The sequence below is a fragment of the Thermoleptolyngbya sp. C42_A2020_037 genome (assembly GCF_015272455.1).
Lineage (GTDB): Bacteria > Cyanobacteriota > Cyanobacteriia > Elainellales > Elainellaceae > Thermoleptolyngbya.
This window is the reverse complement of sequence record NZ_JACYLP010000002.1, coordinates 1-56,410: the sequence shown is the minus strand read 5'-3', so window position 1 is coordinate 56,410 and position 56,410 is coordinate 1. Positions and strand designations below refer to the sequence as shown.

The 56,410-nt window shown below is 55.3% G+C and carries 54 protein-coding genes and 1 pseudogene (1 of these 55 cut by a window edge); 36 read left to right on the top strand and 19 right to left on the bottom strand.

Translation table 11 applies throughout. The features are described 5' to 3' along the window. Both IGS16_RS00315 and IGS16_RS00310 read right to left on the bottom strand, forming a co-directional pair. Positions 1-188: pseudogene (locus IGS16_RS00315) on the bottom strand (IS1 family transposase) (it extends 470 nt beyond the left edge of the window). Positions 189-312: 124 nt separating this feature from the next. After that, entirely contained in the window at positions 313-894 is a 582-nt protein-coding gene (locus tag IGS16_RS00310) for a Uma2 family endonuclease (RefSeq protein ID WP_297082313.1), read from the bottom strand. Positions 895-1,082: 188 nt separating this feature from the next. Here IGS16_RS00310 and IGS16_RS00305 point away from each other — a divergent pair, with 188 nt between their 5' ends. Further along, the gene (locus IGS16_RS00305; RefSeq protein WP_068510477.1) at positions 1,083-1,268 is read left to right on the top strand and encodes a hypothetical protein; all 186 of its coding nucleotides are present in this window, start codon (positions 1,083-1,085) and stop codon (positions 1,266-1,268) included. 274 nt (positions 1,269-1,542) lie between these two features. Here IGS16_RS00305 and IGS16_RS00300 read toward each other — a convergent pair whose 3' ends face one another. Then, positions 1,543-1,695 carry a hypothetical protein gene (locus tag IGS16_RS00300; protein WP_297082311.1) on the bottom strand — a complete coding sequence of 51 codons (153 nt, stop codon included), beginning with the start codon at positions 1,693-1,695 and terminating at the stop codon, positions 1,543-1,545. Between the two features lie 69 nt (positions 1,696-1,764). On the opposite strand from IGS16_RS00300, the gene IGS16_RS00295 reads away from it, so the two are divergent. Continuing rightward, positions 1,765-2,691: a CoB--CoM heterodisulfide reductase iron-sulfur subunit B family protein gene (locus IGS16_RS00295; RefSeq protein ID WP_297082309.1), complete on the top strand. Its 927-nt coding sequence runs from the start codon at positions 1,765-1,767 to the stop codon at positions 2,689-2,691. Positions 2,692-2,718: 27 nt separating this feature from the next. Then, positions 2,719-3,669: a DUF4230 domain-containing protein gene (locus tag IGS16_RS00290; protein ID WP_297082307.1), complete on the top strand. Its 951-nt coding sequence runs from the start codon at positions 2,719-2,721 to the stop codon at positions 3,667-3,669. A gap of 4 nt (positions 3,670-3,673) precedes the next feature. On the opposite strand, the gene IGS16_RS00285 is transcribed toward IGS16_RS00290, so the two are convergent. After that, entirely contained in the window at positions 3,674-4,882 is a 1,209-nt protein-coding gene (locus tag IGS16_RS00285) for a M20 family metallopeptidase (protein WP_297082305.1), read from the bottom strand. Positions 4,883-5,004: 122 nt separating this feature from the next. Beyond that, positions 5,005-5,787 carry an ABC transporter ATP-binding protein gene (locus IGS16_RS00280; protein ID WP_297082303.1) on the bottom strand — a complete coding sequence of 261 codons (783 nt, stop codon included), beginning with the start codon at positions 5,785-5,787 and terminating at the stop codon, positions 5,005-5,007. Positions 5,788-5,953: 166 nt separating this feature from the next. Between IGS16_RS00280 and IGS16_RS00275 the strand changes: the two genes are divergently transcribed. The 4 genes from IGS16_RS00275 to IGS16_RS00260 all read left to right on the top strand — a co-directional run bounded on the left by IGS16_RS00275 (position 5,954) and on the right by IGS16_RS00260 (position 8,538). Further along, positions 5,954-6,796: an ABC transporter permease gene (locus IGS16_RS00275; protein ID WP_297082301.1), complete on the top strand. Its 843-nt coding sequence runs from the start codon at positions 5,954-5,956 to the stop codon at positions 6,794-6,796. A gap of 431 nt (positions 6,797-7,227) precedes the next feature. Further along, entirely contained in the window at positions 7,228-7,434 is a 207-nt protein-coding gene (locus tag IGS16_RS00270) for a DUF2997 domain-containing protein (RefSeq protein WP_297082299.1), read from the top strand. Between the two features lie 89 nt (positions 7,435-7,523). Beyond that, the gene (locus tag IGS16_RS00265) at positions 7,524-7,910 is read left to right on the top strand and encodes a DUF1257 domain-containing protein (RefSeq protein ID WP_172353561.1); all 387 of its coding nucleotides are present in this window, start codon (positions 7,524-7,526) and stop codon (positions 7,908-7,910) included. Between the two features lie 166 nt (positions 7,911-8,076). Further along, the gene (locus IGS16_RS00260) at positions 8,077-8,538 is read left to right on the top strand and encodes a ferredoxin (protein ID WP_297082297.1); all 462 of its coding nucleotides are present in this window, start codon (positions 8,077-8,079) and stop codon (positions 8,536-8,538) included. Positions 8,539-8,623: 85 nt separating this feature from the next. Here the strand turns inward: IGS16_RS00260 and priA are convergent, their stop codons facing one another. Further along, positions 8,624-11,146 (bottom strand): primosomal protein N', encoded by a 2,523-nt coding sequence (gene priA, locus IGS16_RS00255; protein WP_297082295.1) that lies wholly within the window; start codon positions 11,144-11,146, stop codon positions 8,624-8,626. 1,005 nt (positions 11,147-12,151) lie between these two features. Here priA and IGS16_RS00250 point away from each other — a divergent pair. The 3 genes from IGS16_RS00250 (at position 12,152) to IGS16_RS00240 (ending at position 14,391) form a co-directional block, all read left to right on the top strand. Next, positions 12,152-13,585 carry an RNA polymerase sigma factor, RpoD/SigA family gene (locus IGS16_RS00250; RefSeq protein WP_297082293.1) on the top strand — a complete coding sequence of 478 codons (1,434 nt, stop codon included), beginning with the start codon at positions 12,152-12,154 and terminating at the stop codon, positions 13,583-13,585. Continuing rightward, positions 13,585-14,085, top strand: coding sequence for a GNAT family N-acetyltransferase (locus tag IGS16_RS00245; RefSeq protein WP_297082363.1), 501 nt, complete (start codon positions 13,585-13,587; stop codon positions 14,083-14,085). Before IGS16_RS00250 ends, IGS16_RS00245 begins: the two co-directional genes overlap by 1 nt. 93 nt (positions 14,086-14,178) lie before the next feature. After that, the gene (locus tag IGS16_RS00240) at positions 14,179-14,391 is read left to right on the top strand and encodes a glycogen debranching protein (RefSeq protein WP_297082291.1); all 213 of its coding nucleotides are present in this window, start codon (positions 14,179-14,181) and stop codon (positions 14,389-14,391) included. A 90-nt stretch (positions 14,392-14,481) separates the two neighbouring features. Here IGS16_RS00240 and IGS16_RS00235 read toward each other — a convergent pair whose 3' ends face one another. Beyond that, complete coding sequence (locus IGS16_RS00235; RefSeq protein WP_068510499.1) at positions 14,482-14,967, bottom strand: phosphate-starvation-inducible PsiE family protein; 486 nt, start codon at positions 14,965-14,967, stop codon at positions 14,482-14,484. Positions 14,968-15,630: 663 nt separating this feature from the next. Here IGS16_RS00235 and IGS16_RS00230 point away from each other — a divergent pair. The 4 genes from IGS16_RS00230 to IGS16_RS00215 all read left to right on the top strand — a co-directional run bounded on the left by IGS16_RS00230 (position 15,631) and on the right by IGS16_RS00215 (position 19,083). Next, positions 15,631-17,238 (top strand): NAD(P)H-quinone oxidoreductase subunit 4, encoded by a 1,608-nt coding sequence (locus tag IGS16_RS00230; protein ID WP_297082289.1) that lies wholly within the window; start codon positions 15,631-15,633, stop codon positions 17,236-17,238. Between the two features lie 232 nt (positions 17,239-17,470). Next, entirely contained in the window at positions 17,471-18,184 is a 714-nt protein-coding gene (locus IGS16_RS00225; RefSeq protein WP_297082288.1) for a MotA/TolQ/ExbB proton channel family protein, read from the top strand. A gap of 21 nt (positions 18,185-18,205) precedes the next feature. After that, positions 18,206-18,631 carry a biopolymer transporter ExbD gene (locus tag IGS16_RS00220; RefSeq protein ID WP_297082286.1) on the top strand — a complete coding sequence of 142 codons (426 nt, stop codon included), beginning with the start codon at positions 18,206-18,208 and terminating at the stop codon, positions 18,629-18,631. A 29-nt stretch (positions 18,632-18,660) separates the two neighbouring features. Further along, positions 18,661-19,083, top strand: a complete 423-nt coding sequence (locus IGS16_RS00215) for a biopolymer transporter ExbD (protein ID WP_297082284.1) — start codon at positions 18,661-18,663, stop codon at positions 19,081-19,083. A gap of 16 nt (positions 19,084-19,099) precedes the next feature. Here the strand turns inward: IGS16_RS00215 and IGS16_RS00210 are convergent, their stop codons facing one another. Beyond that, on the bottom strand, positions 19,100-19,789 hold the full coding sequence (locus IGS16_RS00210) for an alpha/beta hydrolase (protein ID WP_297082282.1): 690 nt from the start codon (positions 19,787-19,789) through the stop codon (positions 19,100-19,102). Between the two features lie 29 nt (positions 19,790-19,818). Continuing rightward, positions 19,819-20,502: an alpha/beta hydrolase gene (locus tag IGS16_RS00205; protein WP_297082280.1), complete on the bottom strand. Its 684-nt coding sequence runs from the start codon at positions 20,500-20,502 to the stop codon at positions 19,819-19,821. 283 nt (positions 20,503-20,785) lie between these two features. Here IGS16_RS00205 and IGS16_RS00200 point away from each other — a divergent pair, with 283 nt between their 5' ends. From IGS16_RS00200 to mgtE, 7 genes are all read left to right on the top strand, one after another. Further along, complete coding sequence (locus IGS16_RS00200) at positions 20,786-21,589, top strand: PhzF family phenazine biosynthesis protein (RefSeq protein WP_297082278.1); 804 nt, start codon at positions 20,786-20,788, stop codon at positions 21,587-21,589. A gap of 1,157 nt (positions 21,590-22,746) precedes the next feature. Beyond that, the gene (locus IGS16_RS00195; RefSeq protein ID WP_297082276.1) at positions 22,747-22,899 is read left to right on the top strand and encodes a hypothetical protein; all 153 of its coding nucleotides are present in this window, start codon (positions 22,747-22,749) and stop codon (positions 22,897-22,899) included. Between the two features lie 48 nt (positions 22,900-22,947). After that, the gene (locus tag IGS16_RS00190) at positions 22,948-23,127 is read left to right on the top strand and encodes a hypothetical protein (RefSeq protein ID WP_297082274.1); all 180 of its coding nucleotides are present in this window, start codon (positions 22,948-22,950) and stop codon (positions 23,125-23,127) included. 168 nt (positions 23,128-23,295) lie between these two features. After that, positions 23,296-26,034 carry a magnesium-translocating P-type ATPase gene (gene mgtA / locus IGS16_RS00185; RefSeq protein WP_297082272.1) on the top strand — a complete coding sequence of 913 codons (2,739 nt, stop codon included), beginning with the start codon at positions 23,296-23,298 and terminating at the stop codon, positions 26,032-26,034. 143 nt (positions 26,035-26,177) lie between these two features. After that, positions 26,178-26,315 (top strand): hypothetical protein, encoded by a 138-nt coding sequence (locus IGS16_RS00180; protein ID WP_297082270.1) that lies wholly within the window; start codon positions 26,178-26,180, stop codon positions 26,313-26,315. 139 nt (positions 26,316-26,454) lie between these two features. Next, on the top strand, positions 26,455-26,781 hold the full coding sequence (locus IGS16_RS00175) for a hypothetical protein (RefSeq protein ID WP_297082269.1): 327 nt from the start codon (positions 26,455-26,457) through the stop codon (positions 26,779-26,781). 453 nt (positions 26,782-27,234) lie between these two features. Beyond that, entirely contained in the window at positions 27,235-28,611 is a 1,377-nt protein-coding gene (gene mgtE, locus IGS16_RS00170; protein WP_297082267.1) for a magnesium transporter, read from the top strand. A 112-nt stretch (positions 28,612-28,723) separates the two neighbouring features. Here the strand turns inward: mgtE and IGS16_RS00165 are convergent, their stop codons facing one another. The 5 genes from IGS16_RS00165 to IGS16_RS00145 all read right to left on the bottom strand — a co-directional run bounded on the left by IGS16_RS00165 (position 28,724) and on the right by IGS16_RS00145 (position 35,276). Further along, positions 28,724-30,946, bottom strand: coding sequence for an HAD-IC family P-type ATPase (locus IGS16_RS00165; protein WP_297082265.1), 2,223 nt, complete (start codon positions 30,944-30,946; stop codon positions 28,724-28,726). A gap of 37 nt (positions 30,947-30,983) precedes the next feature. Beyond that, positions 30,984-31,628, bottom strand: coding sequence for an HMA2 domain-containing protein (locus IGS16_RS00160; RefSeq protein ID WP_297082263.1), 645 nt, complete (start codon positions 31,626-31,628; stop codon positions 30,984-30,986). Between the two features lie 169 nt (positions 31,629-31,797). Next, the gene (locus IGS16_RS00155) at positions 31,798-31,956 is read right to left on the bottom strand and encodes a DUF454 family protein (RefSeq protein WP_084782513.1); all 159 of its coding nucleotides are present in this window, start codon (positions 31,954-31,956) and stop codon (positions 31,798-31,800) included. A 139-nt stretch (positions 31,957-32,095) separates the two neighbouring features. Further along, a complete protein-coding gene (locus IGS16_RS00150; RefSeq protein WP_297082261.1) occupies positions 32,096-34,858 on the bottom strand; it encodes a heavy metal translocating P-type ATPase in 2,763 nt (920 codons plus the stop codon). A 67-nt stretch (positions 34,859-34,925) separates the two neighbouring features. Beyond that, positions 34,926-35,276: a hypothetical protein gene (locus tag IGS16_RS00145; RefSeq protein WP_068510528.1), complete on the bottom strand. Its 351-nt coding sequence runs from the start codon at positions 35,274-35,276 to the stop codon at positions 34,926-34,928. A gap of 208 nt (positions 35,277-35,484) precedes the next feature. On the opposite strand from IGS16_RS00145, the gene IGS16_RS00140 reads away from it, so the two are divergent. Further along, entirely contained in the window at positions 35,485-36,495 is a 1,011-nt protein-coding gene (locus IGS16_RS00140) for a hypothetical protein (protein WP_297082259.1), read from the top strand. Between the two features lie 57 nt (positions 36,496-36,552). Here IGS16_RS00140 and IGS16_RS00135 read toward each other — a convergent pair whose 3' ends face one another. Next, the gene (locus IGS16_RS00135) at positions 36,553-37,929 is read right to left on the bottom strand and encodes a DUF2252 domain-containing protein (RefSeq protein ID WP_297082257.1); all 1,377 of its coding nucleotides are present in this window, start codon (positions 37,927-37,929) and stop codon (positions 36,553-36,555) included. 184 nt (positions 37,930-38,113) lie between these two features. Here IGS16_RS00135 and IGS16_RS00130 point away from each other — a divergent pair, with 184 nt between their 5' ends. After that, positions 38,114-38,815 carry an MgtC/SapB family protein gene (locus IGS16_RS00130; RefSeq protein ID WP_297082255.1) on the top strand — a complete coding sequence of 234 codons (702 nt, stop codon included), beginning with the start codon at positions 38,114-38,116 and terminating at the stop codon, positions 38,813-38,815. A gap of 91 nt (positions 38,816-38,906) precedes the next feature. Here the strand turns inward: IGS16_RS00130 and IGS16_RS00125 are convergent, their stop codons facing one another. Further along, positions 38,907-39,500 (bottom strand): DedA family protein, encoded by a 594-nt coding sequence (locus IGS16_RS00125; RefSeq protein WP_297082253.1) that lies wholly within the window; start codon positions 39,498-39,500, stop codon positions 38,907-38,909. 56 nt (positions 39,501-39,556) lie between these two features. Further along, entirely contained in the window at positions 39,557-40,426 is an 870-nt protein-coding gene (locus IGS16_RS00120; RefSeq protein WP_297082251.1) for an alpha/beta hydrolase, read from the bottom strand. 280 nt (positions 40,427-40,706) lie between these two features. Between IGS16_RS00120 and IGS16_RS00115 the strand changes: the two genes are divergently transcribed. Then, a complete protein-coding gene (locus tag IGS16_RS00115; RefSeq protein ID WP_297082249.1) occupies positions 40,707-41,219 on the top strand; it encodes a hypothetical protein in 513 nt (170 codons plus the stop codon). An 87-nt stretch (positions 41,220-41,306) separates the two neighbouring features. Here the strand turns inward: IGS16_RS00115 and IGS16_RS00110 are convergent, their stop codons facing one another. Then, positions 41,307-41,696: a hypothetical protein gene (locus IGS16_RS00110; RefSeq protein WP_297082247.1), complete on the bottom strand. Its 390-nt coding sequence runs from the start codon at positions 41,694-41,696 to the stop codon at positions 41,307-41,309. Positions 41,697-41,955: 259 nt separating this feature from the next. On the opposite strand from IGS16_RS00110, the gene IGS16_RS00105 reads away from it, so the two are divergent. Then, positions 41,956-42,387, top strand: coding sequence for a PPC domain-containing DNA-binding protein (locus IGS16_RS00105; RefSeq protein ID WP_297082245.1), 432 nt, complete (start codon positions 41,956-41,958; stop codon positions 42,385-42,387). Positions 42,388-42,411: 24 nt separating this feature from the next. Here the strand turns inward: IGS16_RS00105 and IGS16_RS00100 are convergent, their stop codons facing one another. Beyond that, on the bottom strand, positions 42,412-43,377 hold the full coding sequence (locus IGS16_RS00100) for an aldo/keto reductase (RefSeq protein ID WP_297082243.1): 966 nt from the start codon (positions 43,375-43,377) through the stop codon (positions 42,412-42,414). A gap of 467 nt (positions 43,378-43,844) precedes the next feature. Here IGS16_RS00100 and IGS16_RS00095 point away from each other — a divergent pair, with 467 nt between their 5' ends. From IGS16_RS00095 to cas2, 11 genes are all read left to right on the top strand, one after another. Further along, positions 43,845-44,222 carry a hypothetical protein gene (locus tag IGS16_RS00095; RefSeq protein WP_297082241.1) on the top strand — a complete coding sequence of 126 codons (378 nt, stop codon included), beginning with the start codon at positions 43,845-43,847 and terminating at the stop codon, positions 44,220-44,222. Positions 44,223-44,327: 105 nt separating this feature from the next. After that, a complete protein-coding gene (locus IGS16_RS00090) occupies positions 44,328-45,281 on the top strand; it encodes a hypothetical protein (protein ID WP_297082239.1) in 954 nt (317 codons plus the stop codon). Between the two features lie 376 nt (positions 45,282-45,657). Further along, positions 45,658-46,659 (top strand): YafY family protein, encoded by a 1,002-nt coding sequence (locus IGS16_RS00085; RefSeq protein WP_297082237.1) that lies wholly within the window; start codon positions 45,658-45,660, stop codon positions 46,657-46,659. Between the two features lie 19 nt (positions 46,660-46,678). Continuing rightward, positions 46,679-47,335, top strand: a complete 657-nt coding sequence (gene cas6 / locus IGS16_RS00080) for a type I-MYXAN CRISPR-associated protein Cas6/Cmx6 (RefSeq protein WP_297082234.1) — start codon at positions 46,679-46,681, stop codon at positions 47,333-47,335. Further along, positions 47,325-49,592 (top strand): CRISPR-associated helicase Cas3', encoded by a 2,268-nt coding sequence (gene cas3, locus IGS16_RS00075; RefSeq protein ID WP_297082232.1) that lies wholly within the window; start codon positions 47,325-47,327, stop codon positions 49,590-49,592. The genes cas6 and cas3 overlap by 11 nt, the downstream gene beginning before the upstream one ends. Before the next feature lie 11 nt (positions 49,593-49,603). Then, a complete protein-coding gene (cas8a1, locus tag IGS16_RS00070; protein WP_297082230.1) occupies positions 49,604-51,118 on the top strand; it encodes a type I-MYXAN CRISPR-associated Cas8a1/Cmx1 in 1,515 nt (504 codons plus the stop codon). A 28-nt stretch (positions 51,119-51,146) separates the two neighbouring features. Continuing rightward, the gene (locus tag IGS16_RS00065) at positions 51,147-51,533 is read left to right on the top strand and encodes an endonuclease domain-containing protein (protein WP_297082228.1); all 387 of its coding nucleotides are present in this window, start codon (positions 51,147-51,149) and stop codon (positions 51,531-51,533) included. Positions 51,534-52,163: 630 nt separating this feature from the next. After that, positions 52,164-53,024: a type I-B CRISPR-associated protein Cas7/Cst2/DevR gene (gene cas7i / locus IGS16_RS00060; RefSeq protein WP_297082226.1), complete on the top strand. Its 861-nt coding sequence runs from the start codon at positions 52,164-52,166 to the stop codon at positions 53,022-53,024. Then, positions 53,024-53,692 carry a CRISPR-associated protein Cas5 gene (gene cas5, locus IGS16_RS00055; RefSeq protein WP_297082225.1) on the top strand — a complete coding sequence of 223 codons (669 nt, stop codon included), beginning with the start codon at positions 53,024-53,026 and terminating at the stop codon, positions 53,690-53,692. The genes cas7i and cas5 overlap by 1 nt, the downstream gene beginning before the upstream one ends. 417 nt (positions 53,693-54,109) lie before the next feature. Further along, positions 54,110-55,813 (top strand): type I-MYXAN CRISPR-associated endonuclease Cas1, encoded by a 1,704-nt coding sequence (cas1, locus tag IGS16_RS00050; protein WP_297082223.1) that lies wholly within the window; start codon positions 54,110-54,112, stop codon positions 55,811-55,813. A gap of 9 nt (positions 55,814-55,822) precedes the next feature. After that, positions 55,823-56,116, top strand: coding sequence for a CRISPR-associated endonuclease Cas2 (gene cas2 / locus IGS16_RS00045; RefSeq protein WP_068510563.1), 294 nt, complete (start codon positions 55,823-55,825; stop codon positions 56,114-56,116). Positions 56,117-56,410: the final 294 nt, after the last annotated feature.

Here is a 56,410-nt window from a genome sequence, read left to right as displayed (position 1 = left end):
CCTGGCAATACCGGCTAATGGAATTTTTTCCAACAGCAGTAGATTGACGAAAGCCCGGGTGTCCTTATCTTTCGGCTTCCACTGGGGATCTTCTACGAATTGGCGGTTGAGTCTCGGCACTTGTAGTTTTGCTTGCCACGCCGAGTGGTGCCGTTCTTGGAGATGTCGTGAACCCACAGGTTGGACAGGTTCTCTCGATGGTCATGGAGCCTACTCCCCCAAAATCTGCGAATACGACAGCGTTACCTTTTTCTGTATCCTTTACGATAATCTACTACCTTTTAATTTTTGACTTTTTCCCTTCGCCTGCGCTTACTCCTGCCAAAACCACTCGAGGTTGAGCACAAATCCAGGCAAAACAGACTCTTCCGAAAGGGCTGCCGGAGTCTGCAAAATCTCTGGAGGATAACCCGGACGGTAGATTTCGACCTGTCGCTGCTTGCGGTCAATCAGCCAGCCGAGCCTCACGCCGTTGTCCATGTATTCGCGCATCTTGGCTTGCGCTGCCTCCAGGCTGTCGGTAGGAGACATTAACTCCAGCACAAAATCGGGGGCAAGGGGGGGAAACTTTTCTCGCTGCTCTGGGAGCAGACCCTCCCACCGCTCCTTCGCAACCCATGCAACATCCGGTGAGCGATCGGCTCCATTGGGCAGCTTGAAGCAGGTTGAGGAGTCAAACACTTTTCCAAGTTGCGTCTGGCGATTCCAGATAACGAAGTCTGCATTGATTTCTGAATTGCGATTCCCGGTTTCTCCGCCTGTGGGTGGCATGAAAATGAGTGCTCCTGTTGCCGAACGTTCAATTCTTAAATCAGGGTTTGCCCGACACAGGTCATAAAACTGGTCGTCGCTCAATTGTGTGGAGTTGGGCATCTGAAGTGTAAGCGTGTCCATTGGCAGCGAGGAGAATTGCCCGAATTAGAAATGATTCGAGCTTTATCGAGGTGCTTTTCAGTCTATCCCACTCCTGGGGTCGAGTTCAGAGGGGCATCGGTGGGATTTCAATCCTGATACGGCCTCAGCCCGAACCGCTAATCACCTGCTATACCTGGAGGAGAGACCTCTTTCTTCTCGGAATTCCCATGCAAAAGCTAAAACCCGAAGACGTGCTGCTGAGCGTGGCGACGGTGCCGCTGCTGGCGGGGCTGGTGGCGGCGCGGGCGATCGCCCAGGTGATGGTGTCCGTGGGGCAGACCAGCGAGGAGCTATTTCGGGGCGATCGCCTGCCCACGCTGCATGTCCATTCCTCCCACGATTCCTCAGTCTGAGCGAGTCCCCCAAAAATAAGCCAGAAAGCAAAACGGGAGAGAACGTTGCGTCCTCCCCCGGCTGGTTATTTCGATTGCCGCGCTGTGGCGGGCGATGCTTTGGTTGGTCAGAATCCGATTGCTTAAGCCTCTGGCTAAGCGTTTTGAACTGTTTCCGCAGTTGCCGCTGGCGGGCACTGCCGCCTTTGCCCTTGGCATTGCGCCCTTCTCGCCGGGGAGATTCCCAGCGCTTGAGTTGTCGTGACACTTGTTTTATCTCCTTGAGTTTACAGATCTACTCTAAAGATTCTTCCGCAGGGGCGGCGATTCCGGATTCCCGATGAGGCAGATGGGTTTCCCGCTGGGGCGACCGAGTCCTCATGGTTTGCACCCAAAAGCTTGAGAGATTTGGAGAACTCGGAAGGGCGATCGCCAAACGCGCCATCATAGAAAAGCCCCTCCCTCTCATCCCCTGACATCCAAAGCCCCATTACCCCATCACCCTACCCCTTCCTCAATGACCCTTTCCACCGTTTCTACCCAAACCCTCCGCTACGCCTATTTTCCCGGCTGCGTCGCCCAGGGAGCCTGCCGAGAACTGTATCAATCCACCCAAGCGCTGACCCGCGCCCTGGGCATTGAGTTAGTCGAGCTAAAAAAGGCTTCCTGCTGCGGCTCCGGCACGTTCAAAGAAGATTCCCAACTGCTGGAAGACACCGTAAACGCCCGCAACATTGCCCTGGCTGAAGAACTGAACCTGCCGCTGCTGACCCATTGCAGCACTTGCCAGGGCGTGATTGGGCATGTGGACGAGCGGCTGAAGCACGCCAAAGAAGAGGATGCAGCCTATTTCGACCAGGTGAACGGGCTGCTGAAGCAAGAGGGCTGCTCGCCCTACAAGGGCACCAGCGAAGTGAAGCATCTGCTGTGGGCGCTGGTCGGCGACTTTGGGCTGGAAGAGTTGCAGCGGCGGGTGACGCGCAAGCTGTCGGGGCTAAAGTGTGCGGCATTTTATGGCTGCTATCTGCTGCGGGCGCAGGATCATCTGGTCTACGACGATCCGTATAATCCCCAGTCGATGGAAAACGTGTTTCGGGCGGTCGGCTCAGAACCTGTGTTTTATCGGGGACGGACGCAGTGCTGCGGCTGGCCGCTGTCGAGCTACGCCACCGAAACTTCTTTCAAGATGGCAGGTGGGCACATTCTGGAGGCGATCGCCGCTGGAGCCGACTGCCTCGTGACACCTTGCCCGCTGTGCCACCTCAACCTCGATTCGCGCCAGCCAGAGGTGCAGCAGGTCATTGGCGAAACCTTGGGGCTGCCCGTGCTGCACTTGCCGCAGTTGGTGGCGCTGGCGCTGGGCATCGGTCCCAAGGAGTTGGGGTTGGAACGTCATGTGGTTTCGACTCGTCCCGTGCTGGAGAAGTTAGGGATTAGGGGTTAGGGAGCAGGCATCAGGAGGTGAGGCGGAATGACGGAGGCAAATTCGCGGGGGAATGCTGCGGGCAATTTTCTGCACAGCCTGTCGCTGCTGCTGAGCGGCGGGGTGATGGCGGCGGGGCTAGCAGTGGGCGTGGGGCTGTGGCAGGGGGGCGATCGCTTCTTGACGCAGCTTCGAGCGTTTTTCACGGTGCAGCAGCCCGCCCCGCAGGTGGATGTGCAGTCCCTCGTGGTGCAGCAAGTGCGGACGATGAGCGAACTGACGACGGCGGTGTTTGGGATGCAGGCCGTGGTGCCCACCAGCCGCGATCGCACGTTTGGCGGCTATACCATCGGCAGAACCACGCTGCTCTACATTGCCTATGGCGAAGTGCGGGCGGGCATTGACCTGTCGCAGATTTCGCCCACCGATGTGCAGGTGGTGGGAGAGACAGTGACCCTGCGCCTGCCGCCGCCGCGCATCCTGGACAGCAAGATCGACGTGACCCGCTCGCAAGTTTACGACTACGATCGCGGCTTTTTGGGACTGGGGCCCGACGTTGCGCCGGAGCTTCAGGATCTGGCTCAGCGGCAAACCCTCCAGGAAATCATTGCGGCGGCCTGTAGCCAGGGCATTTTGCAAACGGCGAGCGATCGCGCTCAAATCGCCATTACCCAACTCCTCAGCACCGCAGGCTATCAGATCACGGTTCAGCCCCAGCCGCCCGCCCCCGACGCTTGCCCCGCTGCCACTGTGCCCGCAGGCGACCCCACAAGCCAGCCCGTCTCGCCCTCGCAGTCACCCACCATCAGTAACACGCCCGGAGCCGCGATGAACCCTGCCCCAGCAAGTCCAACCCCGGTCAATGCTGCACCGCTGCGATCGCCGCTAAACCTGCCAACCCCAAACCCAGTGCCCCCCAACTCGCCCTCGCAAAATAACTCGCCCGAACTGCCAGGGCCAGTCGGCAGCCGCCAACGTATGACCTTGCCGCTTGTCTGACTCTCTAGCGACAGAAATGCTCGACGCAGCGCACGAAGATTTCCACGCCCAGCCCCAGCGCCGTTTCGTCGAAATCGAAGCGGGGATGGTGGTGCGGGTAGGCCAGCCCCCGGTCGATGTTGGCGGAGCCGAGGAAGAAATAGCAGCCGGGGACTTCCTGCAAGAAAAATGACATATCTTCGCCGCCCATCGTCTGGCAGTCGGGCACTACGCCAGCGGGCGTTTCCACCACGTCTTCAGCAACCGAGCGGATCAGGTGGGCGATCGCCCCATCGTTGATGACGGGCGGATAAAGGCGATGATACTTGAACTCGTAAGTCGCGCCGTGGCTCTGGCAGGTGCCCGCGATAATCTCTTCAATGCGGCGATCGAAAAAGTTCGCCAGCGCTGGGTCGAAATAGCGCACCGTGCCCCGCAGGTAGGCGCTGTCGGCGATCACGTTGCTGGCTTTGCCCGCCTCAAATTTGCCCACCGTCACCACGCCCGATTGCAGCGGGTCAAGATTTCGCGCCACGATGGTTTGCAGCGCCGTCACCACCTGCGCCCCCACCAGGATCGAATCCACCGTCTGATGCGGCATCGCGCCGTGGCCGCCGCGCCCGTGAATCGTGCATTCAAACAGTTCCACCGCCGCCATCATCGCTCCGGCGCGGATGCCCACCTGGCCCAACGGCAGATTGTTCCACAGGTGCAGCCCGATGATCGCGTCCACGTCGGGATTTTTCAGCACGCCTGCCGCCACCATCGGCTGCGCGCCGCCGGGCCCTTCCTCCGCTGGCTGAAAGATAAACTTGACCGTGCCCGCAAAGTCCCGATGCTGGGATAGATAATAGGCCGTGCCAAGGGCGATCGCCACATGCCCATCGTGCCCGCAGGCGTGCATCCGCCCGTCGTGCTGCGAGCGATAGTCCACCTCGTTTTCTTCCTGAATCGGCAGCGCGTCCATGTCGGCACGGATGGCTAACACTGGCCCGGGGCGATCGCCCTTTACCAGCGCCACAATCCCCGTTTGCGCCACTCCTGTTTCATGCTCAATGCCCCACTCGCGCAGCTTGGCGGCGATAAAATCCGCCGTGAACTGCTCCTGAAAGCCTAGTTCCGGTCGCTGATGGAGCTGTCGCCGCCACACCGAAAGCTGCGGCTGCAAGGCGCGGATCTGGAGCCGGATGCGAGAGGTATCAACCGAAGGCGAGGCAGTGACAGTGAAAACCATTGTAGTTAGGGGTTAGAGGTTGGGGGTTAGGGGTTAGGCGCGTCCCTTCACATAATCCATGATTACAAATCTTCTTAATCTCACCCCATCACCCCATCACCCCATCACTCCATCACTCCCTCTCACTCCCGAAGACTGTGCAAAATCTCCCGCTTGAGGCTGAGAAACTCCGGAGACAGCTTCAGATCCAGATCGCGCTGTTCAGGCAGGTCGATGGGGACTTCTTGCTTCAGGCGGCCGGGGCGGCTGCTCATGACGTGGACGCGCTGCGAGAGGTAGATGGCTTCTTCGACATCGTGGGTGATCATGAGTACGGTGATGTGGGTCTGCTGCCAGAGGTCTTGCAGAAATTGCTGCATCTGCTCTTTGGTCTGAGCATCCAGTGCGCCGAAGGGTTCGTCCATTAGCAGCACTTCGGGTTCAGTAGCCAGGGCGCGGGCGATCGCCACTCGCTGCTTCATGCCGCCGGAAAGCTGCTTGGGATAGGCCCCAGCAAACTGCGTCAGCCCGACGGTGTGGAGATAGTAGGCAACGCGCTCTTGCTGCTGCGCTTTGGGCATGTTTTGCAGTTGCAGCCCAAAGGCAACGTTTTGCGCCACGGTTAGCCAGGGATAGAGCGTGTAGCTCTGGAACACCATGCCCCGGTCGGCTCCCGGCCCCGGCACCACCTGCCCATCCACCCGCACTTCACCACTGGAAGGCGGCACCAGCCCCGCCACAATGTTTAGCAGGGTAGACTTGCCGCAGCCCGACGACCCCACCAGACAGACAAATTCACGCGGAAAAATTTCCAGGTTGATGTCGTCCAACACCTGAAGCAGTTTGCCCTGTGCCCGATAGAACTTGGACACCTGGCACACTTCAAGCTTGGGCAACGCGGCGGATTCAGCAGCAAAATCAGGCATGGAGGGCGATCGCCAAAGGCTTCAGCACAAGGAGAATTGCCCAAAGTATAGCCTCCGCCCCCGCCCCGTTTGGTACTTTAGGTGTCAGGGTAAAGGCTTAGGCTGCGGGAGCGACAGTCCCAAAACCCAAAATCCCAAACCCAAAATCCCAAACCCCCTATTCTCTATGACCGCACTCCCCGATCCCCCATTTGCGCCTGCGCCCAAACAATACCTCCAGCCCTCCGTCTTCTGGGGCATTCGTCAGGACTTTCCAAAACGGCTAGCGCTGCTGCTGATTGGGCTGGCGCTGGGGGTGCCGCTGCTGCTGTGGGCGATCGCCAGCTACGGCGGCTGGGTGCGCCCCATATTTCTACCCACTCCAACGGCAGTGGTGCAGGCTGGCCTTGCACTGATTCAAGAGGGACTGGTGCGCGATGTGCTGGCAAGCTGCGGGCGGGTGCTGGGGGGCTTTTTGCTGGCGGCGCTGGTCGGCGTGCCAATGGGCATTCTCATGGGCACGTTTAACAGCATGGAGAGCCTGTTTGCGCCGCTAGTGGGCACGGTGCGCTACATGCCTGTGGTTGCCTTTGTGCCGCTGATTGTGATTTGGGTGGGGCTGGGGGAATGGTCGAAGGTGCTGATTATTTTTCTGGGCGTGGTGCTTTACAACGCCATCATGGTGGCAGATGCCGTCAAGTTTATCCCCAATGAGATGATCAACGTTGCCTACACGCTGGGTGCAAATCGGCGCGATGTTCTGTTTAAGGTGATTTTGCCTGCCACTTTTCCGAGCGTGCTGGATACACTGCGGGTAAATATTTCTGGCGCATGGAACTATCTGGTCATCGCAGAACTGGTGGCCGCGCAGAGCGGGCTGGGCTTTCGCATCGTGCAGTCGCAGCGCTTTCTGCAAACTGACAAGGTGCTGTTTTGCATTGCCATCATCGGCGGCATCGGGCTACTGCTGGACTACACGCTGCGGGCAATCTCGCGCCGCCTCACGCCCTGGGCAGACCAGACGCGCTGAGCTATACAAAACCGCTGTTTCTAGCGATAGCAAGAGGGCTTGCCATTTCCTCTATCGCAATCATTAGGAAATCTTCAGATGGAATGACGGGCGATCGCCCCTCGGATTCTTGACGGCATCTTGAAGTTAATGGACACTAACAACAAGAGTCATTACTATCCCTTCTACAACGTTTAGTTACGGTTTATCTCTAATTGACTCAATACGTTTCCTTGAGTTTGACCCAGGTCTTCAAAAGATTCCTTGGTTCAGGTTTCAGGGGACTGCTGAAAGCCTGGGGTCATGGAAGGCTTTGTCGTTTTAAGAAGCCTCTGGGTTTAGTTGAGGTTGCAGAGCGGTGAGGCGCTTCTGAGGTGATTTTGAGGCAGGTGTTGAGTAGTGGGTATAGGTTTTGGCTCAGACATCCGTTCGATTTAGGGTTGACTGAACGCATGGAAACGCTGGAATTCATCATCTATCCCGACGGTCGCGTGCAGGAAAAAGTGACAGGCATTGTGGGTGCTTCCTGCGCCGAGGTCACTGCTGCGATTGAAGCGCAGTTGGGGCAGGTGCTGAGCCAAGAGCCAACTTCTGAGTTTTTTGCACAGCCGAATACAGTCTCTTCGACCCAATCGCAGTCAGCCTTCAGCGAGTGGTAGGCTGAGTTTTTCACTCCAACTTGCCGATCTTTGAGAGTTTCATCACTGTCGCTCCGCTCCTTTTGTTCTTTGGTTTAGTTAGAAAACTCATGTCACACTTTAGCCAAATCAAAACTCAAATCCGCGATTTAACCTCTCTCCAGCAAGCCCTGACCGATCTGGGCGTAGAGTGGAAGGCTGGCCCCCAGCCCGTGCGGGGCTATCGCGGACAAACCCACCAAGCTGAGGTCGTCATCGAGCAGGACAACGGCTACGATGTTGGCTTTAGCTGGAACGGTCAGGAATATGCGCTGGTGTCTGACCTGCAATATTGGCAGCAGCCCCTATCGGTCGATGGCTTTCTGCGCCGCGTGACTCAGCGCTACGCCTATCACACGGTGGTCAAGGAAACGACCCGCCAAGGCTTCCAGGTAGCCGAAGAGCAGCGCCAGTCCGACGGCTCGATCCGGCTGGTAGTGCAACGCTGGAGTGCCTAGATTTTCGAGCGATTCGCAGGACTATGAGGGGTCAGCCAGAGCGCTGACCTTTTGCGTATCTTTGTGCCCTTTAAAGTATTTTGAAGTGCAGTTTCATAGAAAAGCAGGTTAGGCCCGATTGGGGCGATCGCCCTGTTGCGCTGACCGAACCGAGGTGATGTGTGATATGGACGAATTCTCTTCCTCAAATCCGCTGTGGGATTCGGCAGAACCGACTGGACTGGAGCCAGAACTGGGCGGCGACTGGCGCGACTCGCCTGATCGCACGGGCTTCGAGCCAGAACTGGGTGGTGCAGTTCGCCAAAAGGGGGTGTACGTGGATGAAGTCACCTGTATTGGCTGCAAACACTGTGCCCACGTTGCCCGCAATACTTTCTTCATCGAGCCAGATTATGGGCGATCGCGCGTTATCCGCCAAGACGGTGACCTGGAGGAGGTCATCCAGGAAGCGATCGACACCTGCCCGGTGGACTGCATTCACTGGGTCGATTACACCGAACTCAAAAAGCTGGAAGAGGAGCGCCAGTATCAGGTGATTCCCGTCGCAGGCTTTCCGGTCGATCGCTCCCTGATTGCGGCAAATATGCGGCGGAAGCGGGCCGCGGCAAAACGACGAAAGGCAGAGTGACCGGGATGATCGTGGGAGATAGCTGAGGATAGCTGGGGATAGCCGGGAGATGGTAGGTAGCGATCGCCCCACCGCTCCAGCCCGATCACATCAAATTCAGCGGATCGACATCAATCGTCAAGCTGACACTCGTCGGGACGTGCGATCGCAGCGCTTTGAGCATGTCGCGCTCTGCATCCGAAAAGGTGTCGGCTTTCAGCAAAATCTGCCAGCGGTAGCGGTTGGCCACGCGGGCGATCGCCGCTGGGGCCGGCCCCAGCAATTCCGCCTGGGGAATCTGCCGAGCGAGTTGAGCCGCCAGAGTTTCTGCGGTGCGCTTGACGGCGGCATTATCCAGACCGCTAAGCCGCAGCAACACCAGTGACCGATAGGGCGGATAGCCCAAGCTCTGGCGGTGGGCCAGCTCTTGCTCGGCAAAGGGTTCGTACTGCTGTCCCTGCACAGCCTGAATCACCGGATGCTCTGGCGAGTAGGTCTGCACAATCACCCGCCCCGCTTCGCGGCCGCGCCCTGCCCGCCCCGCCACCTGAAGCAGCATTTGAAACGCCCGCTCGCTGGCGCGGTAGTCTGCCAGGTGCAGCAGCCCGTCTGCCGCCACCACGCCCACCAGCGTCACCTGGGGCAGGTCGATGCCTTTGGTTAGCATTTGCGTCCCCACCAGCAAATCCGCCTCGCCTTGAGCAAAGCGGGTGAGGAGGGCCCGATGGCTGCCTTTGGCGCGGGTGGTGTCGCTGTCAAACCGCAGGCAGCGCAGGTCGGGCAGTTCGCGGGCGAGTTCCTGTACGACGCGCTGAGAGCCGCTGCCAAAGTGTTTCAGGTAGGGCGATTCGCACGCTGGGCAGCGCTCGGGGTGGGTTTGCCCATAGCCGCAATAGTGGCATCGCAACGATTCGTAGCCTTCTGCCTGCACCTGGTGATAGGTCAGCGAGATGTCGCAGTGGGGGCAGGTCATGACGTGGCCGCAACTCCGGCAGGAGACAAAGGTGCTGTGCCCCCGCCGATGGATGAATAAAATGCCCTGTCGTCGCTGCGATCGCAGTTCCATGAGCGCCTCTTGGAGCGATCGGCTAAAGATCGATCGGTTGCCCTGCTGAAGCTCGCGGCGCATGTCTACCACCTCGATGGGAGGCATCGGACGGGCGTGGATGCGCTGGGGAAGCGAGAGGGTGAGCAAGGGAACGGGAGAGGGAACGGAAGCGCGGGCGGCCCAGGTGTCGAGGGCGGGGGTGGCAGAGCCGAGGAGCAGGGGGCAGTTGACCTGCTGGGCCCGCCACTGGGCGACCGTGCGGGCGTGATAGCAAGGAGCGGGCTGGTCTTGCTTGAAGGTGGAGTCGTGTTCTTCGTCGAGGACGATCAGCCCCAGGTAGGGCAGCGGCGCAAAGACGGCGGAGCGCGTGCCGATGACAATTTGCGGCTCACCGCTGAGCATTTGTCGCCAGGTGTCGTAGCGTTCACCGTCGGACAGGGCGCTGTGATAGACTCGCACGGCTTCGCCAAACCGCGCCCGAAAGCGATCCGTCAGTTGAGGCGTTAGCCCAATTTCGGGCACCAGCACTAGGGCAGACTGGCCGCGGGCCAGCACTGGGGCGATCGCCCTCGCATAGACTTCCGTCTTGCCCGACCCGGTGACACCATGCAGCAAGACGGGCTGAAACTGCTGGAGCGTTGTGAGGGCCGCCAGTGCCTTTGCTTGGTCTGGGGTCAGTTCTGCGGGGCCTGCGCCAACCCCCGCGACTGCCCCGCCCGCTTCCGCCCTCAGCACCTCTCGCGGCTGGATTTCCACCCACCCTTTTTGAGCCAGCCCCTTGACCACCGAGGAACTAACCTGGCAGCGTTGCAGCAGGTCTTGGAGCCACAGCTCACCGCTGCTGCGCTTCAGCACCTCCACCACCTCTCGCTGGCGGGGGCTGAGGTCTGCGCCATCGGGATGCACCAGCGTTACTGCCTGCCGCAGTTTAGGACGCACGGGCGCAGGCGGCTCTAGATAGCTCTCCACCCAGCCCCGCGCCAGCAGTTCTTGCAGCCCAGCCCGCGCCCCCTTCACCTGCCGCTGCAAAAACTGCCAGGTATAGTCGCCCGATTTCTGAGCCTGGAGCTTGCTTAAAAGCTGCTGCGCTGCGGGATGAAAACAGTTGGGCGCCTCCGGCAGCGCGTCCCGATTCAAACGAATTCGGCGCTGCGATCGCCCCAGCAGACCTGGCGGCAGCGCCGTCCGCACCACCTGAATCAGCGGTGTGCAGTAGTACTGCGCGACTCGTTGCAGCAGTTCCCAATACCCCGCTGGAAAAAAGCTGCGGCAGACGACCTCTTCTATGGGCCGAATTGCTGCTGCGTCTAAGCTGGCCGGAAGCTCAGTTACCAGGCGAATGGCGATCGCCCCCAGTTGCCGCCCGCCAAAGGGCACGCTCAAAATATCTCCAGGCGCAACCGCTATCCCTGGCGGCAGTCGATAGGTATAGAGTTCCTGCGCTCCTGGACAATCGACCAGCGCCTCGACCCAGCGGGCATCACCCTCCGCCGGTCGATAGGCAGCCCTTCCTTCCGCCACACTAGGGGCTGCCTGTCGCGGGTCGAGCGACTCTAGAGGATTTGCAAACGTTGGGAGCATGGAAACCGGAAATGCGGCGGGGTCTGACCAGTGGAATAGATGCTGTTTTCAAATGCTTTTCTCACTATAGACCCTCTATTTGCCAGGTCTACCTAAAACCGAGAGGAGCCGCCTTCGCCCACTACAGCTGTCACTTTGGGGCGGATTCTATCGCTTGCGAGTCCACTCAGGTCATAAAAACCGAGTTTTTAAGTCTTGAAATTCCGCCTTTTTCTGGAAAAAATCTGGAAATTCTGGATAAAAACACGTCTCAGATCCGCCCAGATCGATCTAGATCGATCCAGATCGATCCAGATCGATCTAGATCGGTTTTAGATCAACAAGCGCTTTGATCGATTTGATTTGTAACAAAATAATGAGCGCCAGACACCTCACTCGGAGTTGATGATCTGCGCTCAGATTTATTGCTCAGAGGAGCGATGATCGACTCTAAAATTGCTCAAACGATCGCCCTGAAAGGGCTGGCGATCGCCGACAGTTAGAGACTCGATTGCCCAACCGAAACCAAAAGCCTCCTTGAGTTAGCTGTTAGTGGACAAGTTGGAAGTGAAATGTTAAAAATGTCTTGCAAACTGACAGGAATTTAGGATATAAACCTGGACAAATCCCAAGTTTTAGATCAACATTATCGAAATGATCTCTCCTAATTTTTCGATTGAGGGATCTAAAGGTTAGAGAGCGGCTTCTCAGAACGACCGCTTGTGAAGTCTTTTCTCTGATTCAGGGCAGGGTGAACCGCTAGATTTTTCGCGATCAATACCTCCGATGGGGGACTCGATCTAGAGGTCAATCTAACCAAAATGATCGCGCCGCTCAGCTCCCCCGCGTTGACCAGACCAAACCTGAAAGAAGACCTTGGAATGGTCAGAATACAGCCTTTTCAGCACAATCACTCCTCGTGTGAAGCTAGATTCTGTTGAACTCCCCCAGGAAACACAACGCTCATTTGAGAACCCGCACCCCAAAAACCACCCAATCACTCAAGTCGTTAGGATGAATCCCCCTATGGCAGCGCTATTTGACCCAAATTCTAAGCAGACGATCGACAGTGTCGCGATGGGATTAACTCGCGTCATAGAACTGGAAACCTGTCGAGACATGGGTGGATTCAGTCCGATCGAGATTCGAGTTCCGGCTCGCGAATCGCAGACGGGCGATCGCCGAGAAGACGATCAGCCCAGCAATTTTCTGATCAACGTCTCTCGTCCGGAAACGGCTGGACGCTTGGATGGAGAAATCCTGTCGAAGCTGCTGGAGGTGTCTGCAACCGATGAGGAAGATGCTACCGATCAAGAGACGGATTTAGACATTACGCCTGAGTCCGATCTAGACGCAGCCTTTCTGAGTGAATTTTCTGATATCGAATCGTCAGAAGATGAGGGTGGCGATGATCTGGCCACGGATGATGAAGATGTATTTGAACCGGACGTACATCGAGAATTTGATGAAGAATTAACAGCGGCCTACGCGCCTGGATACCGGAAGACCAATTCTGACGATGCGGTAGGCGCATTCTTTAAAGAAATGGCTCGCTATCCGCTGCTGAAGCCTGGTGAAGAAATCGAGCTGGCCCGCCAGGTGAAGTTCCTGGCTGAAGTAGAAGCGGTGCGCGATCGCCTCAAAGCCTCGCTCCAGCGCACCCCCACCAAGTCCGAAGTGGCCCAGGAGTTCGGCCTGAGCGATCGCCAGTTGGATCACCGGATGCACCGCAGCCGCACCGCCAAGCGCAAGATGATTCGCTCCAACCTGCGGCTGGTTGTTTCCATTGCCAAACGCTATCTCAATCGCGGCGTACCGTTCCTGGATTTAATTCAGGAAGGCGCACTGGGGCTAAACCGCGCCACCGAAAAGTTTGACCCCGATAAGGGCTACAAGTTTTCGACCTATGCCTACTGGTGGATTCGCCAAGGCATCACGCGCACCATCGCCAACGATGCCCGCACGATTCGTTTGCCGATTCACATTGTCGAAAAGCTGAACAAGCTGAAAAAGGCCCACCGGGAACTGCGTCGTGACCTCAACCGCAACCCGACGGAAGCCGAACTGGCCGCCGCGCTGGATATTCCTGTGGATCAACTCCGCAACTTGCAGCAAGTCCGGCGGCGATCGCTCTCGCTCAACCACCGCGTCGGCAAGGGCGAAGACACTGAGCTTATGGAGCTCCTCGAAGACAGCAGCACCCAGTCGCCCGAAGCCAAGATGAACGAAACCATGCTGCGTCAGGAAATCTACACGGTGCTGTCGGATGTGCTGTCCGAGCGCGAGAGGGAAATCATCTCCCTACGCTATGGCCTGCTGACGGGCGAAACCCACACCCTGGAAGAAGTCGGCATCTTGTTTGACCTGTCGCGGGAGCGCGTCCGCCAGATTCAGACCAAAGCCATGCGGAAACTGCGCCGTCCCCAAGTAGCGGCCCGGCTGAAGGGGTGGCTCCGGTAATGTTCAACATCCGCCTCGCCACGCCCGCCGATGCGCCCGCCGTGTTTGAACTCATTCTGGCGCTGGCAGAATACGAAAAGCTGACCCATGAGGTGGTCGGCAACGTAGACCTGCTGGCTGAGCATCTAGGCGGTGACCGCCCGCTTGTGGAAGCGCTGCTGGCGGAGGTCAATCAGCAAACCGTCGGCTTTGCGCTGTTTTTCAGCAATTACTCCACATTTTTGACCCAGCCCGGAATTTATCTGGAAGATCTGTTCGTGCGACCTGAGCATCGCGGTCAGGGCATTGGCAAAGCACTCCTGTCTACCCTGGCAAAACTAGCCCTAGAGCGGGGCTGTGGGCGGCTGGAATGGAACGTGCTGGACTGGAACGAACCCGCGATCGCCTTTTATGAGCGCATGGGAGCCAAGATCCTGCCGGACTGGCGCACCTGCCGGGTTACAGGCGGGGCGATCGCCCAACTTGCCAACCTGGGCCAATCTCCCTCGTTTCCTCTTTAACCTCGTTTCCTATTTAGTATCTATATTCTTTAATATCTATATCTCCCCATCTCCCCTTCGCTCAATCCTGCTTTTAAAACTGAGGGTTCCATCATGGCGAAAACAATTTGGGTCAACGAGCAAATCGATCCCTCCGGCCTGGTCTACACCTGCATCGCCTGCTGCGACCAAACCCAGGCGCAAGAATGCCACCACTCCTTTGAAAGCAACCTCACGCCAGAGCAAAAAGCCTCCGGCTGGATCGCCCGCCTCCGCACCGTAGACACCTGGGAAGACGTGCCCGTCAACGCGCTCAAGCTGGATTAGCCCCAAATTCGGGCAATCCAAAATCGAAAATCCAAAATTGCGAATCGAGACGGGTCTCAATAAGTCTCTATAAATTGCTGCGATCTGCCGCTAGCGTTCGCCCGTATGGTTGCCAGACCGCACAATCAGATAGCTAATCGCCAGCGCAAAAATGGCTGCCCCTAGACCGATCAGGTCTAGCCCACCGGCCTGCTTGGAATCAAAAATAATGATTTTTCGCGCCACCGCGGTCAGCGAAGTCACAATCACTAGCTCAAGCTGCACCCGCGCCGTCTGCTTTTCCAGATAGGCGGTGATGTTTTCCAGCACTTCCAGCGCAATCAGCACATTTAGAAACAGCCCAAAAATCTCGATCAGCGTCGTGGTGAAGAAGCCGTAGGGCGGATTCGATAGCTCCGTTGCCAGGAATCGGGCCAAGTCGGCGATCGCCACCACTAGCACCACAATCATCGCCAGCGATAGCAGCTTGGCAATTAGCACCTCAAACCCCTTCAGAAAGCCCAAAAAGCTTTCATCGCTGAGGTTCTTAGCCGTTCGTCGCGTTAGCGATCGGAGAAAATTTCGGAACGTCGCCATAAGCAGGTGAAGGATAAAATTCCGGGGACAGAAGCGAGCCAGAGCATCAAGCCCGCAAAAGTGCTAGAAGCCGCCGATAGCCCTCAAAGCAGGATTCCAGTCCAAGTTTCACCATCCTGAACAGCGCGAATCAGCTAAACGGGCCAACCCAAGGGGGTCAGCAGTGGGAAAATTGTCCCGAAACTGTAAAGATTTCGTTACAAACTGCAAAGCCGCGCCATCATATTGAGTGGACTCGTTAGCAATCAAGCAAACTCACGCTAGAGCAGGTCTGGTTTCCATGCAAAACCGTGCAAAAGTCCAGATTTCGTTACAAACAAGGGTGAATATTTACCAAACTTAACAATCCTGGGCTATCCTAGATAGGTAGGCATAAATTCTTAGCAACTTCAATATCGACCTCATGATATCAGCTTGGTCTGTAGAGGAGAAGGTGACTGGAGCCACGAAGAGTCGTAAGCTGCACGCCCCAAGAGGATGGTCATTCATAATCCCCAAAAGCTGGGTTAAACGGATGGCTGCCCTTCTCTGCCTCTCACTTCAGAATTGGGCATCCCATTTCACAGGCTAAGCGCGGGCTACGACTGGTTAACACGCCGGACTCTTTAAATCCCTTCCTGTAGCTCGAAATCCCTTCATACCGCAGTCTTTGGGTAAGCTCCCATGATGAGTACTCAATTTCCTTGGCTGACCGCTCTCATCCTGTTTCCGCTGGTCGCGTCCTTGCCGATTCCGCTCCTACCCAACAAGTTCGGCAAGACCGTCCGCTGGTACTCTCTCAGCGTTGGATTAGCTGAGTTTTCGCTGATGATCTACGCCTTCTGGAAGCACTACGACCTCCAGAACTCTGCTTATCAACTGGTCGAAGATTACAACTGGATTCCCCAGATCGGGCTGCACTGGTCACTTGCGGTCGATGGGCTGTCGATGCCGCTGGTGCTGCTGTCGGGCCTGGTGACCACGCTGGCGATCCTTGCCTCCTGGCAGATTAAGAACAAACCGCGCCTGTTCTATGTGCTGATGCTGGTGATGTATAGCGCCCAGATTGGCGTGTTCACGGCTCAAGATGCGCTGCTGTTCTTCTTGATGTGGGAATTGGAACTGGTGCCCGTGTACCTGTTAATTGCCAACTGGGGCGGCCAGCGGCGCATGTATGCAGCGACCAAGTTCGTTCTCTACACGGCGGCTGGCTCGATCTTCATTCTGGTGGCAGCCTTGGCGATGGCTTTTTACGGCGGCGACTTTACCTTCAACCTAGCGGAGTTGGGTCTAAAGGATTACTCTCTGAGCTTTGAGCTGCTCATGTACGGGGCGCTGCTAGTAGCCTTTGGCATGAAGTTGCCGATCTTCCCGCTGCATACTTGGCTGCCGGATGCCCACAGCGAAGCGCCCGCGCCTGTGTCGATGGTGCTGGCTGGCGTGCTGCTAAAGATGGCAGGCTACGCGCTGATCCGCTTTAATATCGAAATGTTGCCCAATGCCCATGCCTACTTTGCGCCGATTTTGGCGGTGCTGGGCGTGGTTAATATTATCTATGCGTCGCTGACGGCGTTTGCTCAGAACAACCTGAAGCGGCGGATGGCATATTCTTCTATCGCCCACATGGGATTTGTTCTGATTGGGATTGCCGCCTTCACCGACCTGGGCATGAGCGGCGCACTGTTACAGATGGTATCTCACGGGCTAATTGCGGCGGCGCTGTTCTTCCTGTCGGGAGTGACCTACGAGCGGACGCATACGCTGATGATGGACAAGCTGGGCGGCATGGCCAAGCAAATGCCAACGACCTTTGCGCTGTTTACGGCTGGTTCGATGGCCTCGCTGGCGCTGCCAGGCATGAGCGGCTTTGTGGGCGAACTGACAATTTTCCTGGGATTCTCCAGCAGCGAAGCCTACAGCCCTGCCTTTAAGGCCGTGATTGTGATGCTGGCGGCGGTGGGCGTGATTTTGTCGCCGATTTACCTGCTGTCGATGCTGCGGGCTGTGTTTTATGGCGCTGAAAGCAAGGACTTGGCTGGGATTACGCTGACGGATGCGAAGCCTAGAGAAGCGTTTATCGCGCTGTGCCTGTTGGTGCCGATTATCGGGATTGGCGTGTATCCCAAGCTGGCGACCCAGACCTACGACGCAAAAACGGTGGCAGTTGTCTCCCAGGCGCGGCAGGTGTTACCGATGGTGGCCCAGCAGCCCTGGCTGGATCTGAAGGTGCCCTTTGCTGCGCCGATGATCGTGGGCACAGAAGCGAAAGATTTGGCTGCTGCGATGAAGTAGCGGCGGCCGACAAGTTTCATCCAGGGACGATCGCCCTCGATCATACCTGGGTGATGCGATCGAAGCGAATGGCTAGGAGGGAGGTGACTCCCTCTTTTTTTGTTTTTATCCTGTGTCTAGCGACCACTTAACCATTTGATAATGAGTCATGTAGGTTCCCTTAACCAGGGGATCTGGAGAGTTCGAGTATTCTGACAGAGAGCGGGATAAATCTGACCTGAAGGCAAGTGAGATGGCAGCGCTGATTGACTTGGTAATGAAAGGTGGCCCCGTGATGATCCCGATTGTGGGATTTTCGGTGGCGACGGTTGCCTGTGGGCTAGAGCGAGCTTGGTATTGGTATCGGCTGCTGACTCAGGAAAATCAGGTGGTGCAGGATGTGCTAGAAGCCGCCCGCCACGATTTAGCCGAGGCCGAGGCGATCGCCGAACAGTCCCAGGATGTTCCGATTGGGCGCTTTTTGCTGGCTCCGCTGCGGCTGCGGCAGCCCTCTCCCGAAACCTTTCGGCTGGCAATGGAGGCAGCGGGCGATCGCGAGTTTGCCGAAATGCGAAAAGGCGACAAGCTTCTGGAAACCACCATTGCTGTGTCGCCGCTGTTGGGGCTGCTGGGTACGGTGACGGGACTGATTAACACCTTCAATAACCTGAATATTGGCGGCGGGGGCGGCGAAGGCACGTCGGCTCAGGCAACCCGCGCGGCGGCAGGGATCGGGGAAGCGCTGATCACGACGGCGGCGGGAATGGTGGTTGCCATTATGGCGCTGCTGATTTTTCGGCTGCTGGTGTCGCTTCAGGCGCGGCAGATGGACTATTTCTCGGCGGCGGGCAGTGAGCTAGAGCTAATCTATCGCCAGTTCTGGGATGAGTCGGAACTGGAGGACGAAGAAGTGCTGGAGGCGATCGCCCCTAGCGGTCGCAACCCCCTCGGCATTGAGCGACGCTAGGACAGGGCAGCGAGGGCAACCATGCGGTTCAAACAGCGCTCCTACGGCACACCACCGCCCATCAACCTCACGCCCATGCTCAACGTGATGATGGGCATCCTGGCGTTTTTCGTCATGATTACCATGCTGCTTTCCGAAGAGCAGGGCGTTTCCATCATCCTGCCGCCCGGAGACAACACACCGCCACCCACCGAGCCAGAGGAGCCGCCGGAGCCGCTGCTAGTCACGCTGACGGCTCAGCGGCAGTTGTTAATCGAGGGTGAACCCGTCCCTGGAAACCAGTGGCAGGGGCCTGTGCAGGTCTACTTGCGGGCAAACCCTAAGGGATTCGTGATTTTACAAGCCGATCGCCGCTTGCCCTACGAGCAGGTCGTGCAAACCCTGGCGGAGATGAAGCAAGTTGGGGGCGATCGCATTTCACTGTCGATCGATCCACCGAGTCCTTAGGGGAATTGGATTGCAAGGGGGAGGAGACGATGAAGTTCAATGGCCCGCAAAATCAACTTCCAGAGGTCGATTTGGTGCCCATGATGGACGTGCTGATGAGCGTCCTGACGTTTTTCATCATCATTTCTATGACGTTAACTGGGCAGCAAGTGATGAACATTGCCCCACCCGAAGCTGAAGGAGGCCGCAACCCGGCCGTATCAGACAGTGGCAAAAAAGTGCCAACCCTGATTGTCGGCCTTAATGCTCAGCGGCAGATAGTGATGAATAATGTGCCTGTCCCTGAAGCTCAAGTGATTACGAGCGTTCAAGACTTTTTGGTGAAGAACCCAACAGGCATTGTGATCCTCAAAGCCGACAAGAGTCTGACTTATAACGACGTAGCCAACGTATTGGAACTTTTGCGGGATATTGGGGGCGATCGCATCTCGCTGAGCGTCAGCAGCAGCTAATTAACGCTAATCAACGCTAATTGCAATTCATCATCGCCGAACCACCTACGCCGCGCGGATAGTTGCCACCGCCACCTGCTGCATTTCGCTCACAGTCGCAAAACAGCCCCGGTAGCCACTCTTCTAAGCCCCTCGCAATGCCCTCAATCGTTCCGCCGGAACCCGACATCAGGTTTTGCACATCCCGCGCCGTCCGCATCAGCCCCAGCCCGTCGATATGCAGCTCCCGCGTAGGGTAGTTTTCCAAAATTTCCAGCATCGAAACTCGGTTATCATCCGCCGCCGACAGCACCACTGCTGCTCGCATCGCTTGCAGGCTGGCCTCCGGGCTGTTGGGACTGATGATTTGCCCCAACTGATATAGCCCAAACTCACCCGGCAGCGAGTTCAGGATTTGATCAGCAAACTCCAGCGGCAAAGGCACTTGCTGAGTGAGGAGCGATTGCACAGTAGACGGTTTCACACCCGCCACATTCAGATACCAGCGCAGCTTGCGAGACGGCTGTCCGGTTTCTGCAAGCGTCTGAAACTCGGTAATCGAGAACGAACGGCTAAGCGGGCCAAAGTTGACCACTACAGACTCAGCAGCGCTAGCAGGCGCAGTAGCCCCAAGTACGCCCACTCCCAGCATCAGGGCAACACCTGCAAAAGCCCTCTGAACTGCATTCGACCCCCGCACCCGATCCAGGCGTGACATCCAAGCCATCATCCAACGCTCCTAAAGTTTGCCAAACGCTACTGACCCAGGCGCGGTAGCCTTCTAGCAGCTTGCCGACCAACGGGGGCAGGGTCTGCGGCCGCATCACAGTCACAAATCTGATTTTGCACGCTGCCTCGAATCAGATCAAAAAATGGCCCAAACCGCTCGACCAGAGAGGCTACCTCATTGTAGGTCTGCTGTAAGCCGCGCACGTCTACTTGCACCTCGTCTTCGGGGTACTTTTTCAAAACTTCTAGCAGAGAAATCCGGTTGTCGTCCTGGTAGGAGGCGATGAGCGCATCTCGTAGGGGCTGGGACGAGCTGCGACGGCTGCGGCTTTCGGTTCTCAAGACCTGCTCCAATCGCGACAGCACAAACTCACCCGTTCTGCCCCGTAGGGCTTGGCGAAACAGGCGATCGCTCACTTCCACTTCATGGGTCAGCGCTCGGCGGGCCTGGGTTTGCACTTCGGGACTGACCCCCAAAAACTCGCTGAGTTGGTCAGTGGCAATCCCCGTGCGGGCATAGATTTCCAGAACAGAAATGGGCACCCGCACCTGGGTTTGGTCAAAGATCAAGACGACACGCCTGGCCGCATGAGCAGGATTGGCGGTGGCCAGTGAAGCCAGCGCAACGCTGAGACCGAGCAGCAGGCGCATGCCCCAGCGGTGAAGCGGTGACGGGCGCTTGGAATGTGAAGCAGGAGGATAAAACTGCATAGCGGCTGTTGTGAATGTCGCGTGTACGGTCGCAATTGCTCTCGCGGTTTCTCTGACGATCGCACGACGGTCTATGTTTCAGCAAACTCCGGTAGGATGATAGCGGCAATTCTAAGCGATTCAAAATAGCGCTGTGAAAAGTAACACAGTAACCCTAGTCTAGTGAAAATGTGAAAAATGGCACTGCGAATCACACTGCTTAAATCACACTGCTTAAATCACACTGCTTAATCTTACTCGCTAACTGCCGCCAATTGACTAGCCTTTTGCGGGGGACGTTTGTATGGGACTGTCTATCATCCAGGTCGATGCTTTTACCTCGGTGCCCTTTACGGGAAATCCGGCTGCGGTGTGTGTGTTGTCTGCGCCCCAGTCAGACGAGTGGATGCAGGCGGTGGCCCGCGAGATGAACCTGTCGGAAACGGCATTTTTGATGCCAGAGGCAGATGGCTATCGGCTGCGCTGGTTTACGCCTGCGGTGGAAGTGGCGCTGTGTGGACACGCCACGCTGGCCAGCGCCCATGTGCTATGGAGCGAGGGATATTTGCCCGCAGGGGCGATCGCCCGATTTTACACCCTCAGCGGTCGGCTCACTGCCACTCAGCAGGGCGACTGGATTGAGCTAGATTTTCCGGCAACGCGGTGTACCCCCATCGACCCACCGGCGGGCCTGCTGGATGCGCTGGGCTTAGAACCAGGAACACAGGCGATCGCCGTGAGCAAAAACCAGTTTGATTACCTGGTTGAGGTTATATCTCCAGAGATCGTGCGTCAGCTTGCGCCGGATTTTACTCGCCTGCGGACATTGCCCGTGCGCGGCGTAATCGTCACAAGTCGCGCCGAAGTAGACTCCGAGTATGACTTTATCTCGCGCTTTTTTGCCCCCGGCTCTGGTGTGGATGAAGACCCGGTGACGGGTTCCGCCCACTGCGCCCTGGCTCCCTACTGGGGCGATCGCCTGAGTAAGGATACGTTTCTTGCCTATCAGGCTTCGGCACGGGGTGGCGTGGTGAAGGCCCGGCTGGCGGGCGATCGGGTGTTTTTGGGTGGGCAAGCAGTGACCGTGCTGCGGGGTGAGTTGGTTTAGAGTTAGCGGTCAGCTCTCAGGAATTGGGAGCTAATTTACTTCTTACGAATGGCGGCTAAATATCCTTCAGATTCTTTGATTCAATGAGGTGTCAGAAGCTGCGCTGTTCCGATGGCATTTCCAATGAATAATCTAATGCCTCAATTGCTTCTCTCTCAAATTGAGAACTTCTAATCTCGTCCAAATTAGCTGACATTATTGGTTGACACGAAAAGATTTTCAAAGCTATAGTTGCAGATGGCGATGAAAACATCGCAACTCAGCTATTGAATCACAATTCTTTCATTTTTCAAGGAGACCTTCAATGGAGGCTTCTGGCAGTAGTTGCTTTTTTGCAACACTTCAGGAAACCGCTCTGTCTGACAAAGACGCTGACCCTCACCCTGCGCGTGGTCTGGGGGCGATTAGTTTGGTGAATCTGCCTAAGGTGACTCTGGCTTAGAGTCCTAGGTTCATCTCCTGATCGCCACTGGGCACGGCGATTGTACTGATAAAGGAGATGAACGATGCGAAGCTTATGTAGTTTTCCCATTGGCTAGACTCCAAGGCCTGAACGGGCGTTAAGCCTCCTGCTCAAGCAGTCTGTTCTCCTTGTTGCGTTGCTGAAGGGCAAGTTTAGTTAGGAGATAGACAGGATAATAGTCTGTAAGACGTGTTAGCGCCAGCGCAACACACTAAAGTCTTGCGGAACGCTTCCTGTGGATATGTTTCGCAGCGCTCGACAGCATACTTTGTCTCTGTCTACCTGCTGCGGAATATCTTTCAGTTTATGCTGACCCAAACGGCATCTAATTGATGGCAGAAATCAAATGAGAGCGATTTCTGGTATTCAGCGAGATGTTATACAGCATTTTCTTGCGGGGTGAGGCACATGCTGCCCTCACGAGGCAAGGGCTTATTGACCATCCGTGTGCCTCACTAGCTTCAAAAACGCTGTAGATGGTTGGCAGGCGTGGGCTGTTTTCGACTGAAAACTTGCTATTTTCTTCAGCCTGAATGATCCGTTTGCACTGTCAATACGGGCTGTTTTTTCATGCCTTGAAGCTGAAAACTCAGCCTAGAAATTGGTTGATTTCTTTTGATTGATACGGGCTGGTATCGAAGTTTTTTTGAGCCATAGCCCTCTTGATTGATGAAGATTCAGTGGAGGGAGTGTCATGTTTGAAGTTTGTTTATCTTGTGCTGCTGCCGAAGCACTGATGGGGATCTGCCTGACCGAGGTGTTGGCGATTGCCCTAGGGCATGTGCTGATGGCTGCCTACGAACAGGCTGTGGAAGAGGGTGTTCGGCAGTTTTTCTCAAAAGTCTGAACGTCAATTTGAACCTAACTAATTTGCTTGATCCAGGAGGTGAGTCCAATGTTCGTGCTGTTTGAATTCGTTCTCGATCATGTCGATGATGTGCTGGCAATTGTTTGCGGGCAGTTTCTCAAGGTGCTGTTTGGTCGCTGGATCGACGGCTGGATGAAGCGTTCTGCTGCTCGCAAGGCTGTCCCGGATGAACAGCCCGGTGAACTTTGCCTGCTGCCTTCGGTTTGATCTGTTTCACCACAGAGACACAGATTCACCACAGAGACACAGAGGTCACTGAGGGATTGCTCTGTGTTCTCAGTGCCTCTGTGGTAAATACCCCAAGTTTTTTGAGTCATGTAACCAGTTGATTTGAACTATTTGAAAATCTATCCCTTGAGCGAGAGGAGGTGAGTCATGCGGAATACTCCTACCCCAGTTCGGCGTGGGCGGGGCAATGTTAACGATCGCGCTCTAGAAAGCGCTAAACTGTCGCTGCGTGCCCTGGAAGAAGCCGGAAATAATGTGGATCAGGTGTTGCACTCGCTAAGCAGCAGCCGTCAGGGCCTGACCGAAGCCGATGTGCGCGATCGCCTACGCAGGTATGGCAAGAACGAGGTCAGCCACGAAAAACCACCCACCTGGTACGCGCAATTGTTCAAAGCATTCAACAACCCCTTTGTCTGGATCTTGGTGGTGTTGGCGACTGTCTCTTATGTGCTGGACTACACCTTGGCTACCCCCGAAGATAGAAGCCTCAAAACTGTCATTATCTTATCTATCATGGTGCTGGTCAGCGGTTTCCTGCGGTTTTTCCAGGAATACCGCTCGACTCAAGCTGCTGAGAAACTGAAAGCTCTAGTCAGCACCACAGCAACGGTGATTCGTCGCGATCGCCTCGATGCCCCCGGATCTCGCCATGAGGTACCCCTGAGCGAGCTAGTTCCGGGCGATATTGTGGCGTTATCTGCCGGAGATATGATCCCCGCAGATGTGCGGCTATTGACCTCGAAGGATTTGTTCGTCAGCCAAGCCGTGCTGACGGGCGAGTCGCTGCCCGTAGAGAAGTACGACACCTTGGGCAGTGTGGTGGAAAAACGCGCTGATATACAGGTGGACTCCGATCACGTGAGTGCGCTGGATATTCCAACCATCTGCTTTATGGGCACCAATGTGGTCAGCGGCACGGCGACGGCGGTGGTGGTGTCCACGGGCGATCGCACCTACTTTGGCTCCCTAGCGAAAAACATCGTGGGCAAACGAGTCCTCACTAGTTTTGAGCGAGGAGTCAACCGGGTCAGCTACCTGCTGATTACCTTCATGGCGGTAATGGTGCCGATTGTCTTTTTGATTCAATTAGTGACCAAAGGTAATTTCCTGGATGCGCTGCTGTTTTCCCTATCCATCGCTGTAGGACTGACCCCTGAAATGCTCCCCATGATTGTGACCGCCAACTTGGCGCGGGGGGCAGTCGTCATGGCCAATCAAAAAGTGGTGGTGAAGCGCATCAACGCGATCCAGAACTTTGGTGCAATGGACATTCTCTGCACAGATAAAACTGGTACACTAACGCTGGATAAAATCATCCTGGAACGCCATGTGGATATTCATGGCTATGAAGATGATGAACCTCTGGAGTACGGTTATTTGAATAGCTACTACCAAACAGGCTTAAAAAACCTGCTGGATGTAGCGGTGCTGGAGCATGTCGAGTTAAAAACAACTCTCAAACCAGCAGAAAACTACGGCAAAGTGGATGAAATTCCCTTCGACTTTGTGCGTCGTCGCATGTCGGTGGTAGTGGAGCCGCAGACTGGTAGAGCAGAGGGCAAGCATATTCTGATCTGCAAAGGGGCCGTTGAGGAACTGTTCAATGTCTGCTCCCATGCCAAATATCAGGGCGAAATTGTCCCTATGAGCGACTTTGTGCGGATGGAAGGACTGCGGGTAACACAAAGCCTCAACGAAGACGGCTTTCGCGTGATTGCCGTAGCCTATAAGGAAATCCCCATTCCCCTGGATACGGTTCCCACCTATAGCACTAAGGATGAGTGTGACCTCATTCTGGTGGGTTATCTAGCGTTCCTTGATCCGCCCAAAGATAGTGCAATTGAGGCGATCGCCGCCCTGAAGGACAATGGCATCACCGTGAAAGTGATCACCGGTGACAACGATATCGTCACCCGCAAAGTCTGCAAAGAGGTGAACCTGGACGTTCAGGGCGTAATGGTGGGGAACCAGATCGAGCGAATGAGCGATGAAGCCCTCAAAGCCCAGCTAGACACCACCACCATCTTTGCCAAAGTCTCTCCCCTGCAAAAAGCCCGCATCATCCGTCTATTGCGGGAACAGGGGCACACCGTCGGCTACATGGGCGATGGCATTAACGATGCAGCAGCCCTGCGGGATGCAGATGTAGGCATCTCTGTGGATACTGCCGTAGACATTGCCAAAGAATCGGCGGATATCATCCTCTTGGAAAAGAACCTGATGGTTCTGGAACGGGGAGTGATTGAAGGACGGCGTACCTTTGCCAACATTCTCAAGTACCTAAACATGACCGCCAGTTCCAACTTTGGCAACGTGTTCAGCGTCATGGGGTCAAGCGCCGTGCTGCCCTTCCTGCCGATGCAGCCGATTCAACTACTAACCCAGAATTTAATCTACGACCTCTCGCAAACCACCATCCCCTTCGACAATGTCGATAAGGAGTTTCTCCGCAAACCCCAGAAATGGAATGTGCCCAACATCGGGCGGTTCATGCTGTTCATTGGCCCCATTAGCTCCATCTTTGACTACGCCACCTACATCGTTATGTGGTTTGTATTTGGAGCAAATACACCAGACGAAGTGAAGCTATTCAACTCCGGTTGGTTTGTGGAAGGGCTGCTGTCCCAAACCCTGGTGGTTCATATGCTGCGGACGGCTCGCGTTCCCTTTGTGCAAAGCTGGCCCTCCCTACCTGTCTTGCTTTCCACAGGAACAGCCATTATCGCTGGCATGATCCTGCCTTTCACCCCCATTGGAGCAGGATTAGGCATGGTGCCCCTACCAGCCAAATACTTCATCTGGCTGTGGTTGATCCTAGGCTCCTACTGTCTGCTGACTCAATCTCTCAAAGGGTTCTACATCCGCACCTTTGGCAAGTGGTTGTAGAAGTAATCCCCATTCTCTGAGAGTCGGCCATACCGTTCGTAGTACGGACTTCAGTCCGCACTACAAGCTATTCGTAACTGGATTCCCATGCATTTCTGATTCATGTTCCGCTTTATTCCCATTCATGATTAGAGGTTGGTTCCATGCTGGTGTTAGAAAACGTCTGGGCAGCGCTCTTCGCCGTTGCCGCCATCTTCATCGGCTACTACGCCGTGATCTATTTCATCGTCGTGGTGATGATGAAGCAAGGCATTTCCCCACAGCGTCGTCCCCGGTATTGATCCTGCTGTTGCAGTAACTCTCTCATCTTTAGCTCTCACCACAAAGACACAAAGCCCACTGAAAACTCTGCGTCCTCTGTGCCTCTGTGGTGAACAGTTTCTAGCAAACCGATTACGCATCTGTGCGAAGGAGGCCATCATGAAAAAAACGCAACTCCAACAATTTGCCGGCCCGATCGCCCGCTATCGGGGTGTCAAAGACCCATTCAGCGTGGAATTTAACGCGCATCTCCAGTCCTTTGCCCATCGGGTGTCCCTGTTGGCTTGCCTGCACACAGGCGGCAAACTCTCGACCCAGGAAAGCTATCAGCAATTGTTGACTCTTTGGGACGAGTTGCAACCTTATCTGTCTTTGGTGGCCGATGATAATCAACGCCTGATGCTGGAGCCAGGCGCTTTGGATGCCCAATTGCCGCTGAATGGCTATGTGGGCGATCGCCTTTCCTCTGCGCTGGATGGCGATTAAAAAAGGGCAGCATGGCGACCCAATCCTGGCGACTCCGTATCCAAATGGGCAGAGCCTTGAGGCAGCGTTATCGCAGCAAGCGACTGGCATTTTCTCTCTATCGCGCTCTGGCAAACCGTGAACCTATAAAAGCTCGTCAAGAGATTTTGCTAGCCCTGGCCTGGAATGCAGAACGTGCAGCAGCAGCCGATGCCATTCGCTTACTGCGCTTAAATCTGCCTGTACCTACAGAAAACACATTTGTCCAACGGCTCTGGCAGCGGTGTCTACTATGTTGCGGTCTGCGGATGACTTTGCTGTGGTTGGCATGGCAAGAGAAGCAGGTGAGTCGTCAATGTCTTCAGGTGTTCAGAATTCGCCAATAGTGAATGTTTCTATTCCAGAAGTGATTCCAGGAATGATTCCAGGAATGATTCAAGACCGGATTCAACTGTCAACGAGGGGAGATTTATCATGACGCAAAACACGTTCAAAGAACTACTGAACCAGCCGAAGGGGTTGGGTGCGGCTAAGCTAACGGCTAATCAGCTGAGCGTACCGGAGCTAGTGCGATCGCTGCTAGAGATTGACTTACCCCAGCGGGTTCTGGCGTTTCGCCTGCTGGATAAGGATAAGGCGATCGCCGTTTTTGAAATGCTCAGTCCCGATGGGCAGGCTGACCTGATTCGGCAGATGTCTGATCCGGAAATTTTGCCGATTTTAGAAGCCCTTGAACCCGAACAGCGGGTTCGTCTGTTTGAAGAGTTACCTGCCAAGGTCACCAAGCGCCTCCTTACCCAGCTCAGACCCACCTCCCGTGAGGCGGTCGATTTGCTGCTGGGCTATCCCGAAGGAAGTGCTGGGCGGCGGATGAGCTTGCGCTATCTAGCGGTGCGAGAAGGCACAAAGGTCAGTGCGGTGTTAGCATCCGTGCGAGAATCCCAGCTTGGAGATGATGACCTGGATTTGGTGTTTATTATTGACCAGCAGGGGGTTTATCGAGGCTTTGTCCGCACCGTGCGCCTGATCAAAGCCAACCCAGAACTGCTGATTGAGCAGTTGGCGGACGGACGGGATATTGCCATCAGCGCTACTTCGCCCGAAATGCAGGCGGCGCGTTTGCTCAAAGATTACGACCTGCCTGCTATTCCAGTGCTAGACAGCGAGGGACGGCTTGTCGGCGATCTGACCTTTGACGATGTAATTGACGTGATTGAAGAGGAAGCGTCGAGCGCGGCCCTGGCCCAAGCAGGGGTCGGGGGACTGCTAACCCGTGACCAAGCCTGGAGTGAAAAGTTGGTTCGCGGGCCGATTCGCTACGCGGTTCAGCTTCGGATTTTGTGTTTGATCATCACGCTAATTGGCGGCATGGTGGTTGGGGGGGTGATTCAAAACTTCGAGGAAATTTTGGAAGCCGTTGTTGTGGTGGCAATTTTTATTCCGGTGGTAATGGACATGGGCGGAAACGTGGGAACCCAATCCACCACGGTGTTTGCCCGTGGGCTGGCCTGGAGCCATATCGATATTCGGCATTACGGAGGTTACTTATTTCGGGAATTCCGCATTGGCGCAATCATGGGCGCAATCTTGGGGACGGTTGGGGGGGCGATCGCCTATTTCTGGCAGGGTGCCCCCAACGGCGTGCCTCAGCTTGGGCTGGCCGTTGGGCTGTCCCTTTTTGCAGTGATTACGTTAGCTGCCGTTTTGGGGGCGCTGCTACCCTGGCTGCTTCTCAGGTTGGGCTTTGATCACGGCCCGGCTGCCGACCCGTTCATTACAACCATCAAAGACTTTACAGGACTACTGCTTTACTTTTACCTGGTTTCTGTGCTGCTGGGCATTGAAACCTGAGGGAGGCTTGTCGCAACTTGGCGGGGTGTGGACATTATGCAGAAAGCACCCCTCCAAGCTCACGGGTTGCCCTAGACCGGATCTCCAGGCGGAAATCTACTGCTGATCACCTCTAGTTCTCCGTCCAAAACGGGCGGAGGGCATTAAACAGGGCCAGCAGGTTGGCAGTGTTATTAATCGATACCACCAGCACCGGATCCAGCAGCAGCAGCACGCCGAGGGTGGTAGCTGTGAGGTTGGGTAGGGTAATCAGGGCAATATTTTGCTTCACAATGGCGATCGCCTCATCGGCTAGCTCAAAGGCAGTCACCAGAGCAGTGAGACGGCCCTGGGGCAAGGTCAAGTCAGCAATGTCTTGAATAGGATAATAAGAATGGTGGGTGCTGACAGCCACATCGGCATAGCGCAGAGCGGGATAGTCATCCATCCCTTCACCTGCGTAGATTACCGTGTGGCCAGCGGCTTGCAGTTGACAGACAAACTCTTTTTTATCCTGGGGGCTGAGTTCGGAGCGAATGTAGTCAGGGGCAAGCCCTACTTGGGCACCGATCGCCGCCGCCAGTTGGGGGGCCCCGCCCGTAACCATGTACACGGTCATCCCCCGCTGTTTCAGACCGGCGATCGCCGCCTCGGCCTCTGGCCGCACCTGGGCACAGCAAATGATCCGCCCTAGCAAGCACGCCCCTTGGGCCACATACACATACCAGTAGCCGTGGTGCTGCCCATCCTGGCTACCTGCCGGCCCGTCAAATTCTTCTGGAAACGATATGCCCGCCTGTTCCAAGTAGTTGCGGCTACCCACCACCACCCGTTGCCCATTAATCTGGGCGGAGACACCCAGCCCAGGGCCTTGTCTTGGGTAGCAGGCTTCGCTCTGAGGTAGCGTTAAGCCGAGGGCATTGGCTTCTGCCACGATGGCGCAGGCCACAGGGTGCTGCCACTCGGTTTGGTCGCACTGCTCCGCAGCCGCAGCTAAAGCCAGCAGGCCGTGGACTGGGTCGGCGATTGAATTAGGCAGGAGAGATTCGGTTCCAGGGGCAATACGCACTTCAACGACCGACAGATCGGACTCGGTCAGCGTGCCCGTGCGGGCAAAAACAACCGTATCTGCCGCTGCCAGAGTCTCAAATACCCGACCCGAGCGCACGTCAATTTGCAATCGTTGCGCCCGCTTCATCATGGCCAGGATAGCGGTGGGGGTAGACAGGTGAATACCCGTGATCAAATCGAGCTGGAGGATCGCCAGTGCTCGCTCCAGGTTTTGAGTGAGCAGATAGATGCCCACAGAGATAGCGAGCGTGGGAAGGACTAGGGTCTGTCCAACGGCTTTGGCATAGTCACTCAGTTCTGTTTGCTGGAAGGGAGCGGCCTCAGCTAGCTCCAGTTCTTGACCGTACTGGGTTTCCGTCCCCAGTGCTTCCACCTCTATGACCAGTTCTCCGTCTAGGAGGGTGCTGCCATAGAGAATCCGCTCGCCAGCGCTCCGGGGCAGGGGGGCGGGTTCGCCGGTCAGGGTGCTGAGATCGAGCCAGGCTTCTCCGGCGAGAATGCGGCCGTCGGCGGGGCTGGTGTCTCCCGCTTGCAGAAAGACGCGATCGCCCGGTTTAAGTTCCCCAATAGCAATCTCCTGGAGTTGTCCCTCCTGCTGAATCCGCACCCGGTCAATGGGGGGAATGGGATCGGTCGTTGGAACCGCAGTCGAAGCAGAAGTCGCCTCTTTCAGCACGTCGGCCACCTGCGCCAACACCAGATCCAGGTTAGGAGCTACAAAGTCGCCCGTGAACCCATAAAAAAGGGTCCAGGTGGATTCGAGCAATTCTTCATCGAAGCGACCCCGGATCAGGCTTTGGCGGGTGCGGTCTAGCAGCGGCACAGCGGCAGCCAAGGTCACGCCGCCCAGCAGCCAGGGAGACAGAGACCACTCTAGGGGCGTGATGAGTAGCGCTAATGTCAGCCCCAAGACTGGCAAAGTCAGTCGCTGTAATAGCTCTAAATCTAGGGGATCAGCGCTAGGAAATAGAGATGTCTGTGAAACCTCAGGGTCATCCCTCCCCAAGCAGGGAGCATCGGAAGAGAAGCGCTGAAGACAGTCCCGCAGGCGATCGCACACCTCCGCTACCACCAGCCCCGGTTCATGCTCAATCACCACAGACTGGGCCCAGGAGTTGACGCGGACATGAGAAACGCCGGGGTATTGGGAAAGCTGCGATCGCACTTCCGCTCCTCCATCGACCGCCCATCGCAGCGCCGCTAGCCGCAACCGCAGCCGCCCTCGGAGTTGGTGAACCACCTGGATAGTGCAGGGACGAATGGGGCTTGCCGTCGGGGTTGCCATGTCGATTCTCACTCAGCACTTTTTGGCGCTGCGTTGGTCAATCAGGGTTGCTGGGCTTGGCGGTCGGATTGGTCTCTGAAAGCGGACGAAAAGTGCCGGAATCTGCCTCGTAGCACCAGGCAACCCCCTCTGGATCTTGTTCCTGGCTCCAGTCTTTGAAGGTCGGCTGCTGCCGTCGGGGCGTGATGCACTGGGAGGAAACCCCCAACCGTTCGGCCAAATCTCGCTGGGTGAGCGGCTCTGGCGAAGCGGCGGTCGGCTGCTCTTCAGGGGTCAAGTCGGTTGAGTTGGTTGAATTAGCTGACCCGGCTGAATCAGTGGGTCGATCTGGCTGCGGGGCAGGTGGGGCGGTTGGTAGGGACGATGTCGGGTCGGAGCGCTGGGCGATGAGTGCTGAAGCCTGTTCTAGAGTGGGTTCGGGGGCAGGGCGCGACCATCCTTCGAGTAAATCCAGGATTTGCGGTGGCACGGGATCAGCCGAGGGGCGATCGCGAAAGTGAATAATCACCGAGCAAGCCGCCCGATTAATCCGCACAGCCGCAACGCCCTTCACGGCCCCTAGTTTTGCCTGGAGGGTCGTCGCCAGAGCCTCATCGTTGCGGAGGCGCGGCACCTGAATCCGCAGCCGCTTTGAGGTCTGATGCACAACCGCATACGCTAGGTCAGGGGTAGAAGGAGCCATAGGGGATTCAATGGCAGTGCTGCACGGATTAAACAACGCTTTCCAGGTTATTCGTTGGCTGGTTGCTCGAACGTGCTAATGCCAGCGTAGCTGATCAAAGTCTTGCGGGGTGGTCGTTATGGCTACGCCCAACAGCACCTTACAGCATGATTGATAGATACCCACTCACTTAATGATCATGGGCCAACTTAAAGCATAGGGCCGAGAGCAAAAAGAAAGGCGTAGCAGGAAGCCCCGGCAAAATGACACCCACAACTCCCACCACGAAGCTCACAACCCCTGCCGTGTAGAGAGCCACCTTTCGCAGATTATTAAGAGCAATGTCCATCGTTCAACCTCCAGCAGATAGACGACAAATGTACAGTGTTTAATTCAGCCTCAGTTTAATTCAGCCTCAAGAAGTGCCTACTTTCTCCGATTCCGATTCGACCAAAGTCCTTCTGTCTGCGACCTGTGACCTTGCCAGCCTACCCACTCGCCGCCAGAGCCGCTGCGGCCCGATGACCAGGACGGCTGGTTGCTCCCCGCTCCTGACCTGGGCGGAAGAGCAAGGTATCAGCCAGCACGGGATGAAAGACTTGCTCTGGCTGCGAGTAGCGCCACGCCACCCGACCTGGGTCGCGGGTGCGGCTCCACTGGGCAAAAGTTGACTGTCGCTTGCGGCGAGAAAGAGTTTGAGGGGAAACCCCTAGCCGCGCTGCCAGATCTTTTTGGATCAGGGCCTCCAGGGTGTCCGCAGGTTGAGGGACTTGGACAGAAGACGCGATCGCCCCCAGGGGTCTAGCCTGAACGGCTCGGTTGTCGGAGCTTGCCTGTGGGTTTGCAGGAGTGTAGGATGCAGCAGCAGGGCGATCGCGCTCTGCATCCTCCGCGTCATCCAGCGGTTCTGCTGCCGCAGCAGACGACCTGATCACCGAGGATCTGGCGGGCGGCTGGAGCCAGTCGGGCAGCCCCGTCGGCCCCAGCAGCGGGCGCAGACCGTTCAGCTCCGCCAGAATTGCAGAGCCGTTATTAATCAAAATTGCCAGGACTGGATTGATGACCAGGAACACCCCCGCCAGCACAGCGCCTACGTTAGGCAAAATGACCAAGGCAATGTTCTGGTTCACAATGTCCATTGCCTGCTGAGCGATCGCAATGGCAGTTTCCAGCTGAGTCAGGTTATCCTCCATCAGCACCACATCTGCTGTCTCTCGCGCAATGCCACTAGCTCCCGCAAAAGAAATCGAAACATCAGCGTAGGCTAGCGCAGCAGAGTCGTTGATGCCGTCGCCGCAGAAGGCAACGGTCTTGCCGCTGTTGTGGAGCGCTTTGACCACCTCCACCTTGCGCTCCGGAAACGATTCGGCGTAGACCCGCTCCTGAGGAATATCCAGGGCTTGAGACACTGCCCGCACCACTCGCGCCTCGTCACCGCTCAGCACATAGACCTCGATGCCCTGAGCGTGGAGCGCCTGAACTACAGCCGAACTCTCCGCCCGAATCGGGTCACTATAGAGAATGACCCCTGCCAAAGTATCCTCCAGTGCTACATACACCAACGAGTGGGGGCCGGCCTCAAGATTGGGGTAGCGGTGGTGCAACTCGTCCAGGTCGATGCCTCGATGAACCATGAGTCGGCGGCTGCCCACCCAAACTTGCCGCCCTCGAATCTGGGCCTCAACGCCCAACCCCACGTGATATTCCCATTCGTCGCAAGGCTGTAGAGACACTCCTTGTTCCTTCGCCTGACGGATAATTGCTTCGGCTACAGGGTGGGTGAGTCCCTGCTCAGCGCTGGCCGCCAAGCTCAACACCTCACGACTCGATAGTTCCGGTAGCAGAACATGAATATCAGTAACTCTGGCTCGCCCTTCTGTCAGAGTGCCTGTTTTGTCAAAGACGATGGCATCGACTTCTGCCAACTGCTCGATTGTTCGACCCGTGCGAATTAGCACGCCATTGCGGGCCCCATAGGTCAGGGCTGAGAGGATCGTGGTGGGTACCGAAATCCGAATGCCTGTGCCCACATCCAGGGTCAAAATCGAAATGGCTCGGCTCACGTCACCGCTGACCGTGCCCACCACTGCTGAGGCCAGCAAGGTTGGCAGCACAAGCTGGTTAGCTACCTTGGTCGCAAAGTTAGATGCCCGCGTATCGTACACCGGGGCCTCTTTCATCAGGCTGGCAATCACTCCAGCCCGCGTCTCTACGCCGATGCGCTCTGCCTGGATACACAGATGCCCATCCACCAAAATCGTCGATGCAAAGACATCTTCCCCGGGGGCGCGGGCAATAGGGATAGATTCGCCTGTGAGCTTGCACTGATCTACTAAGCCAGAGCCGCGTAGCACCGTGCCATCAACTGGAATTTGGTCGCCAGGGTACACCACGACGCGATCGCCCACCACCACCTGGTCGATTGGGAGTTTCACTTCCTGTCCGTCCCGCTCAACGAGGGTCTCCGTACCCAGACAACTGAGCAGATCGAGAGAGGCCCGTTCGCTGCTGCGAGCAGTGATATCACGAATGGCCTCGCCCCCCTCCACCATGCCCAGCATCAGCGCTGGCGCAAAAAAGTTGCCTTCCAGCGTGTGCAGGGTAATCGCCAGCGCATCCAGCAGGTCGATGGCCAGCTCACCATGCTTGAAGAGGGCAGTTATGGCGCGATCGTAGACTGGGCGCGTCGCTGCCAAGATAATGCCGCCCACCACCAGCCCAGGCAAGGGCACGCCCACCATGGCCCCAAACCCCAGCAGCAACCCTGCTGCTGGCAAACCCAGACGAGCCAATAAGTCTACGCTCTGCGGTTCCGATGCCGGAGCTTTTCTGAGTGCCTGGGGATCTTCTAAATCGACTAAATCGACCTGGTACGCCTGCTGAATTGCCCTGAAGAGGTGGCGCTCTGTCTCCAACTGCTCAGCTAGGTCGATTCCCCTGACATACTCTACAATCAACGACTGGGCCAAAGGTTGACAGCGAACTGACTCCACACCCTCAAGGCGCTTGACCAGGTAACACAGCACCTGACCATAGTCTTCATCCACCTTCAACCGAGGAATGCGTACCCTAATCCGATGAGCCGTGCGGTGCACTACCTCATAGTGAACCAGGGGATTAATCTGGAATCCCGAAGCCGTATCCTCTTCGGGGCCAATGTCTACCTTTCGACAGTCCTCAGAACTAGGGATAACTGCAACGGAGCCTTTGATTTCGCAGGGCAAATGCCCCGACCTACTGCCAAAACCCATCGTTACCCTTTCGGTGAGCAATTTTCTAGTCCAAAAAGCACATAGAATTCGGACGAAGCGAAGCTAGCTATTCCGCCTCGACATTGATTGAGCGAGGCGTAAAGGCTTCAGATTCTTCCTGGGCACGCTTCAGGTCTCTGGCTTCGCGGGCTTCTGCCAGCAAATCGTTAAAGGACTCCTGAGCTTCCGCAATCCCTGATTGCACGTTGTCAACCAGGTCAATTCCCCAGACTAAGGCATCCTTGGTGGCTTGACGGGCTGAGGTCTTCACAGAATCGCCAAACTTGCTGAGTCGTTCATCCTCTTTTAAGGCATCGCCCAAGACATCTACGAGTGGAGCCAGCAAAATCGCCCCCGCGCCGATCGCAATAGCCGTCACGGGTTCAAGACCGAGGAGCAACGATTCAAGTTCAAACATGGCAACAAAAGAAGGTAAATTTCGACTACAGAGACTCTCGCGAACTATCGGTCAGCTATTTGCAAATCGACTTCTTGAGCCAATTACGGCAATTTATGCATAGCTTACACAATCCTCTTTTTGTTGCAAGTCTTGCACTTGACATTCTCAGCTACAAAAGGTGCATTCCTTCCGAAATAATTTGCTGGTGACTAGGAGCCATTGACCCTTGAGTAAGCCATTTGTGCCCTTGATTCGCATTCTGCGAGATCCGGACTTGCAGGCGACCGTAGTGCGGAGCCTGCCGCTGTTCTATCGGGAAGGCGCAAATCCAGAGCTTGATCGCCCTCTGCATGTGCGGGCAGGCTCTAGCTTGAGTTGGTTTGGCGATCGCCTAGCGCTGGTGCAGGATGATGCCAACTTTCTAGTGCTGATTGACCCCCAGAGCTTTGCGGTCGAAGCCATTCCGCTGCCGCCTGGGGAAGGGGGGCTGCGCCAGTTTGACGATCAGCGCGGCAATAAACGGTTCAAGCTGGATTTGGAAGCCTGCACTACGGTTCCCACACCGGATGGAGAAATCTTCCTGGCGTTTGGCTCAGGCTCAACAGCCCGACGAGAACAGATCTTGATGGTGCCTGGGTCAGATCCCGATCGGTTTACGCTGCAACCTGCGGGGGCGCTTTATGCTCATCTGCGAGACTGCACCGCGTTTTCTGGGAGTGAGCTAAATCTGGAGGGTGCAGTTTTTCAGGCAGATTACATTCGGCTATTCAACCGGGGCAACGGCGCACCCCAAAATACGCTGCAAGATACGCGGCTGCCCGTTAATGCAACGGGTGATCTGGAGTGGGACGCGCTTGCATCTTATCTGGAGACTCCGGAGCATTGCCAGCCGCCTGCGTTGCAAAATATCTGCCAGTATGATTTGGGTCAGCTAGACGGGCTGGCGCTGACGTTTACGGATGCCACCGTTACGCCGAGGGGTATCTTATTTTCAGCCACCGCCGAAGACTCGCCCGATGCTACCCGCGATGGCGTGGTCAGCGGTTCGGCAATCGGGATTTTGGGCGATCGCCCCCGCTGGATTGAACTCCGCACGCCCGATAGAGCCTTGTTTTTAGGTAAGGTAGAAGGACTTTGCCCAATGCCAGACACCCATCGGCTATGGGTTGTTGTGGATGCTGATGATCCGACGTGGCCCTGTGAACTGTGCGAGGTTGAACTGGAGGGCGACTGGTAGACGGGTGAGCTTTCCTGACTTGAATTGCCTGTATTTCTTATTTCAACCCTTGCACACCTAACCTGGTATTGCCTCAATGTGTCCCGACTGCACGGCTTCCACCAGCTTTTGGTAGTCCTGTTCTACCTGGTAGGCATAGGCCACGGCAAAATCCGTCACTGCTTGATCAAAGGCATTGCTTTCGCCCAGGTAGCCGCTAATCATGGCCGGATCTCCGGTGCGGGCATGGGCCCGGGCCAGGGCAGCGCCACAGATCTCGGCATAGTCTTCCAGGCTGCGGGCCGACATGCCCTTGAGCTTGATGGCGGTTTTCATATCTTTCAGTTGTCGGAAGTAAAAATCATGTCCTTCGACGTTCGTTGTCCAGCCGAGGAAGAGATCGCTGGCCGCCTGCATTAGCCGCTGCCCGCTGACGATGCGCTGTCCTTCGTGGGGATAGGGACTCTTGCCTGCGTAGGGTTCCAGCACCGAGGGACGGGCTTCTTTGTATTGCAGCAGCAGCGGATCGTCATTGTCATCTAGCAGCAGCGCCACGCCGCAATGCGTCCCCACGCTGCCCACGCCCACCACTTTCAGGGCTACATCGACCAGACGATAGCGATCGAGTAGGAACTGGCGATCGACCTGAAGCGTATCTCGGTATTGCTCAAACAAAGAGCTGATTTGCTCAAAATATTCGGCTTGATGGGGCAGGTGATAAATCAGCGGCGGATTGTCGATAAAACGGCGCTGTCCGTCCACAACTTCGGTCAACTGCACAACTGCCCGATCCAGGGTACGGTTAAAAGCCCGGGTGGTCATTTTTTCCCAATGTCTGCGGGTAGCCTCGTCGGGCGCGTGTTTGATCAGCACCTTGGCATCCAGACGGGCGTACCACACGTCCAGGGTTCGCATCTGGCTAAAATGGGCGATCGCCAATCGATAGGCTTGAACGGCTGCCAGCGCTGCTTCCGAACTGTCCTGATCTGACAATTGCAAGTCTTGACCAGCCAAAATAAAGCTGGTGGTCAGCCGTTTGACATCCCATTCCCACGGAGCCATCAGGGTTTCATCAAAGTCATTCACGTCAAAGATCAGGTTGCGTTCGGGGGTGGCAAATCCGCCAAAGTTCAGCAAGTGGCAATCGCCGCAGGCCTGCACCGGAATGCCTGTGGTCGGCGTAGTGGCTAGATCTGCCGCCATGATGATGGCGCTGCCGCGCATGAAGGTAAACGGAGACTGCATCATCCGCCAGTGGCGAATGGGAATCAAATTGGGGATGCGCTGCTGGTTGGATTTTGCCAGCAATTCCAGCGGGTCAGGGCGATCGCCCTGCGGATGCCAGTCTCGATGGGCAGAGCGCGGCACAGTTTGGCGCAGGGACTTTCCAGCAGCCTGGCGATCGCCTCGCGATCTGGGCGTACCGTCGCTATGCAGAGAAGCAGGATCATCCATAACGCTAGAGCAAAAGAATTTGACCTTGCCCTTATGCTAATTAGAGTTCTGTAACGCTGACAGTCCGCTCGAAGACAGTGGCAGACTCATGCAGAAATGGGCGATCGCCGTTCAGCCTAGGAGCACGGTTGAGAAACCGAGCCAGTCTATTGACTAGAGATTGACTACAGAAGGAGCATAGAGCATGACTTGGACAGAGTGTGCCATTCGGCTAGCTGTTGCATTTCTGCTGGGTTCGGCCCTGGGGCTAGAGCGCCAGTGGCGGCAACGCATGGCTGGCTTGCGAACCAATACCCTCGTGGCCACCGGAGCGGCGCTGTTTGTGATGCTCTCAGTGCTTACGCCGGGAGATGCCAGCCCCACTCGCGTCGCGGCTCAGGTCGTGTCTGGGATTGGCTTTTTGGGGGGCGGCGTGATTTTGCGGGAGGGCCTGACGGTGCGCGGGCTGAACACGGCGGCGACGCTGTGGTGCGCGGCGGCAATCGGTTCGCTGTCGGGTGCAGGACTCTTGCCTCATGCAGCGATGGGCACGGCTGCGGTGCTAGTGGCCAACTTGTTGCTGCGTCCTCTGGGATATCGCATCAATCAGCAGCCCCTCAAAGGGACGGAACTGGAACTGTGCTATCGCTGTGAGGTGGTCTGTCGCGCTCAGGACGAAGCCCATGTGCGGGCACTGCTGCTTCAGGCAGTCGCCAGTGGAAAACTGCGGTTGCGATCGCTCTACAGCGAAGATCTGGAAGATAAGCCCGATCGCGTCAATATCGAAGCCGAACTCGTGACGCAAGAACGCAACGATGCGTTTATGGAACAAGTCGTCAGCCGCTTGAGTTTGGAGCCGGGGGTGATTGCCACTCGCTGGCGCATTATTGAACAGGAGTTTGGCTAACTGAGTCAGAATCGGGTTTAGAGAAGATTAGCCAACGATTAGCCAAAATCTAAAACCTAAAATCCAAAAATCCTGAATCCAAAAATCCTGACTATCGTTTCCGTCGCCAAAGCCAGACCCCCAGGGCGATCGCCAGCCCGACCAGAACTAGCTTGGACACCGGGCCGAGATATTGTTCAACCTGAGCATAGTTGTCCCCCAGCAGAAACCCGACGTAGGTCAGCAGCAGCGTCCAGATCAGCGTCCCCGCAGTGGAATAGAGCAGGAACGGGAGGAAGCTCATGCGGCCCAGACCCGCTGGCAGGGAAATCAGCGTCCGCACGCCCGGAACCAGCCGCCCAAAAAACACCGCCCGCTTGCCATATCGGTTAAACCAGGCGATCGCCCTTTGGATATCTTGCCCGGAAATCGCCAGCCACTTGCCGTAGCGATCGGCCAGCCGCATCAGCCGCCGTTCGCTGACGAGTTGCCCAATCTCATACCACAGCACAGCGCCCAGCACCGTCCCCAGCACCCCCGCCGCCACTGCGGGCACAAACTGCATCTTGCCCTGCGCCACGGTAAACCCCGCCAGCGGCATGATTAGCTCCGACGGAATCGGCGGAAACACGTTTTCCAGAAACATCAGCAGCCCAATGCCCCAATAGCCGAGCGCCTCCATTGTCCGCGCCACCCACTCTGCCATTCCCGCCTCCGAATTCCTGTGCTGATTTCTAAGACTTGACCTAGATGAAGGGGGGACTAAAGTGGAACCCGCACAGGCAGGTACCGATCCAGAAACTCGCGGATCGCCTGACCGTAGCCGTCGCCATCCACATCGCCAATGGCGTGGCCGCCCGTGGGCGAGATCCAGAGCATTTTGGGCGATCGCGTTGCGGCATAGAGCGCTTCGCTCATGTCGGCGGGCACTTGGGCATCCTGTGCGCCGTGAGCATACAAAACAGGCACTTGCAGACGGGGCACTTTGCCGATCGAGTCAAACCGCTGGGTCAAGATCAGGTCAATGGGCAAAAAGCCGAAGGGCGTGGTGCGATGGGCCATGTCGCGGATTGAGGTGAAGGAGCTTTCCACTATCAGCCCGGCCGCACGGGGCTGGCGCACGCCCAGATCAATGGCGATCGCCCCACCCAGAGAATGCCCGTAGATCAGGATTTCCTCTGGCGCAATGCCGCGATCCTCCGTCAGGTAGCGCCAGGCCGCGTCAGCATCTTGATAGACCGCCGCCTCGCTGGGAAACACCCCCTCGCTCTGCCCATAGCCGCGATAGTCGAACAGGAACACCGACAGCCCCAATCGCTGCCAGCGCACGGCATAGTCCGCATTTGCGCCAATGTTTAGCCCGTTGCCGTGGAGGTAGAGCATCACGCCCCGCTGCGGCTGGCCCGGCGGCACGGGAATCCACCAGCCGTGAATCCGCTCGGTGCGATCGCCCTGCTGCACCGACAGCCACACGTCTTCGTAGGCGGCCCCAAAGTCGGCGGGCGTTTGGGTAATCGTCGGCGACGGGAAGAAAATCATCTGCTGCTGGCGACTGGCCACCAATAGGGCGATCGCCCCATAGACAGCGGCCGCGGCGGCCACCAGACCCGAAAGATTAAACAGAAAGCGCATCTAAATGATTTACACGCAAGAGGTCACTCTCCCTAAGATACAGGGCAAAAACGGGAATCAGGGGGATTGATTCGGTTTGCGGTGGGACTGGTTTCAACGGGCTTAAATTCTTACGTCCAAATTCTTATGTCCAAATTCTTACGGCTTTCTAAAGGTTGTTTGGCGGGCGTTATGGTGGAAAATTTTAATCTGTAGACGAATATATCCAGGCAACGTGCAAGCTGCGCCTGGGTACGCCTGCATCTCCAGCTAAACCCCTTTCCCCCACCAGGAGTTCCCCATGACATCCGATGATTTTCAGAGCAATCCGCAGTCTCGCATTTCCTCGTTCTCTGCGGGGCTGGCGGGCGCGTCGCTTTCGTCTGTCAGTCGCAAGTCTGTGTCGCCGCTGACTAGGCGAGCCGCTCGCAGCAGTTCAGACGACACCTTTGCCACGGCCCGCAGCCTGGGCACCTATACGGGCGGCCGGCTAAACCTCAGACGGCGCGACAGCTTGAGCGGTCAAGATCGGATCGACATCTTCTCGCTGACCGTGCCCAACGGCGTGTCGTTGCCTGCTGCGGCTTTCCGATTCAGCATTCAAAAGGGCAGAGTGCGCTACACGCTCCTAGGCAGCGTCCCCAGCTTTGGTATTCCGCCCCAGGCGAGATTTACCCAGGTGCTAAAAGGCCAAGGGCAGATTAACACCGACGGCGTTTCCAATACCTTTGGTGCGCCTGTGGTGGTCTATTTTCAGTTTGAGCGATTGGGCAAAAAGCCGACGAAGTATAACTTCCGCGTGACTTCCAGCTAAAGGGGTTTGGATTTTGGATTGGGGATTTTGGCTTGAGTGCCATTTCCTAAATCCATCCAAAATCGACAATCGACAATCTAAAACCGCTCAACTGAGGCTGCCGCTGCGGCAACGGTTGGCGGTGTTTGCCATGCCATTGCGAACTTGGTCAACCGAGACTCGACCCCGCACGTAGGACACGCTGAGGCTGTTTTGGCTGGCGTTGTGGCTATAGCTCATTTCCCCGACTTGCCCTACGCCAGCGGCAAAGATTAGAAGTCGTCCGCTATTGCCGCCCTCGTAGACGACGTGGCCAGCGGCGCTGCGGTTGTTGCGGCGCATACAGGCAAACACTTCGCTGGAAATATTGCTGAGGCTGGTGGTTTGGGCATAGAGGGGAGCGATCGCCCCCAGGCTAAACCAGCAGACTAGGGCAGCGCCGAGGCCAAAGGAACGTCTGGGATGGCTCAATTTGATACGCTTTGGGGTGATTTGCATGGTCAGGGGTGGAGGTTGGGGGCAAAGTAGAGTGGCTGGGTAGAGAGTGCGGGTGTTTCAGTGATTTGACACCGTTCGGAAAATCAAGAAGGTCTTTTCAAAAAATAATAGCCTCTAGAAAATATTAGCCGCCCGTTTGTCGAGGAGGGGCTGGAGCGATGTCAATTTTTGTGGATGTTTCTTAGATCTTCGCAAGTGCAATTTGAGAAAAGTCTAAGGTAAAATAAGTTGCGAAATAAGCTATTGGGCCGAAATTTTGATGAATCTGACGCCGCTTCCAATCATGGCGATCGCCCTCCGTCTGTCGCCCCAGCAAGACCTGAAGACAGAACTGGATGCACTGGCGATCGCCCAAAACCTGGAAGCCGCCTGCATCCTCACCTGCGTCGGCAGCCTGACTCGCGCCGTCCTGCGGCTGGCTGGCCAGAGCGAATCCACAACCTACGACGGACGGTTTGAGATTGTGTCGCTGGTGGGGCTGCTGTCGCGGCACGGGTCGCACTATCACATGGCGATCGCCGACGACACTGGGCGCACCCTTGGCGGGCATGTGCTGGCGGGCTGCCAGGTTTACACCACCGCTGAAATCGTCATCGGCATCCTGCCGCACACTCGCTTTGGCCGCGAACTCGACCCCGCCACGGGCTACCGAGAACTATCTATCGAACCGCTGGAGCCGCTGACTGGTTGAGCGGCCCGCTAGTTGAGCGGCCCGCTAGCTAAAATTCCACATCACCGGATTCGCATCGGGCAGGTGATCCGTCACGCTGCGACCGATGGCATCAATGGCGGCCAAATCCTCAGGACTCAGCTGCACCGTCGCTGCTCCGGCATTGTCTACCGCCTGTTCTGCACTGCGAACGCCGACGATGGCATGGGTCTGGGGCTGAGCGATCAGCCACGCTAGCGCCAGGCTGCCCAGGCTGGTGTGATAGCGTTCGGCGATCGGGCGCAACTGGTCTAGGGCTTGCTGGGCGCGAGCGTAGTTTTCGCCGTGAAATAGCTTATTTTTTGACCGCACATCTTCGGGCGGAAAGGTCTTATCTGCCCCGAACTTACCTGTCAGTAAGCCTTGCGCCAAGGGCGAATAAGCCAGAATGGAAATCTGGTGTTCGACGCAATAGGGCATGGCATCTGTTTCCACATGCCGCCAGAACAGGTTATAGGGCGGCTGTAAGCTGTCGATGCGGGCATATTGCGCGGCTTCTTCGATCTGAGCGCGGGAAAAGTTAGATACGCCAATCGCCCGGATTTTGCCCTGCTGTTTCAGGTCGTTGAGCGCCGACAGAGTTTCCGCAATCGGCACAATTTCGGTGTTGAACGCGCCGGCGGGCCAGTGGATCTGATAGAGGTCGATATAGTCAGTTTTCAGGTTTTTCAGCGAGCCTTCGCAGGCGGCAATCACCTGGTCATACTTTAAGTGATTGGCAAAGACTTTGGTCATGTATATAGCGCGATCGCGCACATCTGACAGCGCCTCTGCCACCACGCGCTCCGAGTGTCCCTGCCCGTAGACCTCTGCTGTATCCACCGTGGTAATGCCCGCCTCAAAGGCTGCCCGCAGTGCCTTGATCGTCTCGGCATCTTCAATGCCCACCCACATGCTTTTGCCAGCCTGCCAGGTGCCCGTGATGATCGGCGTAATCTGAATGCCAGAAGTGCCCAGTTCCCGTGTTTGCATGGTTTTTGGAGAAAGATTGTTTCGCCGGTGGTGGATGCGCTTCTTACTATAGCGAGTGATCTGGGACATCGGCGTGAGGGGGCGATCGCGCACCCCTGAATGGGTGTTCGACCGATAAGGTAATGTTTGACATTTCCCGCCAGCAGCATTGTGTCACCTATCTTTTCTCTACGTCATATCTTTAGACATTTTTATTTTTAGGACTACCTAACCCGGAAGCTTTTTTGCAGGGTTGGTTTCCTAAGATACCCATAAAGCGTTGGAAGTTGGCGTGTCTCATCTTCTAAAACATCCACTTCAACCACGTCTACTTCAACCAGATCAATGCCTGCGCTCTGCCTACTGACCGTAGATTCGAGCGCCGTCCCCAGACATGAGATAAAGCCAACTACATTCAGTTTCGTTTTGTTGCTATGAAGGTTTCAGTTGCTCACACTATCGGGTTGATTCACCTTACTTCTCTGCTGATGGTTTCGATAACAACACGCCAGGCGATCGCCCAGGAGTATTCAGGTTGCTTTATGGTGCATCCCTCTGGGCTATTGGAAGACCTGTCCAGAATGTGCGCGGTTCCAGTTATTCCTGCTGTGCAAAGCAGTACTCCTGCCAGCAGTCCGATTCCACCGTCTCGCTCGACCGTATCAAGTTTCATGCGTAGCACCCGCGTGAATCTCAGCGTGCCCCGTCCCACTGTGCTACAACCTGCGGACAATCCATTTGTCAGCGGTCGCCGTCGATATAGCACAAGAAATGACGACGGAATTTGCACGTATGCTAGCGATCGGGCTAGAGATGGCAGCCGTTGTGGTAGAAGAGCATCTCAGATTCGACCGGGTGGACGATGATGCTATCGGTGCCTCTCTCTAGCTAGCGGTTGTATCAGCAGCTAGCGGTTGTATCAGCCGCGATCGCCCACTTTTGCGCTCCCGTCCTGCCACTTACACCAATCTATGAACCCAACAATTAGTCAGATAAGACTCTCGCAGGTACCCTTTATGAAGGTAAGTAAAATGAGCTTGATAATGAGCTTGGCGGCGATCGCACTGGGTTGCCAGTCCTGGCCGGTTGCAGAGCCTTCAGCAGAAGCGCCAACTCAGCCTCCAACTGCTGAACAAAGCAACCCTTTTCGAGATGCAGTCAACAAGGCAATGGAAGCTGCAACTCTTACACAAACGGCAAAGACCCACGACGAATGGAACACCGTATCAGCAGCGTGGCAACAGGCCATTAGTCTAATGCAGGCAGTTCCCACCTCTCACCCCAGTTACGAAACTGCCCAGGCTAAGGTGGGCGAGTATCAGCGGAACCTGGAATACGCACATCAAAACGCACAAAAGGCAAAACTTACTGCCCACCGTATGAGCGAGTGTGAAGCAGCCGTGCAAGCCGCCGCAAGGGTGTCGTCGATGGCAGATCAAGTTGAGGATCTTGACCCTGCGATTCGTGTTTGCCAATCTCTAGATGAGCTGACGGCCGCTAGCGAGAAGTTCCCAGCGGCTTTAGACGGAGTAGATCCCAAGACTTTCGTATCTAATCGCTGTCGATATGAAGAATCGTTGAAGACAACCCCAATTTGCCGAACGCTGCTGGCGGCAATGCAAACGGTTCACTACCTTGCAGTTAGACCCGGCAGCCCAACGCCCGACGATCCGGTTCCTGTGTTTAACAAGCAAGTAATGGTGGCATTGACAGCGGCGGCGGAGTCCCAAGATCTCAGCAGAGTTCGGTCAATCTTATCTTCTCCAGACGTTGAGCGAATCCCTGGTGGCTCAATTGTGGAAGTAGTAGAAATTTCAGGAGATCTCGCACTCGTCGAGTTGAGAACTCGAGATGTCCAAGGAAATGATCTGTCGGGAGAGATTCGTGCGACCCTTTCAAGATTTGTGCAAAGCCAGCAATTTTGAGAGGAGGCTAGCTCATGCTGTGGCTTAGGGCAGCGATTAGTAAATGACACGCTGCAAAACAGGGCGATCGCTCCCTCACCTCACTTGGGTCTAGAATGGGGCGATCGCGCCACCAACTCAACTTCAGCTCACAGCTTCCGCAAAATGCCGAGGCTAAGGGCAAATTCTTTGATAATTCCTGTCTTCTCAGGGGAATTCTGTAAGAGGTTTTGCTGAGGGTATGTTTGCAGCCCAGGCAGGGATCTATTACCTGCGCCCTGCCTTAGCGTCTTGGTCCCATCTCGCTAAAAGCAAACTGTTTATTGCTTTCTCTCAACCCAGAAGCTCTTTTGCAGGGTTGGCTGTCTAAGATCCCCTTAGAGTGTTAGAAGTTGCCATGTCTCGTCATCTGGAGCGACTCCTTCAATTAGATGAATGTCTGAGATCTGGACAACGCTGGACGGCGGAAACGTTGGCGCAGCGGCTGGAGGTGAGTGAGCGCACCGTACGGAACGATATTGCTTTTTTGCGCGATCGCTACGGTGCGCCACTGGAGTTCAGCAAGGCCAAGGGGTTTCATTACACAGACCCAGCATGGCGACTGCCAACCATCACGCTCAGCAAGGGCGAACTCTTTGCCCTGACCCTAGGAGCCAGAATGCTGGAGGTATATGGCGGTTCTGCCTATGCTCAGGATTTGCGATCGGCGATCGCTCGCTTGGCTGAGCGGCTGCCAGAGCAAACCTGGGTCGATCTCCAGCAGGTCGCTGAGGAGCGCATTTTGTTTCGCGCTGGCGCAGAAGTGAACCTCGACCCCGACATCTGGCATCAGCTAGAGGCTGCTTGCCAAACCCACAAAACCGTGCAGATGACCTACTACACCGCCAGCCGCAACAGCACTTCGGAGCGCAAGCTCGACCCCTACGTGCTGCATATCTACCGAGGCACCAATCCCTATGTAATCGGCTATTGCCACACGCGGCAAGAGGTGCGCTGGTTTCGGGTAGACCGGATCAAACACCTCCAGGTGCTAGATGAAACCTTTGTGCCTGACCCCAGCTTTGATGCCAAGGATCACCTGGAAATGATCTTTCAGCATGAAGCGGGTGGAGTGCCGCTACCCGTTGCCATCTGGTTTGATGCGGCTACTGCACCCTACATCCGCGAACGCCGCTGGCATCCGACACAGGAAATTCAGGAACACCCGGACGGCTCGCTGACACTGCGAATGGTGGTGCGGGGGCTGAATGATCTGAAGCGCTGGGTGCTGGGCTATGGCAAGGGGGCGAGGGTGCTAGAGCCGCCAGAACTGGTGCAACTGGTGCGGGATGAGGTGGAACAAATGAACTATAATTACTCGCAATTCTTAAACGAACACAACGGAATAGCTAAAGATTGACTTTAGGGAGGAAAGATCGGTGAACTTTCTAGAAATTCAATTCGCAGTCGTTGGCAAAACATTGCCCGCAGATCATGGGTATGCCCTCTATTCTGCGGTTAAACAATCGCTGCAAGCGGCTGAAGAGCCGGCATTCCCCAGCGATTTACCACCTGAGGTTCGACTATCCAGCATTCCAGGGATACCAGATCGGGCCGGCATGATCTATCTGAATCGATACTCTCGCTTTCGGTTGAGATGTCCCTCGGAACAGGTTCAAACCTGGTATCGGAGTTTGCAAAATCAGGTGTTGGACATTCGTGGACATCTGATTCGGCTGGTGCGCCCACGAATTACTCTGCCAGAACCCAGTGAAGTGCTAGCTGCGCGTCTGGTGACGTTTAAGCTGAATGCCATTGACCACGCAGACGTACCTCGATATTTCCTAGAGTCCTGCCAAAGGGGGTTGAAGCAATTGGAAATTAGCGGGAAGGCATTTATTCCCAGTGATACTAATGGTGACCTCGCCAGGCGCAGCTTACAAATTAAGGGCAAAAAAGTCGTGGGCTATAGCGTCGTTGTTGAGAATTTGAGTGCTGAAGACTCACTGAAGCTGCAATGGTATGGATTAGGCGGACGGCAACATTTTGGCTGTGGCTGGTTTTATCCAGTGAAGGAGGACTTTGATGCCGCCTAATTCTACACCACCAAAACTAAAGCCAGATATTCTCCTAGCAAAATCCTCGCTACCAGGAAATCCTGACTGGAAAGGAACCCATCATTTGGTCGGCCACACGGCAGCAGTTGTGGAGTCAGTGACAACCCTGGTTGATACCTTAGGCTCAGATTTGCTCCAGCAGTTTGGATTGAGTCATGACTTTGAAGCCCTGCGGGCGACTGCCCGACTAGCGGCTTATCTTCACGACTGGGGCAAGGCCAATGACCACTTTCAAATGGTCGTGAGAAATGATCTGACCTCATTGCCTGCCCAATATCGGCGCAATCCACTGCAACATCCGCAGATGATTCGTCATGAGGTGGCTTCTGTATTGCTAGCCTGGGAATTCCGAGAATGGCTTGGCCAATGTCCAAATGCTGACTTGATGACGGCGATCGCCGCTGCAGGTGGGCATCATCTAAAGCTAGGTGGTAAGCAGGGTCAAGATACAAGTGAACTAGGGGAAGTTCGGGACGGCACTGGAGATACTTGCCTCTACTGGTATGTCTGTCATCCTTACTTCCGCAAGCTAATTCGCTATGGGGTTAGAACCCTAGGGCTACCTAGGAAAATTCCCGCCTTTCGGTTCTCGCAGCGATGGGAGATTCACGAAATCAAGCGAGAAAAACGCCAGGCAGTCCTCGATGCGTTTGAAGCTTGGACGCCAGATGCTACATTCCTGGCGGTAGTCAAAGCATTACTCGTAGCAGGCGATGCAATCGGTTCAGCGTCAGCACAGGTTGCGATCAATATCCAGCAGTGGGCCCAAGAAGAATTGCAGAAGACCCTGACAGAGGCTGATCTCCAGCGGGTTATTGATGCACGGCGAGGTAATCATCCACTGCGGCAATTTCAAGTTGATCTGAAGGAAAAGTCTACGCGGGTAACGATGGCGCGAGCAGGTTGTGGTACGGGTAAAACCCTTGGAGCCTACAACTGGGCACAGCGCCATGGGATTGGACGCAAGTTGTTCTTTTGTTATCCGACAACGGGCACCAGCACAGAGGGCTTTTTGGACTATGTGCACAACCAAGTGGAAGCAGAGCTTTTGCACTCTCGCTCAGACGTTGATTTGGAGTTGACCTGCACAGGTGAGGAAGTGGACAATGGCGATGGAGCAGTTAATGAGGCAGCTCAGAAATTAGATTCGTTCAAAGCGTGGGGAGCGAAGGTCAATGTTTGCACTGTGGATACCGTTTTGGGACTCCTGCAATGTAATCGCCGTCCCATGTATTGCTTTCCAGCGATCGCCAATGCTGCTTTCGTCTTTGATGAAGTTCACTGCTATGATGATGCCTTGTTTGGGGCGCTGCTGCGATTTCTCAACGTCGTTAAAGCGCCAATCTTACTCATGTCTGCCTCGTTTTTACCGGCGCAGGTGGAGGCAATTCGCAATGCAGTGGGAGAGCCTGTTGAAATTATCCAGGGACCCCAAGATATTGAACACCTGCCCCGTTATCGCTTCCATGAGCTAGCACAGCCGGACTGGGAGCGGGTCAAGCAAGAATTGGTCAATGGCGGTAAAGTCCTGTGGGTCTGCAACCAAGTGAATACGGCGATCGCTGTTTATCAGCAAGCCAAAGCTTGGGGACTCCGACCCTTGCTGTATCACAGTCGCTTTCGCTATGGCGATCGCGTCGAGCACCATCGTGCGGTCGTAGATGCCTTCAAACAAGATCAACCCGTCCTAGCCATCACCACGCAGGTAGCAGAAATGTCGCTGGACTTGTCCGCAACGCTCCTAGTGACTCAAATTGCTGACCCCGCAGGGTTAATCCAGCGGTTGGGACGGCTCAACCGACAGTACTGCGGCCATGCCCTTGATGCCCTCTTTTACCCCGATGACAAGGTGGGTTTTCCCTACAGTGCAGATGAGCTGGATGCGGGCTGGGCACTGGTGCGAGGGTTCTCCGGTGAAGTCAATCAGGCGCAGCTAGCTGTTTGGTTGGAGAAACTCAACATTCAAGGCACACCCAAAGATCACTTTGTCTGGCTGGATGGCAAATGGAAAACGTATCCTGCACCGTTGCGCGAGGCGGGCTATACCGTAACCGCACTGCTCGAACAGGATCAGGCGACAATTGCCCGGCTCAAATCGAGTGAACTGCCCCGATACACTGTTCCCTTACCCACCAAGAACATTAAAGGTTGGCCGCGCCACAAGAAGGGGTATTTGATTGCCCCTAGAGATCAATGGGGCTATTCATCGGAATTCGGTGCGTTTGAACTCAAGTAGGAGGTGAGATTTTGAGTCAATTTACCTTATCGATCTTTGATCCAAACTTTCTCTTACCCCATCGAGCAGGGATTGCAGGGTTGGCCCTAGCACTATCCGAACTAGAAAGCCAACGTGGGCAGGCTCCTTTGACTTGGAAAGTCACCGATGAGGCGGTTGAACTGGAATGGGAAGGGAGCGATCAAGCCGTTGTGAAATGGCTACTCGATCGAACGTATCGGATTAATAGCCAAGGTTATCTGGAAGTTCCTGCCCTCAAGCTAGATGAGCAGGGACAATATACCTTCACGCAGGGTGTGTTATCGACTTTTCTCCAGCACTCACAGCAGCGAAAACTAGATAGTAATTCTATAACCCGCACGTTTTTGATTGATCCAGATCAGCCAGAAATTCAAATCGACGTGAAATCGCTGTTGAGTTGCTATTACACCAGTGAGATGAAGGATGCCTTTAACAATAAGGGTGCCTTCAAGAAGGAAATTGCGCTAAAGGGAAATCACTTGCCCGGACTGGTGGAATGCTTTGTCAATGGACCTTACCAGGAGTCTCCTGAAGGGTTTCTGGCCTTGCTGTTTCTGCCCCTTGCCTGCGGCTACTACAAGCTGCCACCCCAGACTGTTGGCGGCAAACTATCAGGTCGGTCAGCCTTGGTTATTCCCGATGTTCAAAACTTGACGCACTGGGTCAGCCGCCGTCGAGCCATGCCAGGGCGTACTTATCGAGACTTTCGTAGCAGTGGTGCTGGCGAATCTGCCTTGCACTTCCTGTTGCAGGAGAAGGTTGTTGAAGCAGCCCAACCATTTCGGGTGAACTACTGCGAAGTCTATCAACTGGGCAAGCAGGTTTGGGATGGCAATCAGTCCTACCTGAAACAGGCGGTGTATCGTGTGCAGGTCACTGATGAAGTGCTGCACTTGTATGAAGTGGCCCGGCAGGTCTTTCCAGCACTCGTTCGACAAACTGAAAACGGAGAAACTTGGCTGGCTGTTTCTAAAACACTGCCCTGGATTTGTGACAACTTGATTGCTGGCAAACCCTGGTATGCAGGCTTTTTTGAGTTTCGCAAACGTAACGGAGTCTATGAACGCAAAGGATTGGTAAAAATGACTGAATACTTGAATGCTGAAGAACAAGTGCTGTTTGATGTGGTGCAGGGTGCGTTTAGCAAATACCTGTACGGACAGTTTAAGCAAGCTCAAAAACAGGGTCGTTCTTTGGATTATGGGCAAGTGACCGATAAGGTGATTTATCGGTTTCAGCGTCCCAGCACACAGCAGGAATTTGCTACAGCGTTGGTTGACTTCTTGAGTCAATTTCGCAGTAAAGCGGCTCGCGACAAAGGGCCTCAGATTTTCCACTGGGTACATCGAGAGGAAAACTGGCGGCGGGCACGAGATTTAGTGCTGCTGGCGATCGCCACCTACACCAGCAAGAAAGGGGATGCCCTTGATGGGGTAGAGGTGCCGATTGAATCTTCTGCTGAACCAGAAGGAGATGAGGCTGAGATGTTTTCGATGAGTGTGTAAAGCCTACCATTATCAATCAAGGCTTGACATGGTAAAAAAGACGCTCAACCGCATTCGTGGTACTACGCCGAATATTGAGCAGGCTGCCAAGCATCTCAGAAAACACCAAACGCCAGCAGAATCCCGCTTATGGGAGGCACTAAGAAACAAAAAGCTACATGGCTTGCGGTTTCGCCGTCAACATCCTGTTGGTAACTTTATTGCTGATTTTTATTGTCCAGCATGCAAGTTAGTGATTGAGTTGGATGGAGGAATCCATGCTCATCAAGCCGACTATGACGCTGCTAGAACACAAGAGATGGCAGCTTACGGCTATCGAGTGATCCGATTTGAGAACCAGCAGGTTCTGGATGATTTGAACTCGGTACTGGATGTGATTTATCAGGAAGCACTGCATCGATCGCTGCTTGAGTAAGCAATCAACCAACAATCAACCAACAATCAACTATGGCAACCTTGCCCTGTCTATCTTGCTCTCACCCCCTCAATCTCCCTCTCGTAACTTTGATATCCATTACGCAGAAGTTCGGTGAAACTTTTGGCGTGTTGGCTAGCCCTCATCCCCCAACCCCTTCTCCCGAATTCGGGAGAAGGGGAGCCTCAAAGCCTATTCCCATCAGCCGTTCTAGGACAAGGGAACACTAGGGAGAAGCCTGAGCCAGATTTGGCCGACAAATAGCCCAGATATCCATTACGCAGAAGTTCGGTGAAACTTTTGGCGTGTTGGCTAGCCCTCATCCCCCAACCCCTTCTCCCGAATTCGGGAGAAGGGGAGCCTCAAAGCCTATTCCCATCAGCCGTTCTAGGACAAGGGAACACTAGGGAGAAGCCTGAGCCAGATTTGGCCGACAGATAGCCCAAGTTTGGAGCAGGGGGAAGCTAAAAGCCTTTTTCCGGTTTGGTTCCTCTTCTCCCAACGTTGGGAGAAGGGGGTAGGGGATGAGGGCAATCAACCCCCAAACCTCGTGTTGCCCGGTTGGGCAGAATGAGGTCAGTTAGCCATAATACCAACCCACAAACACTCAATTTCAAGGAGATTCAAATCATGACCAAGCACTTGTTTGCCACCATTGTCACTGCGACTGCCATTGCCGCCAACAACCGAGGCGAAGGAGATGGCAGCACCCTGTCAACGCTGCAAAAAATCACGCGCGGCAATGACCAATACACCACTGTGAGTGCAGAGGCAATTCGTTGGGGATTGCGGGAGTATCTCCAAAATCACTGCAAGTCTGAAACCAACCGTACATTCGACCCCGACGTGGATAAGTACAGCTTTCAGGGGGAACAGTTCAATGCTGAAAAATACATTGACGATGATTTATTCGGCTACATGGATGCTAAGAAGGGCAAAGACAACGAAGATGCTACGACAAAGCGGCGGGGTGCCCTAGAAGTTAGCCGCGCCATTAGTCTTGACCCTTACTGGGGTGATGTTGCCTTTGGTTCCAAGGGAGGCGAAAAGGGCAAAACATCAATCCACAGCACTGAAGTTCACTGCACGGCTTACCAATACACGATCGCCCTCACGCCTGAAAGCCTAAAGAAGCCAGAACGGGCTGCGCTGGCACTGGATGCCATTGGTGCCGTGCGTCATGTCGGCGGCAACCATGCCCGGTTCTTGTATGACTTCCGCCCGGAGTCTATCGTCATTCGTGTTACCGATGATCCTAGCCCCTGGATTATGGACGTGTTTAAGCGCATTGGCGAGTCGGTGGGGTGTCCCCGTTTAGTGCGCCTTGTGGAGGTAGGTGATGTTGCGGCGAGTGAGCTGATTGTGGCGGGCGAAATTGCCGATACCCCCTACGGTAAGCAGCTAGAGGCTTTAGGTGTTAAGGTCTATCGAGGGGTGAAAGAGGCGATCGCCGCTGCTAAGGAACTGCTAAACATGGAGGTGACCGCCTAATGCAACTCTATCTCGATTGCCCCTGCACTAGCTTTCCCCGCAGCTTTGCACGGGACTATAAAGAAACCTATCGCTACCCACCGCCATCCACAGTTTATGGGTTCCTGCTATCCCTTGTAGGGGAAGTTGAGATGGACAAACATCGGGGAGTAAAGCTAGCCATTGGAATCATCGGTGATGATCCACCGATTTCTCGAATTTTGAGAAAGCAGCGACATCATAAGTTCAGCAAAACTCACTTGGGGACTTATCCGACTGGCAAGTTCTCAAAGCCCAATCATCATGAACTGCTCACGGATTTACAAGCAGTTGTTCGGATTGATTCGAGTGAGGAAGCGGGAACGGTGAAGCTAGCTGACCGAGTGGCGATCGCCCTTTCCACCCCCGCGCAAATCACTCGCTTCGGGGGGCTGAGTTTAGGAGAGTCCTGGGCGATGATTAACGGCGTGCGTGCCTATCGTGAAATCGATGGACCCATTCGCTGGCTGATTAAAGACAATCGTGGACTTATCAGCTTACCGATTTGGATCGATCGCCAAACCACCCAAGGCACTTTTCAACGGTTTAGCCAGAGCGAAGAGTTTTGCCCAGACTGCTGGGTGACGATTCCTAAACCCGCTGCGGCACCTGATGCGAAGAAAGGGAAGCGATCGCCCCGCAAATCATAGTCCTAGCCCACACCAAGCGTCTGAACCTTGACAACTGAATACAATACCTCGTCCTACCAAAACCTTAGATGCCGTTAGGCGTTCCCTTTTACCGAGTTTTATCCTGAGTTTAGGATAGGTGCTTGCAACTAAAGAAGAATAGTAAAGAGATAGGAGGCGATCGCCCTATGAGAACGCTACACAAATATCATTCGCACATGTCAGAGAACACTAGAGCACACCAGAATAGGGACATTGCAATGCTTGAACTTGCCAACTAAAGCAGTGCAGATGAACTCACAAAAACTGCTGAAATACAGACGTATTTCCCCAAAAAAGCCGTGAATTTGCGGGCTGGCTTATGCCGAAATAAACGTGATTCTAGTTGTGGCAATAATCGAAACTTGAATTCGATTGCTCATACGGAGTCCTGAAGCAATGCCTGAGTCTACTGCGAATACGTCTACCGCAAGTACAATTGCAGCTCGCTCTGTTGAATGTGCTAATGAACAAGAGACACTGCGGGTGAATGCGCTCCATGCGCTTGCTTATTGCCCACGATTATTTTACCTGGAAGAAGTTGAAGAACTCTATACCCAGGATGATGCCGTATTTGCGGGTCGCCGCCTCCATGCAGAGCTAGAGCGTGACGAAGGAGACGACTGGGAAGAACTGGTGTTGGAGAGTGCTGAACTGGGTCTGCGAGGGAAAGTCGATGCCCTGCGAAATCGAGATGGACAAACCATTCCCTACGAACATAAACGGGGACGCTGTTATCGCGATCGGGAGGGTAAGGCGCAAGCGTGGGAGAGCGATCGCTTACAAATCCTCGCCTACGCTTGCTTGATCGAAGCTGCACGGAAGATTCCAATTCAAGAAGGGCGCATTCGCTACCACGCGGATAACGTCGTCGTGAAAGTGATTTTAACCGACACAGGACGCCAGGAAGTTCGAGAAGCGGTGCAGCGCGCTAGGGCGTTACGCCAGTCCACAGAGCGCCCGCCTATCACCACCAACGAGCGGCTCTGTGTGCGCTGCTCCCTCGCGCCGGTTTGCCTGCCTGAAGAAACCCGCTATACCCAAGACCCAGAGCGGCATCCAGTTCGCCTATTCCCAGAAGATGACGATCGCGAAATTATCCACATTACGGAGGTAGGCACGATGGTTGGCAAAAGCGGTGAGCAGCTTAAGATTTCTCCCCGCGAAAAACCGCCAGTCACCTTGCCCGGTCGCCAAGTCGGACAACTCGTGATTCACAGCTTTGCCCAAGTTTCTACTCAAGCGCTCTATTTCTGCGCTGAGCAGGACATCGGGGTGCATTTTATCTCCGGCGGGGGTCGCTATTTGGGCAGTCTGGATACGCGGCAAGGTAGTATTCAGCGGCGGGTGCGTCAATATCGTGCCCTAAGCAATCCCGAATTTTGCCTGGAACTCGCTCGCAAACTCGTTCTCTGTAGAGGGGAAAGCCAACGGAAATTTCTCATGCGCGGCAGGCGCGGTTCTGAGGCGGAAAATGAGACGCTTAACCGCACCATCGACCAAATGCAACGAGTGCTAAAGCAGGTTCCTCAGGCATCTGCCCTGGATTCTTTATTGGGACTAGAGGGCAACGTTGCTGCCCTTTATTGGCAAGCCCTCCCAGCAATGCTATCGCAAAACGCACCGCCAGAATTTCACTTTGTTAGCCGTAACCGCCGCCCACCGAAGGATCGCTTCAATGCACTGATTAGCTTCGGCTATGCGTTACTGCTAAAAGATATAATAAATGCCATCCTGGTAGTGGGGCTAGAGCCAGCGCTAGGGTTCTATCATCAGCCCCGCACCCAGGCTCCGCCATTGGCGCTCGATTTGATGGAAATTTTTCGGGTGCCGCTGGTCGATTTGGCGGTAATGGGGTCAGTCAATCGCAATCAGTGGGATGTTGAAACCGATTTTGACATCCGGGGCGAACAGGTTTTGCTGAGTAGTAGCGGACGGCGCAAGTTTATTGATCTCTACGAGCGCCGCAAGGAAGAGAGTTGGAAGCATCCTGCACTGGGTTATTCGCTCACTTATCGTCGCTTACTAGAGCTAGAAGTGCGCCTGCTAGAGAAGGAATGGTCGGGCGAGGGCGGTCTGTTTGGTCAGTTGGTTATCCGCTAGGAGTCCTTCATGGCAGAAAGCAAGAACTACTACATGATTTGCTATGACATTCGCGACCCCAAACGCTGGCGCAAGGCGTTTCAGTTGCTCAAGGGTTATGGCGAAAGTCTGCAATACTCTATCTTTCGTTGTCGGCTGACGCAGCGCGACCGGGAGAAACTGCGGTGGGAACTAGAGAAAATCTTGACATCGGAGGATAGTTTGCTGATTGCGGGTCTGTGCGATCGCTGTGTCGAGCGCATTCAGTCTTGCAATCGCCCTGAGGCATGGACGGTTCGCCATGACTGCCACCGCATTTTCTAATTTTCTAGTGCATGGATCGGTGTATGTTGCTTGAAAGCAAGACTGCCAACTGGACTGAAAGCCCTGTCTCAAGCCAGCTTGAGGTATGTGCAGAGTGTGAGTAGATCCTTGCACACCTCAAAGTTGTTGAAAAAAGGTTGATCTAGCGCTTGAAGGATGACTAGAATTGAGAAATAGGGCCTGGTTTTTGTAAATGCTGAAACCAATGCTTGCACAAAGCTTAGCTTCCATAAGCTGGACAAGGATTTCAGCAGTCGGTGTGCCAAACCTCTGATGCCGCAAGGCGTTGAGCAC

Coding starts and splice junctions, on each gene's coding strand:
- IGS16_RS00310 (WP_297082313.1), bottom strand. CDS start 894: ATGGACACGCTTACACTTCAGATGCCCAACTCCACACAATTGAGCGAC.
- IGS16_RS00305 (WP_068510477.1), top strand. CDS start 1,083: ATGCAAAAGCTAAAACCCGAAGACGTGCTGCTGAGCGTGGCGACGGTG.
- IGS16_RS00300 (WP_297082311.1), bottom strand. CDS start 1,695: ATGATGGCGCGTTTGGCGATCGCCCTTCCGAGTTCTCCAAATCTCTCA.
- IGS16_RS00295 (WP_297082309.1), top strand. CDS start 1,765: ATGACCCTTTCCACCGTTTCTACCCAAACCCTCCGCTACGCCTATTTT.
- IGS16_RS00290 (WP_297082307.1), top strand. CDS start 2,719: ATGACGGAGGCAAATTCGCGGGGGAATGCTGCGGGCAATTTTCTGCAC.
- IGS16_RS00285 (WP_297082305.1), bottom strand. CDS start 4,882: ATGGTTTTCACTGTCACTGCCTCGCCTTCGGTTGATACCTCTCGCATC.
- IGS16_RS00280 (WP_297082303.1), bottom strand. CDS start 5,787: ATGCCTGATTTTGCTGCTGAATCCGCCGCGTTGCCCAAGCTTGAAGTG.
- IGS16_RS00275 (WP_297082301.1), top strand. CDS start 5,954: ATGACCGCACTCCCCGATCCCCCATTTGCGCCTGCGCCCAAACAATAC.
- IGS16_RS00270 (WP_297082299.1), top strand. CDS start 7,228: ATGGAAACGCTGGAATTCATCATCTATCCCGACGGTCGCGTGCAGGAA.
- IGS16_RS00265 (WP_172353561.1), top strand. CDS start 7,524: ATGTCACACTTTAGCCAAATCAAAACTCAAATCCGCGATTTAACCTCT.
- IGS16_RS00260 (WP_297082297.1), top strand. CDS start 8,077: ATGGACGAATTCTCTTCCTCAAATCCGCTGTGGGATTCGGCAGAACCG.
- priA (WP_297082295.1), bottom strand. CDS start 11,146: ATGCTCCCAACGTTTGCAAATCCTCTAGAGTCGCTCGACCCGCGACAG.
- IGS16_RS00250 (WP_297082293.1), top strand. CDS start 12,152: ATGGCAGCGCTATTTGACCCAAATTCTAAGCAGACGATCGACAGTGTC.
- IGS16_RS00245 (WP_297082363.1), top strand. CDS start 13,585: ATGTTCAACATCCGCCTCGCCACGCCCGCCGATGCGCCCGCCGTGTTT.
- IGS16_RS00240 (WP_297082291.1), top strand. CDS start 14,179: ATGGCGAAAACAATTTGGGTCAACGAGCAAATCGATCCCTCCGGCCTG.
- IGS16_RS00235 (WP_068510499.1), bottom strand. CDS start 14,967: ATGGCGACGTTCCGAAATTTTCTCCGATCGCTAACGCGACGAACGGCT.
- IGS16_RS00230 (WP_297082289.1), top strand. CDS start 15,631: ATGATGAGTACTCAATTTCCTTGGCTGACCGCTCTCATCCTGTTTCCG.
- IGS16_RS00225 (WP_297082288.1), top strand. CDS start 17,471: ATGGCAGCGCTGATTGACTTGGTAATGAAAGGTGGCCCCGTGATGATC.
- IGS16_RS00220 (WP_297082286.1), top strand. CDS start 18,206: ATGCGGTTCAAACAGCGCTCCTACGGCACACCACCGCCCATCAACCTC.
- IGS16_RS00215 (WP_297082284.1), top strand. CDS start 18,661: ATGAAGTTCAATGGCCCGCAAAATCAACTTCCAGAGGTCGATTTGGTG.
- IGS16_RS00210 (WP_297082282.1), bottom strand. CDS start 19,789: ATGGCTTGGATGTCACGCCTGGATCGGGTGCGGGGGTCGAATGCAGTT.
- IGS16_RS00205 (WP_297082280.1), bottom strand. CDS start 20,502: ATGCAGTTTTATCCTCCTGCTTCACATTCCAAGCGCCCGTCACCGCTT.
- IGS16_RS00200 (WP_297082278.1), top strand. CDS start 20,786: ATGGGACTGTCTATCATCCAGGTCGATGCTTTTACCTCGGTGCCCTTT.
- IGS16_RS00195 (WP_297082276.1), top strand. CDS start 22,747: ATGTTTGAAGTTTGTTTATCTTGTGCTGCTGCCGAAGCACTGATGGGG.
- IGS16_RS00190 (WP_297082274.1), top strand. CDS start 22,948: ATGTTCGTGCTGTTTGAATTCGTTCTCGATCATGTCGATGATGTGCTG.
- mgtA (WP_297082272.1), top strand. CDS start 23,296: ATGCGGAATACTCCTACCCCAGTTCGGCGTGGGCGGGGCAATGTTAAC.
- IGS16_RS00180 (WP_297082270.1), top strand. CDS start 26,178: ATGCTGGTGTTAGAAAACGTCTGGGCAGCGCTCTTCGCCGTTGCCGCC.
- IGS16_RS00175 (WP_297082269.1), top strand. CDS start 26,455: ATGAAAAAAACGCAACTCCAACAATTTGCCGGCCCGATCGCCCGCTAT.
- mgtE (WP_297082267.1), top strand. CDS start 27,235: ATGACGCAAAACACGTTCAAAGAACTACTGAACCAGCCGAAGGGGTTG.
- IGS16_RS00165 (WP_297082265.1), bottom strand. CDS start 30,946: ATGGCAACCCCGACGGCAAGCCCCATTCGTCCCTGCACTATCCAGGTG.
- IGS16_RS00160 (WP_297082263.1), bottom strand. CDS start 31,628: ATGGCTCCTTCTACCCCTGACCTAGCGTATGCGGTTGTGCATCAGACC.
- IGS16_RS00155 (WP_084782513.1), bottom strand. CDS start 31,956: ATGGACATTGCTCTTAATAATCTGCGAAAGGTGGCTCTCTACACGGCA.
- IGS16_RS00150 (WP_297082261.1), bottom strand. CDS start 34,858: ATGGGTTTTGGCAGTAGGTCGGGGCATTTGCCCTGCGAAATCAAAGGC.
- IGS16_RS00145 (WP_068510528.1), bottom strand. CDS start 35,276: ATGTTTGAACTTGAATCGTTGCTCCTCGGTCTTGAACCCGTGACGGCT.
- IGS16_RS00135 (WP_297082257.1), bottom strand. CDS start 37,929: ATGGATGATCCTGCTTCTCTGCATAGCGACGGTACGCCCAGATCGCGA.
- IGS16_RS00130 (WP_297082255.1), top strand. CDS start 38,114: ATGACTTGGACAGAGTGTGCCATTCGGCTAGCTGTTGCATTTCTGCTG.
- IGS16_RS00125 (WP_297082253.1), bottom strand. CDS start 39,500: ATGGCAGAGTGGGTGGCGCGGACAATGGAGGCGCTCGGCTATTGGGGC.
- IGS16_RS00120 (WP_297082251.1), bottom strand. CDS start 40,426: ATGCGCTTTCTGTTTAATCTTTCGGGTCTGGTGGCCGCCGCGGCCGCT.
- IGS16_RS00115 (WP_297082249.1), top strand. CDS start 40,707: ATGACATCCGATGATTTTCAGAGCAATCCGCAGTCTCGCATTTCCTCG.
- IGS16_RS00110 (WP_297082247.1), bottom strand. CDS start 41,696: ATGCAAATCACCCCAAAGCGTATCAAATTGAGCCATCCCAGACGTTCC.
- IGS16_RS00105 (WP_297082245.1), top strand. CDS start 41,956: ATGAATCTGACGCCGCTTCCAATCATGGCGATCGCCCTCCGTCTGTCG.
- IGS16_RS00100 (WP_297082243.1), bottom strand. CDS start 43,377: ATGCAAACACGGGAACTGGGCACTTCTGGCATTCAGATTACGCCGATC.
- IGS16_RS00095 (WP_297082241.1), top strand. CDS start 43,845: ATGGTTTCGATAACAACACGCCAGGCGATCGCCCAGGAGTATTCAGGT.
- IGS16_RS00090 (WP_297082239.1), top strand. CDS start 44,328: ATGAACCCAACAATTAGTCAGATAAGACTCTCGCAGGTACCCTTTATG.
- IGS16_RS00085 (WP_297082237.1), top strand. CDS start 45,658: ATGTCTCGTCATCTGGAGCGACTCCTTCAATTAGATGAATGTCTGAGA.
- cas3 (WP_297082232.1), top strand. CDS start 47,325: ATGCCGCCTAATTCTACACCACCAAAACTAAAGCCAGATATTCTCCTA.
- IGS16_RS00065 (WP_297082228.1), top strand. CDS start 51,147: ATGGTAAAAAAGACGCTCAACCGCATTCGTGGTACTACGCCGAATATT.
- cas7i (WP_297082226.1), top strand. CDS start 52,164: ATGACCAAGCACTTGTTTGCCACCATTGTCACTGCGACTGCCATTGCC.
- cas5 (WP_297082225.1), top strand. CDS start 53,024: ATGCAACTCTATCTCGATTGCCCCTGCACTAGCTTTCCCCGCAGCTTT.
- cas1 (WP_297082223.1), top strand. CDS start 54,110: ATGCCTGAGTCTACTGCGAATACGTCTACCGCAAGTACAATTGCAGCT.
- cas2 (WP_068510563.1), top strand. CDS start 55,823: ATGGCAGAAAGCAAGAACTACTACATGATTTGCTATGACATTCGCGAC.